Below are 56,618 nucleotides of genomic sequence, written 5' to 3'. Positions count from 1 at the left end.
AGTTTGCCGGCCTGGAACAGCTCATTCTGCGTGATCTGCAGTTGCTGCTCGGCCTGGCGCCGCACGTCGACTTCCTTGCTCAAGTCTTGCGTTATGCGCGCCAGGCTGGCGGTACGCTCGGCCACCATGCGTTCCAGTTCTTCCTTGGCACGCAAGCGCTGGCGCCAATACAGGAACAACAGCACCAGGAAGCCATACGCCAGCAGCGCGAACAGGAAGGCCACGCTGGCGTTGCCGCGTGCCGCATTCAAGTCGGACAGGTAGATGAAGGTCCAGTCGCGCGGCGCTAGCAAGCGCGTTTGCGCCAGCATCAGCGGCGTGGTTGCGGCACCGGGGGCATTGCTGTCGCGGATAACGAGCAGGCGGTTGCCGTTGGGCAGCGCCTCGTCGTGCTTCAAGGTCAATGCCGGCAGCTCTTGCGCGAAATACTGGCGGGTTTGTTCAAGCTCGGCACGTACGCTTGCCGATAATGGTTTCAGCGATTTGAATTTCCAGTTTGGGTCCGAACTGAGGAAAATCACGCCGTTCGGGTCCACCAGCGCCACCTTGTCGCTGCCCTGCGTCCAGCTGCGCTGCTGGTTCTCGATACTGACCTTGATCGCCGCCACGCCCAGCATGCGGCCGTCCTTGTAGATGCCGTGCGCGTAGAAGTATCCCGGCTCCAGGCTGGTGGTGCCGACGCCATAAAAGCCGCCGGGGCGGCCGCGCAGCGCGTTACGGATATAGGGCCGGAAGTTGACGTCGTCGCCGATGAAGCTGTCCCTCTGGCGCCAATTGCTGGCGGCCTGGGTGCGGCCTTGCAGGTTGACGATATAGATGTTGCTGGATTCGGCCTTCCGGTTCAGGCCTTCCAGGTATTCGTTCACGCTGTTGCGTGCATCCTCATCGCCTGGGTGCTCCAGCAGCTGGACCACGTCCTTGTCCAGCTCCAGCATGCGCGGGATCAGGTCGTATTTGTCCAGCAGGTTTTCCAGGCTGGTGGCGTACACCTCCAGCCTTTGCGCACCCGCTTCGCGCAGGCGTTCGGTGGTGGCGCTGTCGGCCCACCAGTAAGCCAGGTAGGGCAGGGCCAGGCCAGCCAGCAGCACCAGGCCCCACAAGGTACGGACGTGTTGCGTCGGGCGCGATGGCGCCGGAGGGATGGCGGTGTTGTCGGACTGGACTGGCATTACAGCCAACTATAGCAAACCTCTGTTACAGCTGATGACGCAAGCCCAGGTTGACCGCGCGGTGACCCTTGCCATCGTCGGTGGCGTTGCCGACCGTGAATGGGGCACCGTTGTGTCCATCGATGCGGCCGTAAGCGGCGTACAGGTCGGTGCGCTTGGACAGGCCGTACAGGTAAGCGATGCCGTACTGGCGTGCATCCTGGTTGGCCGGGCTGCGATCCAGGTGCTGCACCACCGAGCCGGCAAAACGATGCGGCCCGAAGGTGGCGCACAGGCCCAGCAGCACGTCGCGGCTGGAGGCGCCGGGAAGGCCGATCGTGCCGCTGGTGATGATGCTGGTGGCGCTGGTGACAGGACCTGGCGTGCCGTTCGCGCTGTTCGACAATGTACTGCTGCCGCCACCTCCGACCGTGCCCATGCCGCGATTGAAGGCATAGCCGGCGTGCAGCTGGTAGTCGCCCAGCTTGTAGCGCGCCGCGAGCAGGGTGTTATGCGCATGCAGGCCGGCCGTAGTGCCTTCGCGGCGGAAGTGCGAGAGCGACAGCGCCAATGGTCCTTCGTCGTAATTCAGCGCGCCGCTCAGCGCGCGCTTGCGGGTGCTGTCGCCGGCCACTTCGCCGGAGCTGTAAGCCAGCTCGGTCGAGAAGCCCGCCAGCTTGGGGGAAGCGTAGCGCAGCGAGTTGTCCATGCGGCGGTTCGGCACCATAAGATTGGCAGCCTGGCCCGCCAGGCCATCGGCGAAGGGGTCGGCGATATCGCGCAGCGCCTTGTAATACGGCGAGTACTGGCGGCCGGCGCTGATGGTGCCAAGTGGGCTGCCGAGCGAGACGAAGGACTGGCGGCCGAAAGTCAGGCCGCCCTGGCCGGAGGCGCCGGTATCCATGGCGAAGCCGCTCTCGATGACGAAGCCGGCCGACAGGCCGTTGCCCAGGTCTTCCGTGCCCTTGAAACCGATGCGCGAGCCGGAAGCGACGCCGCTGCTCACATTGAAGGTATTGCCGGCGGCGCCACCGCGTTCGAGCACGATGCCGGCATCGGCCACGCCGTAGATGTTGACGGAAGATTGCGCGTGCGCGCTGCAGCAAGCCAGGGCCAGCAAGGTGGTGGCAGGGTATTTCATTCGGGGTTCTCCTGAGGTCTTTGTTTTTATGCGGCGCGGATGTAGCTGTGCTCATCCGCCTGTTCTTCTGCGCCAAGCGCGCCTTCCCACTTGGCTACGACGGCAGTGGCGATGGCATTGCCGACTGCGTTGGTGGCCGAGCGGCCCATGTCGAGGAATTGGTCCACGCCCATCAACAACAGCAGGCCCGCTTCGGGGATGTGGAATTGGGTCAAGGTGGCGGCGATCACCACCAGCGAAGCGCGCGGCACGCCGGCCATGCCTTTGGAGGTCAGCATCAACAGCAGCAGCATGGTGACCTGGGTGCCAAGCGACAGGTCGATGCCGTAGGCCTGGGCGATGAACAGCACGGCGAAGGTGCAATACATCATCGAGCCGTCGAGGTTGAAGGAATAGCCCATGGGCAGCACGAAACTGGAGATGCGCCGCTGCACGCCGAACTTGTCCAGCGCGACCAGCAGTTTCGGATAAGCGGCTTCCGAGCTGGCAGTGGAGAAGGCCAGCAGGAACGGTTCGCGGATCAGGCCCACCAGGCGCAGCACGCGTGGACCCAGCACGGCGAAGCCGGCGCCGATCAGCAGGACCCACAGGCAGAACAGGCCGAGGTAGAAGCCGCCCATGAACTTGGCGAAGGTGGCCAGGATGCCAAGGCCATTGGTGGTGACCACCGAAGCCATGGCGGCAAACACTGCCAGCGGGGCCATGCCCATGATGGCGCCGGTAATGCGCAACATCACTTGCGCCAGTTCGTCGACCACGTCCAGCAAGCGCTTGCCGGATTCGCCCAGCGCGCCCAGCGCGGAACCGAAGAAGATCGAGAACACCAGTACCTGCAGGATCTCGTTATTGGCCATGGCCTCGATCGGCGACTTCGGCACCACGTGGGTGATGAAGTCCTTCAGTGTGAAGGCCGAGGTTTTCAGCCCTGTGCTGGCATCGATGGCCGGCAGCGGCAGGCCAAGGTTGGTGCCGAGCTGCATCAGGTTCGACAGCACCATGCCCAGCGCCAGCGAGACCAGCGAAGCGACGATGAACCAGGCGAAAGCCTTGGCGCCGATCCGGCCCGCAGCCTTGCCGTCGCTCAGGTTGGCGATACCGACGGTCAGGGTAGAGAACACCAGCAGCGCAATGATCATCTTGATCAGGCGCAGGAAGATGTCGGTCACCAGCGAGATGTGGGCCGAAATGTCGGCGGTGATTTTCTTGTCAGGGAATACCGTGTGACAGGCGTAGCCGACGGCGACGCCAAGCAGCATCGCGAACAGGATGTAAAGGGTGAGGGGGCGCTTCTTTTGCATTCCGGTCTCCGTTGTATAGGTCCCCGCGCGTCTGGCGGGGTCCTGGCTCAACAGCAAGCTGTGTGCCCGCCGTGATTTGGCGGGACGGAGTCCGGTAAGTGCTTGATTTATAAGCCTGCCAGCATCTCAATGATGTCGGCAGGTAATTTTATTGTCCCAATGTTTGGATGGGCTGGAGGGGCTTTGTATGACTTCTTGGCCTGGCCTGGGGCCAAGGCTTAATGGGCATGGCCGTGGTCATGGTCGTGATCATGGCGGTGATCGTGATCATGCTCATGCTTGCCGTCGGGCGCGTGGCCCGGGCCTTGCAGGCAGCATTCATGCTGCGTAGTGCCTTGCTCCGTCTGCAGGGTAGTGTGGTGAATGCCGAACCGCTCCTTCAACTGGCGCGCGATGTCGTCGATAGCCATATCGCCTGGATAACCGCCCGGCATGACCAGGTGGCAAGTCAAGGCGACGTCGGTGGTGCTCATCGACCAGATGTGCAGGTCGTGCACGCCGGTTACGCCAGGGCTGGCCAGCAGGAAGTTCTCGACCTGGCCGGCATCCACATTGCCCGGCACGGCGCCCAGCGTCATGTCCAGTGCCTCGCGCAGCAGCGACCAGGTGCTCTTCATGATCAGCACCACGATGACCAGAGAAACGGCGGGGTCGATCCACGCCCAGCCGGTGTACATGACTACCAGGCCGGCGATCAGCACGCCCAGCGAGATCGCAGCATCGGCCGCCAGGTGCAGGTAGGCGCCACGGATATTCAGGTCATCCTTGCTGCCCTTCATGAACAACCAGGCCGAAATGCCGTTGACGGCGATGCCGATGCCGGCCACCACGGACACGGTCAGCCCCGCCACAGGCGTCGGCTCCATCAAGCGCTGGAACGCACCCCACGCGATGGCACCGGTAGCCGCCATCAGCAGCATGCCGTTGAACAGCGCCGCCAGGATAGAGCTGCTGCGCAAGCCGTAGGTATAACGGCCGGAAGGTTCGCGCTTGGCAAGGATGGCCGCGCCCCAGGCCAGGATCAGGCTCAATACGTCCGACAGGTTATGGCCCGCATCCGCCATCAGCGCGGTCGAATTGGCCAGGAAACCGTAGAAGAACTCAATCGCAACAAAGGCCGCGTTAAGCGTGATGGCAATGGCGAAGGCGCGGCCGTGGCCCGGCTCGCCGTGGTGATGATGGTGATGGCCGTGGTCGTGGCCATGTCCGTGGTGGTGGTGGGCGCTCATTGTTCGTTACCGTTGGATGGTTCGGCGATGTGTTCCAGCATATCGCGCAGGACACCGCTGATATGGGCATCAGCGGTGGAATAGAAGACCTGCTTGCCCTGGCGCTCGGATTTGACGATGCGGGCCGCGCGCAGCAGGCGCAGGTGATGGCTGACCAGCGAAGAGCTCAGTTGCAGCGCGCCCGCGATATCGCTGACCGCGATCGGCTGCTCCAGGCAAGCCAGCACGATACGCAGCCGGGTCGCATCCCCCAGCAAATGAAACAAAGCCGCCAGCTCCGCGACGGAAGCATCGTTGTCAGAATAAATAGCCATAGCAAACAAATGAATAGGTATTCACATGTTAGCACAATAAAGTCAACTTGGTCGAATGATCGTTAAATCGATCTTTATGTTGTTAATGCTCGAATTCAGATGTATTTCATTTTTCTGCCGAACGCTTCTGCTATACTTATGTATGCTCGTTAAATCGCGCATTGCGCGTTTAATGTTTGTTTTTTCGAACATGAAAATCAATCAAAATCATGTAATGCCCGCCAGCCGGGTTATGGAAATGGCCATGATCGGTCAACGCCTGGCTCGCTTGCGCATTGCCCGGCATATGACGCAAGCAGAAGCTGCTGTGCGAGCTGGCATATCACGGAATACCGCCTACCGAATGGAAAAAGGAGATGCCGGGCTGGCTATGGGCCAGGTGCTGCGATACATCGATGCCATAGCGCCGGCAATGAGCTTGCTCCAGCTGTTGCAGGCAGAAGACCCGGCACTCGCCGCCCTGGAGGCTGGCGAAAAACGCAAACGCACCCGCGGGCTCAGCAAGGAAGAACTGAATAAACTCGATTTTTAGGAGGTCGCATGGCCACCAGGCGGGAACTCGCAGTTTTTGCTTCATTGGATGGAGCATTCGTGCCAGCCGGCTTGTTGAACCTGACGGAGGACGGCCCGCAACTGAACGCGTCCGAGTTTGCTTACGGCACCCGCTATATCGACAGGCCCGGAGCAGTAGAGATCGACCCTGTCAGCCTCTCGCTGAAGAACAAGGAGGCTATCCGCGCCAGAAAGATCTTCCCTGAGAATAGCCTGCCCTTTTTCGGCGGCATCCGCGATGCCGCGCCGGATGCCTGGGGGCGCCGGGTCATTGAGGCCAAGCTAAAAGTTCCAATCAACAGCCTGTCGGAATCAAGCTACCTGCTGGAAGCGGGCAGCGAGCGGGTTGGCGCGCTGGATGTGCGCGAGCGCATTGAAGGCCAGCCCAAAGAGGGCTGCGTACCCCTGTCAGACCTGCAGTACCTCATGGAGGCTGCCGAACGCATTGAGGCAGGCTTGCCTGTCCCGGCTCACCTGGAAGCCATTTTTGATGGCGGATCCGCGCTGGGCGGAGCCCGCCCGAAGGCATCGGTCCGCGACGAACGGGGCGTTCTGTGGCTGGCCAAGTTCTCAAGCAGGGGAGAGCGCCTCGACGTACCGGAAATCGAAGCGGCAACGCTGCGGCTGGCCAAGCTGTGTGGCATGACCGTACCCGAAGTAAGCACCCTCGCCGTGGGTGAGCGCCGCGTCATGTTGATTCGCCGATTCGACCGCTATTGGGACAGGCCCGGCGAGTTGCCCGAACCCGGCAAGCTGTTCGAATCGACGATGCCTTGCAAAGGGCTCATCGAGAAGCGGCTGGCGTTTGCCAGCGGCCTGACGCTATTGGCTTGCGACGAAACCGATGCGCGAAACAAGAGTTACGGCGAGCTGGCCGAAGCCGTGCAAAAGTACTGCCACGTCGACGTCGTACGCGACAATAAGAAAGAACTGTTCATGCGCATGATTTACAACATCTTTGTCACCAACGATGACGATCACTTGCGCAATCACGCTTTCTTATGGGACCCGCGCCTTAAGGGTTGGCGGCTCAGCCCCTTGTATGACGTCATGCCCAGGCCCAGCGTCGCCTCCAACAGGACTCTCTTCCTTGGCATTGGTCCACAAGGACGTAGCGCAAACCTGGACAACGCTATCGGCTGGCGCGAAAAGTTCGGCCTGAACGAGGCGGCAGCCCTGGAACTGATTGCTCAAATCTGGCGTGAAGTACGCGAGTGGAAGGTCCATTTTGAATCATTTGGAGTACCCCCGCATTCTATTGCACAGGCCGAAACGGCCTTCCGGCATATAGCGGATATCTCGAGTCCGCAGCTGCGTGCCCGGTTGCCGTAAGTGCGTGAAAGTCGGTGCCAAAAGTCGGTGCCAGGTCTGACAATCGGACATTTGCACAGCAAATGTCCGATTGTCAGACCTGGCACCGACTCTTATTTGCCTAATTCTGCTTCGAAGGCGGCGCGGGTTTTGGCGTCAAGGGTTTGCAGGGCGCGCTCGAGCTTGGCAGGTGGGATGCCGGCGGGTTTGCTGAAGATGGCCTGGCCGATCAGCACCAGGGCCGCGGTCAGCACCGCTACGCCGGCGGCCGCGGCCAGCAGGCGCAGTTCGCGGCGCGAGAAGGGTTCGTGCGAGGTGGGGATGGGGCGGGCGCCGGGCGGCGGGACGTAGGCTGCGCCCGGTGCGCTTGCTGCCGTTGCGGGGGGGCCGGCCAGCCGCGCCAGGTGGCGTTCGACCGCTTCTTCCAGCACCGCCTCATTCAAGGCCACCAGGGCGAAGATGGGGTCGTCGACATCCACCTTGATGCCGGTCTTTTCAAACACGTGCAGGCGCAGTTTTTGCGGGTCGAGGGCCATTACCAGTTCACCAGGTCGAGTTGTTCGAACAGGTCGCGGAAGACGACCTTGATGCGCTGCTTTTCCATCACATTGAACTTGTCGCTTGCCTTCACTTCGTCCACCGTGAGGCGGCCGGTGTTCATTTTCTTCACGTCGGCGCCGAAGGTGTCGGCGTTGCGCGCGCTCAGCACGATGCGGCCGCGCACGCGCTGCGAGTTGTCGGAGTAGGTCTGCGATTCGAGGAAGGATTTGCCGGACGCCGATTGCAGCAGCCCGAAATGCTCGTTCTCCCACAGCACCAGCGGCACCTGGGTCGACTTGGCCGTGGTCACGAAGCCCATCGCCGTATCGTGCAGCGTGTCGCCGCCACCGACGATGGTGTGGATGTACACCTTGCGGCCCGATTCTTCCAGCAGGTTGAAGCAGTCGTTCTCAATCAGGTAGGCCATCAGCGGCGAGAAGGTGTTGGCGCCGTTGTCGATCACGCAGTTGCCGTCCGTTTCCAGGATGTCGATCATCAGCGCGTCGAAGCGCTTGGGGTCGATGGTGCGCGATTCGGTCATCACCGGCACATGCTTCACGTCCAGCGCCTTGTAGCGCGAGAAGGTGGTGTTTTCCTGGTCGGTGTCGTAGCAGCGCAGCGGCGTCTCGCTCTTGGTCTGGAGCCATTGCGCGAGGATGGTCGATACGTACGTTTTGCCGATACCGCCTTTGCCCTGCAGGACGAAGTGAACCGTGTTTTGCATTGATGCTCCTGTTATCAGTGGCAGTCGGCCGTGCCGCTGTCACGGGCCTCCTGCTGCGGGCGCTCCGGGGCCGTCTTCGGTTGGACCGGCAGGAACTCCCATTCGTAGCTGTTTTCCTTCACAACCAATTTCAGCACGCCGGTACGCCAGTTGGAGCGCGCTTCGCTCTGTTCATTCAGCCAGAGGAAGGGCGTGAGCATGGCGCCGCCGGTGCCGACCACGAACTGGCGTACGCCGCGCGCGGCATCGGGCTGCGCGTCGGCATCCATCGGCGCCAGGCGCTCGTAGTCGTGGTCATGCCCCGACAGAACCAGCTCGACGCCCGCCGCGTGCAGTGCGCGCCAGATGTCCTGCATCTTCGTGGTCGGGGTGTGTCCGCCAGAACTATACATGGGCGCGTGCCAGTAGGCGAGGGTGCAGCGCGCCTTGCTGGCGGCCAGGTCGTCTTTGAGCCACAGGAGCTGGCGCTGGTGATCGGCGGTTTTCAGGTCGCTGTTTAAGGAAATGAAGTGCCAGCCGCCCTTGTCGAAACTGTAATAGCCGCGGCCGGGAGGGCCGGCCAGTTCGCCGAAGTAGCCGAAATAGCCGTTGGCTTTGCCGCTGGTGTATTCGTGGTTGCCGGGCGTGGGGCGGGTGCGGGACTTGAACCGGCCCCAGGTGGGAGCGTAGCAGTCGCTGAATTCAGCCGGGGCGCCATTCGGGTAGGTATGGTCGCCCAGGGTGAGGATCAGGGCGTCCGGGTCGCCTTTGGCGATGAGGGCGGCGGTTGCGGCGGCACCGGAGTCGGCGGCGCTGTTATAGCGGCAGTCGGCGATGTCGCCGGCGGCGTACACCGTCAGGGGCCGCGCCGCCTGGCCGGCGGCCGGGGCGGTGAGGGGGGCGGCTGCGGCTGCGGCGGCCAGCCAAGGTAGAATGCGTGTTTTCATTGGCACCATTTGAACAGGCATGCGAGTTTCACCATCCAGCGAGCAGGAAGCGATCCTGAAGTCCCGCGCCCAGACCTTGATGATCGAGGCGCGCGCAGGGACAGGCAAGACTACCACGCTGTCCATGCTGGCGGCACAGGAACCGGGCGTGGTGCTGGGCCTGTGCTTCTCGGAAGGCGCGCGCCAGCGTTTCTACGAAAAGCTGGCGCTGGAATGTCCTGGCCGTAAGGTGCAGGTGCTGACGGTGGAAGCGCTGGCACGTTCGCAGCTCACCCGCATCGCGGAACATGGCAACTGGCTCGACTTGCCTGAGCGCTGGTCCAGCCTGGAGCAGATGCGCCCCATGCTGGTGGCAGCAGCCAACACGGTGTGGCAGCGCCACGAAGGCCACTACACGGAATTCGATTTCGACTTCGAGCGCAGCACCCAGCGCGTGGAAATGATGCTGCAACTGCTGGCGCAGATGAAGGCCACCCTGGCCACCCTGCGCTTCGAGGATGAAGTCTTCGACGACTTCACCTTCGACGAGTTGTGCAACGAGTTCCAGCTGGAAGACCGCGAGATCGTTGAAATCTTCCATGAGTTCGAGCGCCGCCGCCAGCCGCAGGCCGGCCATATCCTGTGGCAGGCGCCGGTCGATTACGCGACCGACCTGGTGTCCATCCTGCGCCGCTTCCCGGAGGCGGTGCACGACATGCCGCAAGCGAACTTGCTGTTGGTCGACGAGTGGCACGACGTGAATGCCGCCGAATTCGAGCTGCTGCAGCTGTTCCGCCGCAACGCGCGGCTGGTGGTGGTGGGCGACCGCCACCAGGTGATCAACGCCGAACGCGGCGCCGATCCGCGCTTCTCCGGCGGCGGCTTCGAGCTGGCCTTCCCCGATGCGGAGCGCCTGCCGCTGTCGCAATCGCGCCGTTGCGGCGTATCCTTGAAAAAGCTGCTGGAACGCGCGCTGCCCAAGTGCGGCTTCGAGTCGCACCCGGACACCTACTCGGAAGTGCGCCACGTCGAATACCAGCCCGCAGACCCGCAAGCCTGCGCTCGCGCCGTCGTCGCCAAGGCGAAAGAGCTGGCGCTGGGGCCGGACCTTGCCATCATCCTGCGCGAAGTCGACCAGAGCGTGGAAATCGAGAACGCCTTGCTCGACGCCGGCTTGCCATACAACTGCGACGGTTTCGCTTCCTACCTCAAGCGCCCGGAAATCATGGCCCTGCGCGCCCTGTTGCACGTGGCCAGCGGCGACTACAGCACGCTGAAGGCGGACAAGGAAAGCTGCGAGCTGATGGTCGACGGCCTGCAAACCTATTTCGCCGTTTCGGGCGACCGCCGCGACTACGAGTCCAGCCACGCCATGTACGGCTCCGGTGACGCCTACCAGCAGCAGAAGGACGCCGTGGTGCGCGACCCGGAAACACTGGAGTTCATGTTCAGCGGCCTGCTGTGCGCCGAACAGCATTACGACAGCGGCGCCACCCGCCGCTGGAAGCAGCGCCTGGCCGACGTGCTGGCGCAGATGAAGGCGCAGGCCGCCACAGCCAGCGCCGCGCAATTGCTGGAGCTGGCCAGCACGGGCCTCGACCTGCCGGCCGCCACCCGCCGCACTTTCGTCAAGCGCGCACACGCCGACTCCGTGTTGCGCACCTTGGGTGCCTTCTTGGATTTCGCCCAGCGCCAAGGCGACGCGAAGGCGCCGGCCTTCCTTGAAGAATTGCGCCGCCGCCAGGTGGCGACGCGCGGCAAGCCCACGGCGCGCGGCGCTGCGGGCAAGGCGCTGGCGCTGGCAACCGTGCAGTCGGCCAAGGGCAGGGAATGGCAGCAGGTGCTGCTGCCGTATATGGAAGAAGGCCAGTTCCCGCGCGCTACCCGCAACGGGGACGAATACGCCGAAGAACGGCGCTACCTGTACGTGGCAATCAGCCGCGCCATTGCCGGCCTGACCTTGTTTGAACCGGCCGCGGCGGAGCGCCGCAGCCGCCTTCTGAACTAATTTATAAAGCGCAGCAGGCCCTTCAGCGAATGCTCGATGGTCTGCGCGCGCACCGCCTGGCGGTCGCCGGAGAATACCAGGCGTTCGGTGTGCACGGTATCGGCGTTGGCCCAGCCAAAACACACCGTGCCAACCGGCTTGCCCGGTACCGCACCGGTAGGACCGGCGATGCCGGTCACCGATATCGCCACGTGGGCATTGCTGGAGCCGAGCGCGCCTTGCGCCATGGCGGCTGCCACTTCTTCGCTGACGGAACCGAATTGCGCCATCATGGCGGCCGGCACTTCCAGCATCTCGGTCTTGGAAGCATTCGAGTAGCACACGAAGCCGCAATCGAACCAGCCGGTGGAGCCGGCAATGTCCGTAATCGCCGTCGAGATGCCGCCACCGGTGCACGATTCCGCGGTTGCCAACAGCAAGCCTTTGTCTTGCAGGGCCTTACCCACCTGGGCGGCCAGTTCGTTGATGTCTGTACTCACTTGTGGCTCCTTTAGCAAACAAAAGCGTTTGAGCCCATTCTAGCGCGCTGCTGTGCAGATTGACCACGCTGCACCGCAATAATGTGGCGTCACGACTAACATGCAAGCCTGGGAAGGCTTTTGTGGTGCGATAAACCAATATTTGCGCCGCTGCCGGGTACTCAGCGATAGAATGCCCCCAATCCCCTGTTCGCGAGGCATGGCGGTGAGGACTCTCCAAGGAAGATGTCCCGTTTTCTGGGTGGCGCTGCTGCTGGCTGCGCTGTGGCCCCTGTTCGCCCATGCCCAATCCGGCTCCAGCCTGGAACGCCAGGTCAAGGCCGCCTACCTGTATAAATTTGCCGGCTTCGTGGAATGGCCCGAAGGCAGTTTCGCCCGTCCCGATGCGCCTATCGTGATCGGTGTGGCCGGCGCCGACCCGCTGGCCGAACAACTGGAACAGACCGTGGCCGGGCACACCGCCAATGGCCGCCCGCTGCAGGTCAGGCGCGTCAAGCGCGGCGACAGCCTGGCCGGCATCCATATGCTGTTCATCCCGGCGCATGACAAGCAGCTGGCGCAGGAACTGCTGGCTGCCAGCCGCGGCCAGCCGGTGCTGACCGTCACCGATGGCGACGAAACCTTCGGCATGGGCAGCATGATCAACTTCGTCATCGCCGACGAAAGGCTGCGTTTTGAAGTGTCCCTGAAACATGCAGCCGTGGCGCGCCTGAAAATCAGCGCGCGCATGCTGTCGGCCGCCCTGCGCGTGCAGCAGGTGGCGGGATGATCGCGCGCCGCCGCTCCCTGCCGCAAAAGCTGCTTGGCGTGGTGATGCTGGTCACGCTGGTGGCCTTGCTGGTCTCGCTCGGCACCATCATCGCCTATGACTTGCGCGCCTACCACCAGTCGCTCAGTTCCGACATGACCACCCAGGCCGAGTTGCTGGGGCATATGAGTGCGCCCGCGCTGACCTTCGACGACCAGCGCCTGGCCAAGGAAAACCTGGCCCTGCTGCGCCTGCGGCCGAAAGTCAACGCAGGCGCCATCTACAATGCGCGCGGCCAATTGTTCGCCACCTATGTGGCGCCGGGAAAGGATCTCAGCGTGCCTGCCGCGCCGCAGGCCGAGGGCGTGGCATTCGAAGACGGCAAGATGATGCTGTTCCGGCGCATCCGCGACAACGGCGAGTTGCTGGGCACGGTCTACATGCAGTCGGACTATGAACTTCTGGGCCGCTTCGGCGACTACGTGATGATCGCCATCATCGCCACCTTCCTGGCGATGGGCATTGCCTACCTGTTGATGCGGCCCTTGAACAAGGTGGTCACGCAGCCGGTGCTGGAGATTGCCGGCGTGGCCCGCGAAGTGATGGCGACCGGCGACTACTCGCGCCGCGCGCCGGGCACCAGCAACGACGAGGTGGCGGAACTGGCCGACGCCTTCAACAAGATGTTGAGCGAGATCGAAAGCCGCACGCGCGAGTTGGAAACCTCCAGCAGCGAAATCGCGCGCGAAGCGGAGCAGCGCAGCAAGGCGCAGCAGGAAATCATGCGCCTGAACGAGGAACTGGAACAGCGCGTGCACGAACGCACGCTGCAGCTCGAGCAGGCCAACAGCGAACTGGCCATGGCGATGCAGGAGGCAAAGAGCGCCAACCAGGCCAAGTCGGCCTTCCTGTCCTCCATGAGCCATGAGCTGCGCACGCCGCTGAATGCCATCCTCGGCTTCGCGCAAATCCTGACCTCCGAGAAGCTGCCGTCCACGCTGGTGCAGAAACGCGAATTCGCCAGCCATATCCTGAAGTCCGGCCGCCACCTGCTTACCCTGATCAATGAAATCCTCGACCTGGCCAAGATCGAATCGGGGGCCGTGGCGCTGTCGCTGGAGCCGGTCGCGCTGAACGAGATCCTGCAAGAATGCGAAGGCATGGTGGCGCCGCTGGCGAGCGCGCGCGGCATTCGCCTGCTGTTCCCGGACTGCTGCGTCGCCAACGTCACGGCCGACCGCACCCGCCTTAAGCAGATCCTGCTCAACCTGCTGTCCAATGCCATCAAGTACAACCGCGATGGCGGCGCCGTGGTGGTCGATTGCAGCCCGAGCGGGCCCAACCTGGTGCGGGTCTCGGTGCAGGATACCGGCATGGGCCTCAAGCCGGAACAGGTGATGCAGCTGTTCCAGCCGTTCAACCGCCTGGGACAGGAGAGCGGGGCGGAAGAGGGCACCGGCATCGGCCTGGTGGTCACCAAGCGCCTGGTCGAGCTGATGGGCGGCACGATCGGCGTCACCAGCAGCCAGGGTGTGGGCAGCATGTTCTGGATCGAGCTGGAATCGACCGAGCCGACGCCGTCGCGCGTGGACCTCAATGCCGAGCGTCCGGCGCAGCCGCACCGCCATGCGGCAGGCGAGCCGGCGACCGTGCTGTACGTGGAAGACAATCCGGCCAACCTCAAGCTGGTGGAGGAAATCATCAGCTTCCGTCCCGACCTGAAACTGATTTCCGCGCCGGATGGCCACCTTGGCGTCGAACTGGCGCGTGCCCACCAGCCGGACATCATCCTGATGGACATCAACCTGCCCGGCCTGAACGGCATCGACGCCGTCAAGCTGCTGGCCACCGATCCCCGCACCGCGCATATCCCCGTCATCGCACTGACCGCCAATGCCATGCCGCGCGACGTTGAAAAAGGCCTGGCGGCCGGTTTCTTCCGCTACCTGATCAAGCCGATCAACATCGACGAGTTCACCGAAGCGATCAACAGCACCATGGCCTTCCTGGCTCGCAGGGAGGAGGAAGGGAGTACGTCCAAGTGATCAGCCGCGACGATATCCTGAACGCCAAAGTCCTGATAGTGGACGACCAGCCGGTCAACGTGCAGCTGCTGGAATACCTGCTGCAGACCAGCGGCTATGTGAACGTCAGTTCCACCACCGACCCGCGCGTGGTGGCGCCCTGGCACGAAGAGCACCGCTATGACCTGATCATCCTCGACCTGCACATGCCCGGCATGAGCGGCTTCGACGTGATGGAAGCGCTCAAGCCGCTGGAGCCGGAATACCTGCCGGTGCTGGTGGTGACTGCGCAGCCGGACCAGAAGCTGCCGGCGCTCGATGCCGGCGCGCGCGACTTCATCAGCAAGCCATTCGACCCGGTCGAGGTGCTCACGCGCATCAACAATATGCTGGAAGTGCGGCTGCTGCACCAGCAGGCGCGCGACTACAACGAGGTGCTGGAACAGACGGTGCGCGCCCGTACTGCCGACCTGCAGCGCTTTCGCAGCGCGATGGATGCCACGGCCGACGCCATTTTCCTGATCGACACCGGCACCCTGGCGCTGGTGGACGTCAACGAAGGCGCCTGCCGCATGCTGGGCCATCCGCGCGCGCAGCTGCTGTCGCTGGAGCCCGCCAGGCTTGGCCTGGGCAGCCGCGAGACGCTGTCGGCCGAGGCCGAGCGCGCCGGCCAGGCGCTGAACGCCCCGCACCGTGCACCGGAACTGACGGAAATCGAACTGCTGCGCAGCGATGGCGCGGCCGTGCCGGTGGAAGTCTACTGGCTGCTGCAAAGCGAAGGCGAGTCGGCCCACCGCACCCTGATCTGCGTGGCGCGCGACGTCACCGAACGCCGCCTGGCCGAAGAACGCCTGCGCCACATGGCGCACTACGACCGCCTGACCGGCCTGCCCAACCGCACCCTGTTCTTCCAGACACTGGGCGAGTCGATCGAGCTGGCGCAGGACAAGGAATGGCGCATCGTGGTGCTGTTCATCGGCCTGGACCGCTTCCGCAAGGTCAACGACTCGATGGGGGCGGCCATGGGCGACCAACTGTTGCACGAGTTCAGCAACCGCCTGGTGCAATGCGTGCGCCTGCGCGATACGGTAGGCCGCCTGGGCGGCGACGAGTTCGCGCTGATCCTGACCATGACGCGCGACCAGCAGGATGCCGTGCTGGTCGCCAACGAAGTGCGCGAAGCCCTGCGCTCGCCGTTCGACCTGGACGACCACCAGGCCACGCTGACCGCCTCCATCGGCATCGCCATGTATCCGGACGATGCCAACGATCCCGAGACGCTGGTCAAATACGCCAACACCGCCATGGAGCGCGCCAAGGATGCCGGCGGCGACGGTTATCGCTTCTTCACCGCCGGCATGAACGTGCAGGTGCTGGCACGGCTCGACCTGGAGATGGCGCTGCGCCGCGCATTGGACAACAATGAGCTGGAACTGCATTACCAGCCCAAGGTCAACCTGACCACGGGCCGCATCAGCGGGGCCGAAGCGCTGCTGCGCTGGAACCGGCCGGGCTACGGCTTGGTCTATCCGGCGGAATTCGTCAGTGTGCTGGAAGATACCGGCCTGATTGTGCGCGTCGGCAGCTGGATCCTGGATGCTGCCTGCCGCCAGATCGCGACCTGGCTGCGCACGCCGGTGGGCGGTGTGCATGTGGCGGTCAACGTGGCCAGCCGCCAGTTTGTGGAGGGCGACCTGGAGAGCGATGTCCGGCAGGCACTGGAGCGGCACAATGTGCCGGCCGAATTGCTGGAACTGGAATTGACCGAAACGGCCTTGATGTCGAACGCCGAGCGCACCATCCAGGTGCTGACCGCGCTCAAGGAGCTGGGCATCAAGGTGGCGATCGACGATTTCGGCACCGGTTATTCCTCGCTGGCCTACCTGCAGCGCTTCCCGATCGACAAGCTGAAGATCGACATCGCCTTCGTGCGCGACATCACCACCAATCCCAACGACGCGGCGATTGCGCTGGCCATCATCAGCATGGCGCACAGCCTCAAGCTGCGCGTCATTGCCGAAGGCGTCGAGACGCGGCCGCAACTCGAATACCTGCGCCGCAACCGCTGCGATGAAATCCAGGGTTACTTCTTCAGCCGGCCCCTGGCGGCAGCGGAAATGGGCGCCCTGGCCGAATCGGGCAAGAGCTTGCCACCCGACCCGAACGTGGCGGCTGAACCGCCGCAAACGCTGCTGCTGGTGGACGACGACGTCAACGTGCTGTCCTCGCTGCACCGCCTGTTCCGCCGCGACGGCTACCGCATCCTCACTGCCGTCTCGCCGGCCGAGGGCTTCGACCTGCTGGCGCTCTATCCGGTGCAGGTGATCGTGTGCGACCAGCGTATGCCGATCCTGAGCGGCACCGAATTCCTGGCCAAGGTCAAGGAGATGTACCCGGACACCATCCGCATCATCCTGTCCGGATATACGGGGCTGGAAGCGGTGCTGGACTCGATCAACCGCGGTGCGATCTACCGCTTCTACACCAAGCCGTGGGACGATACCCAGTTGCGCGACAATATCCGCCTGGCCTTCCACCATTACTGGCTGATGCACGGCAGCGGCCGCCGCGCCGGCGAGCCGGGCGAGGACCACACCGCGCTCACCGGATAAAAAAATGCCGCCCACATGGGGCGGCGGAAAACATTCATGGGAGAGAGTGGTATGAATGTGGAGACAGGCGGGATAATAGTCTCCGCTTGTTACCACTTCGTGACATGTCAGCGGGGCGGCAGTTGGTAGGTGAAGGTATAGCGGTGCTGGCCGCCGGTGATGTCGATGGACATCGTGCCTTGCAGGCCGGCTAGTTCGCCGGTGGCGGAGTCGGGAATGACGCTCACCTTCAGCGTCGGCGTGCCTTTGTCCATCAGGCCAAAGTGTTGCAGGAAGAAGGTCCCTTTGCGTCCTTCCAGCGTGGCAGTGACCTGCTCCATGGCGACATAGCCGGCGGAGCCTTTGACGGCGGTGCCGGCGGCCAGCATTTCGCCGTGGCTGCTGCCGTCGAGCGCGCCATGGAAAGTCTTGCTGATGGATTGCCGGCCCCAGGTCTGGCCTTCGGCTGGCGGCTGGGGGGTGAGTTTGACGTCGAAGCTGCCTTCGATTTGCATGGGTTTGTCTCCTGCGTTGGCCGCGGCGGCGGCGAGTGCGAATAGTAACGGGATCAGTGTTTTCATGCGGTCATTATGGTAGTCTCCTGCGCCTGATGATTGGAAAAACGCGACAAATCGATACCGAACCGCGCGGCATCCTGGTACCGCGTCTTGCGATGGGTACATTTCGCCACGAACGGCTGGCGCCGTGCGCGCAATTGGCCGGACTGGTCGAGCATTACTGGTTCGTCGGCTGGGACATGCACGGACATCCACCTCAGCAGCAGGAAACGCTGCCGCATCCCAACGTGCACCTGGTGATCGAGCACGATAGTGACGGCGTGTACGGCGTCCACACTGCGCGCTACACCAAGCTGCTGGCAGGGCAGGGCTTCGCGTTCGGGATCAAGTTCAGGCCGGGCGGCTTCCGGCCTTTCCTCGGCCGTGCCGTGGCGGAAATTGCCGACCAGCGGGTGGCGTTGGCGCAGGTGTTCGGCAGCGATGGCAACGCGCTGGCGCGGCAGGTGCGTGCCTGCGCGCCGGCGTCGGCGCCGCATGCGATGGCAGCGGCAGCGCAGGCCTTCCTGCTGGCGCGCCTGCCCTTGCCCGATGCAGACACCGGGCGCGCGGCCGCATTGGTGGCGGCGATTGCCGCCGATCCTGCGCTGCTGACAGTGGACGCCCTGGCCGCGCAGGCGGGCAGCAACAAGCGCGCCTTGCAGCGCCTGTTCCAGCAATACGTCGGCGTCGGACCGAAATGGGTGATCAAGCGCTACCGCATGCACGAAGCCGTGGCTCAGCTGCAAGCCGGTGCCGCGGTGGAACTGGCGCAGCTCGCGCTAAGACTGGGCTATTACGACCAGGCCCACTTCATCAAGGAATTCACTGCGCTGGTGGGCAAGCCGCCAGGCGCGTATCTGCGTCACTTGCGGCCGCCCGCAACACGATAGTCCGCGCGAGCGTGTCGCCTAGGCGCCTGCGGCTTTCGCCCGCGATACACAGTGCATCAGGAAAGAACAGCAGCAGCAAGGTCGCGTTTCGAATAAAGGAGCTGGCCAGCGTCATGCGGCGTTCGCCCGGCATGCGCACCGCACGCAGGCCCAGCATGCGTTTGCCGAGCCCCTGGCCTGGAATGGCGTCCCGCAACAGCATGTAGCCGCAAAACAGGGCCGTCGCGCACGGCCACTGTTCTCCTTCGAAGCGCGCTTCCAGGTTTGCCTCCAGCAGGCCCCACGCCAGTATTGCCGCGCCCAGGTCGATAGCGAATGCCGCCAGCCGCGCGCCCACGCCTGCCAGGCGGCGTTCTTGCTGCGCACGCTGTTCCTGCAGGCATTCGAATTCGCTGGCCAGTATCCCTTCAATGGTTGCAGGCGGTACGCCGCGCGCTGATAGCACCTGCAACAGTGGCTGTTTGGCCTCATCGGCAAGGTCGAGGCGCAAGTAGTCGAGCAGCTGCTCGGTGTCGAGGCCTTGAAATTGCTCGCGGAAGTTCATGGTTCAGGTGGTGAAATGGTCAAAGCTGGACAGCTCCAGCGCCAGCGGTGCGCCGCCGGCATCGGTCCAGCGCAGGCCGGCTGCATCTTCGATGCGCCCGATGCGCGTGACCGGTGTGCCGCAGGCGGCACCCGCGGCCAGGATCGCCTCGCGGTTCGCTGCGGTCGCGGTAAAACAGATCTCATAGTCGTCGCCGCCGGCGGCCGTGAAAGCGCGGCGCAGCGCCACGTGCTGGGTTGCCAGCACCGGGCCAGCCGGCAGGGCGTCAGCGTTCAGCGTCGCACCCACGCGGGATTTTTCGAGGATGTGGCCCAGGTCGCCCGCCAGTCCATCCGAGATATCGATGGCGGCATGCGCCAGCCCGCGCTCGGCCAGCATCACGCCCAGCGCCACGCGCGGCGTCGGCATATGCATGCGCGTGCCGGCGGCTGCCTGGGCGTCGGCCGGCAGCGCCAGTTCGCCCCGGTAGCCGGCCAGGGCCAGGCGCGCATCGCCCAGGGTACCGGACACCCACACATCGTCGCCGGCACGGGCGGCGCTGCGGCGCAAGGCGCGCCCCGGCGCCACTTCGCCGAATACGGTGATGCAGAGATTCAGCGGCCCCTTGGTGGTATCGCCGCCGATCAGTTCACAGCCATGCGCATCGGCCAGCGCGAACAGGCCGCGCGAGAAGCCCTCCAGCCAGGCGCGGTCGGCGGCCGGCAGGGCCAGGGCGAGCGTGAAGGCAACCGGACGGGCACCCATGGCGGCCAGGTCGGACAGGTTGACTGCCAGGCACTTGTGGCCCAGGCGCTGCGGCGCTTCGCCGGCAAAAAAATGCCGCCCCTCGACCAGCATGTCGGAGGAAATGGCGGTCTGCATCCCTGGCGACGGGGCCAGCAGGGCGCAATCGTCGCCGATGCCAAGTGCTGCGCGTCCCGGCAAGGGACGCACGAAGTATTGTTTGATCAGGTCGAATTCGGAAAGCATCCCGCCATTCTAGCGGGGCACCCCGGCTTCGTCCTTGTTTGGCTTATCGCGCAAGTAAATCCAGGTGCCACCGGAGGCCAGTGCGGCCGTTGCCAACAAGGCAACATAGCCGGAATCTTGCGGGGTGAAGAAAAGGGCGACGGCAGTCGCAGGGAACAGGACGCCGGACAGTCGGGACCAGGAATGCCAGAGTGCATTGCGCATGGTGTTTTCCTTCCGTTAAGTGCCAGTAAACCCAGTCTATGCAGGAAAATGCTATATGTAAAGTTGCTTTCGCCGAAAATTCCAAGCAATCACGATTTAGCGCAACAAGATTTTAAGGTTTCGTGCCGCAAGTCAGCATTGTCGCCCGGGCGACAGTTTATTAACTTGTTCTGCGGAAAAATCGCGCCAAGCAGAATGATTCTTGATTGAAAGGCAATGGAAACCGATGAAAATTCGGCATTGGTAAAAATACCTACGTTAGAGCAACCACTCTATCTGCTAGAATCGGAAGCTTTCGGACACAGGATAGAAGGGGCAGTACAGCATGGATTCGGGATCTGACAAGAAAGAAGAACTTCGTCAACAACTGCGCGCCGCCGCGCTTGAGTACCATGAGTGCCCCAAGCCAGGCAAGATCAGCGTCTCCCCCACCAAGCAACTGACCAACCAGCGCGACCTGGCGCTGGCCTATTCCCCGGGCGTGGCGGCGCCTTGCGAAGAAATCGTCATCGACCCGGCCAATTCCTATAAGTACACCGCGCGCGGCAACCTGGTGGCCGTGATCTCCAACGGCACCGCCGTGCTGGGCCTGGGCAATATCGGCCCGCTGGCGTCCAAGCCGGTGATGGAAGGCAAGGGCGTGCTGTTCAAGAAGTTCGCCGGCATCGACGTATTCGACATCGAGATCAACGAGCAGGACCCGGACAAGCTGGTCGACATCATCGCCTCGCTGGAGCCGACCTTTGGTGGCATCAACCTGGAAGACATCAAGGCCCCCGAGTGCTTCTACATCGAGCGCAAGCTGCGCGAGAAGATGAAGATCCCGGTCTTCCACGACGACCAGCATGGCACCGCCATCATCGTCGGCGCCGCCATCCTGAACGGCTTGAAGTACATCGGCAAGGACATCAAGAACGTCAAGCTGGTGGTGTCCGGCGCGGGCGCGGCGGCCCTGGCCTGCCTCGACCTGATCGTCGACCTCGGCTTCCCGATCGAGAACATCCTGGTCACCGACCTGGCCGGCGTGGTCTACCAAGGCCGTGCCGAGCTGATGGACCCGGACAAGGAGCGCTTCGCACGCGAGACCCCGCACCGCACCCTGGCCGAATGCATTGCCGGCGCCGACATCTTCCTCGGCCTGTCGGCCGGCGGCGTGCTGAAACAGGACATGGTCAAGGAGATGGCGCCCAACCCGCTGATCCTGGCGCTGGCCAACCCGAATCCGGAGATCCTGCCGGAAGACGTGAAAGCCGTGCGCGGCGACGCCATCATCTGCACCGGCCGTTCGGACTATCCGAACCAGGTCAACAACGTGCTGTGCTTCCCTTACATCTTCCGCGGCGCGCTCGATAGCGGCGCCAGCACCATCACCCGCGAAATGGAAATCGCCGTGGTGCACGCGATTGCCGACCTGGCCCACGCCGAGCAGTCGGACATCGTCGCCACCACCTACGGCATCGCCAACCTGGCCTTCGGCCCGGAATATCTGATCCCGATGCCGTTCGACCCGCGCCTGCTGACCAAGATCGCGCCGGCCGTGGCCAAGGCCGCCGCCGATTCGGGCGTGGCGACCCGCCCGATCAAGGACCTGGAAGCCTACGCTGACAGCCTGCAGCAATTCGTCTACCGTTCCGGCACCTTCATGAAGCCGGTGTTCTCGGTGGCCAAGAAGACCCCGCCGGAAATGAAGCGCATCGTCTACGCCGAAGGCGAAGAAGAACGCGTGCTGCGCGCGGTGCAGGTGGTGGTCGACGAAAAGCTGGCGCGCCCGATCCTGGTCGGACGTCCGGCCGTGCTGGATGCGCGCGTGCAGAAATTCGGCCTGCGCCTGAAGCAGGGCGTCGACTACGACGTGATCAACCCGGACTTCGACGAGCGTTACCGCGAATACTGGCAGGCATACTACGAGCTGACCGCGCGCAAGGGCGTGACGCAGGAATACGCCAAGCTGGAAATGCGCCGCCGCCATTCGCTGATCGGCGCCATGATGATCAAGAAGGGCGATGCCGACGGCATGATCTGCGGTACCTTCGGCACCACCCAGCTGCACCTGCACTACATCGACCAGGTGCTGGGCAAGCGTCCTGGCGCCTGCGTGTACGCGGCGATGAACATCCTGGTGCTGCCTGAGCGCCAGCTGTGCATGGTCGACACCCACGTCAACGAAAACCCGAACGCCAACGAAGTGGCCGCCATCACCATCATGGCTGCGGAAGAAATGAAGCGCTTCGGCCTGGTGCCGCGCGCAGCCCTGCTGTCGCACTCCAACTTCGGTTCTTCCAACAGCGAGTCGGCGCAGAAGATGCGCGCCGCGCTGGAGCTGGTGCGCCAGCGCGCGCCGGAACTGGAAGTGGACGGCGAAATGCACGGCGACACTGCGCTCGACACCAAGTTCCGCCACAAGCTGTTGCCGACCACCACCCTGAAGCAGGACGCCAACCTGCTGGTGATGCCGAACATCGACGCCGCCAACATTGCCTACAACCTGGTCAAGACCGCGGCCGGCAACGGCATCGCGATCGGCCCGATCCTGCTCGGCTGCGCCGCGCCGGTGCACATCCTGACCCCGTCCGCCACCGTGCGCCGCATCGTCAACATGACGGCGCTGTGCGTGGTGGACGCGGTGTCCGAACGCGCCTAAGGAGCACGCCGATGGTCGACTTGCTGCTGGCGATCGTGCATCACCTGCTGGCCTTCGGCATTGCCGCGGCCATCACGGCCCAGCTGGTGCTGGTGCGGCCGGGCATGCAGCCGCCGGCCGTGCCACTGGCGGCCAAATACGATGTCGCGCTCGGCCTCATGTCGCTGTCGCTGGTGGCAATCGGTTTCCTGCGCGTATTCTTCGGCGCCAAGGGTTCGGCGTTCTATTTGCATAACCATGTGTTTTGGACCAAGGTGGTGCTGTTCGCCATCATTGGCCTGCTGTCGATCAAGCCGACCCGCGCCTTCCTGCGCTGGCGCAAGGCGCAAGCGGCCGATGCCGGCTTCTCGCCGGAAGAGCTGGAGATCCGCTCGGTCCGCAAAACCCTGATGACTGAAATCCATATTTTCGCCTTGCTGCCGCTGGCTGCCGCCGCCATGGCGCGCGGCTACGGCTACGTCTGATGTGTTCCACGCCACAATTCAAGTCCCGCTTATAGCATTAATAATTTCCGCAAGGTAAAATTCCGGAAGCCATTGCCTGTTTTGCGGGCAGTGGCTTTTTATCTTATGAATTAACTTGAAGGAAAAGTTGTATGGGGCAGCAACAAGCCGTCATCATTGGGGCGGGACCGGCAGGCTTGACTGCGGCACTGGAATTGATCAGGACAACGAATATCCGCCCGATCGTGCTGGAAGCCAGCGACGAAGTCGGCGGAATTTCCCGTACCGTTTGTCATAATGGCAACCGCATGGACCTGGGCGGCCACCGCTTCTTTTCCAAGTCCGACTGGGTCATGAACTGGTGGCAGGACATCCTGCCGATCGACGCCGCGGCCAACGCCTCGCTCGACCTGACCTACCAGAACCAGAAAACCTCGGTGCAGGTGGCTGGCGGCGCGCTGGACAGCGACGACGACCGCCGCATGCTGGTGCGTTCGCGCCTGTCGCGCATCTTCTTCCTGCGCCGCTTCTTCGACTACCCGATCAAGATGAACGCGGCCACGGCCGGCAAGCTGGGCCTGTGGCGCCTGACCAAGGTGGCGGTGACCTACGGCTGGATCATGCTGTTCCCGCGCCGGCCGGAAAAGAACCTGGAAGACTTCATGATCAACCGCTTCGGGCGCGAGTTGTATGAAACCTTCTTCAAGGATTACACCCACAAGGTGTGGGGCATCCCGTGCGACCAGATCAGCGCCGACTGGGGCGCGCAGCGCATCAAGGGCTTGAACATCAGCAAGGCGCTGTGGCACGCGGTCAAGCAAGTTTTCCAGCGCAAGGGCGGGGTAGCGCAAAAGGGCACCGAGACCAGCCTGATCGAACAGTTCCTGTACCCGAAGTTCGGCCCTGGCCAGATGTGGCAGGAAGTGGCGCGCCTGATCACCGAAGGCGGCGGCGAAATCCGCTATAACCAGGCCGTCACCGGCCTGGAAACCCAGGATGGCAAGGTGGTGGCCGTGAGCGGCACCGACCGCCAGAGCGGCGCGCCCTTCCGCCAGGAATGCGCCCATGCGGTATCGACCATGCCGGTGCGCGAGCTGATCCGGGGCATGAACGAGGTGCCGGCCGAGGTACGCAAGGTGGCCGATGGCCTGATGTACCGCGACTTCCTGACCGTCGGCCTGCTGGTGCGCAAGTCCGATGTGCTGACCACCAATGGCGAGGCGCTGCCCGACAACTGGATCTACATCCAGGAAAAGGACGTGCGCATCGGCCGGCTGCAGATCTTCAACAACTGGAGCCCGCACCTGGTCAAGGATGCCGACACCATGTGGATGGGCCTGGAGTACTTCTGCAACGAAGACGACGACCTGTGGCAGATGAATGACCAGGCGCTGATCGCGTTCGGCGCCGCCGAACTGGCCAAGATCGGCATGCTGACCGCAACCAACGTGCTGGACGGGACGGTGGTGCGCGTACCCAAGGCCTATCCGGCTTACTTCGGCTCGTACGACCAGTTCGACGTGGTGCGCCGCTATACCGACACCATCAGCAACCTGTTCCTGGTGGGCCGCAACGGCATGCACCGCTATAACAACCAGGACCATTCGATGCTTACCGCCAAGCTGGCAGCGCAAGCCATCGCCTCCGGCGACGTGTCGAAAGACGCGCTGTGGGACGTTAACATCGACGACGAGTACCACGAAGAGAAGAACGCTGCATGACGCAGGCGTTGCCGCAGTTGCCGGCTGCGCCGGCTGGGCCGCCTGGCGCGGCCCAGCCACTGGCGCCGCCCTTGCAATTGGCGGCGCGCTGGGGGGCACGCCAGAGCTTGATGCTGCTGGCCTTGCTGGCCGTCTGGCTGTATGCCCGGCCATGGGCCGGCATCTGGCATGATACCCGGCTGTATGCGGCACAAGCCTTGCGCCTGCTGCATCCCGGCCAGTTCGAGCATGACCTGTACTTCATGTTCGGTTCGCAGGACCAGTTCACCCTGTTCAGCCCCTTGTACAGCGTCTTTATCCAGGCGCTGGGCCTGGATGCCGGCTCGCAGCTGTTGCATGCCCTGGGCAGCGCGCTGTGGCTGGCAGCCGCCTGGTATTTGCTGTCGGGCCTGCTGCGCGGCGCGATGTTGTGGGTGGGGTTGGCCTGGTTGCTGCTGCTGCCCACCGATTACGACCCGATCAGGGCGATCTCGCTGGCCGAGCCCTACCTGACGCCGCGCATTTTTGCCGAGGCGCTGGGCATGCTTGCCATCGCCTGTCTGCTGCGCGGCAAATGGCGCTGGCTGGCGCTGCTGTTGCCGCTGTCGCTGGTCACCCATCCTTTGATGACGCTGGGGACCTTGCTGTTTGCCTTGCTCTACCTGGCCAGTGACGACCCGCGCCGCGTGGTGCCGCTGCTGGCGGCGGGCGTGCTGGTGGCCGGCGCTGGCGCCGTACTGGGTTTCCTGCCCTTCCAGCGCTTGCTGCAAACCATGGATCCGGAATGGTACGCCGGGGTGTTCCGCCTGACCGGCCTGGTGACCTGGGAGCGCTGGAACTTCACTGAGGTGGCCAGCCGGGTCACCGTCGCCTTCAGCCTGGTGCTGGCGGCCGCCTGGCTGTCCACTGGCTGGCGCGCGCGCTTTTATTATTGCGCTGCGCTGACGGGAGCCCTGGGCTTGTTGGCAACCTGGCTCGGGACCTCGGTCTTCCATAACGTTTTATTGCTGCAGATTCAGGCGTGGCGCGCCTTGTGGCTGGTGCAACTGGCGTCCGTGATCGCCCTGGCCGCGCTGCTTGCCGCATGCTGGCAGCGCGGCCGCGTGTTCCAGCTCGTGCTGGCCGCCTGCATGCTGGGCATTTTTGCGCGCGACAGCTATGGCGGCCTGGTCACGCTGCTGGCCTGCGCCATCCTGTGCTGGCAGGCCGGCCAGCCGGCGCCATTGCCAGACCGCCTGTACGGCTATGCCTGCGGCCTGCTGCTGGCCGTGCTGTCGATCTGGGTGGCGGGGGTCGATGCCCAGTCCAGCGCCCCGCTGAGTGCGCTCTACTGGAACTACGGCGTCGAGATCGGCGACCCCATGCAATGGGCGGTGACCCTGCTGCGACTGGGGGGCAATGCCTTGCTGGGCATGGTCCTGATGCTGGCCATCTGGCATGCTGCGGGCCGCCGCCAACTGCTGGCCTGGTCGCTTGCCGCCGGCATGGTGGGGGTGGCAGCGGCGGGCGCGCTCTGGCTGCGGCAGGTCGGCATCAGCAGCGAGCAGATCAAGATTTCCGCAGCGGGCTTGCGCGCCGTACAGGCCGCTTTTCTGCCGCTGATGCCGGCGCCGGCCAGCGTATACTGGGAAGACGATGTGCGTTTCAGCTGGTTCGTGTTGCAGCGCGCCAGCTATGCATCGCATCCGCAGGTCTATGGCATGGTCTTCAATCGCGGCAATGCCATCGAGGGCGTGCGCCGCTTGCACCGGCTGGAACGCCTGGGCACCGCCGATGTGGATTCGAGCAGGTACCAGCGCGATACCAATCGTATGCCGGCCTCGCCGAAGCTGGCCAATGCCGATGATATCGCCTATGTCTGCGCCGATGTCGCGCTGGACTTCGTCGTGCTCACGCAAGAATTGGGCAAGCTCGCGGTTGCCAGGGCCGACGACCCGCTCTATGACCGCCACTATTTCCTGTATGACTGTGCCCGCCTGCGCGCCAGCCATGCGTCGCGCTGAAAGTCGAATGATGTTGAAGAAACTACTGGGTGCACCAAGCGCCAACAGCCTGATCCAGTTCATCCGCTATGTGTTTGTCGGCGGCATGGCGTTTGTGGTGGATTACGGCGGCTTGTTCGTGCTGGCCCATTTCGCCGGCTTGCATTACCTGCTGGCGGCCAGCATGTCCTATCTGCTGGGCATGGTGTGCAACTACCTGATTTCGGTCAACTGGGTGTTCCATTTCCGCCGCGAGGCGCAATGGCAGCGCGAATTCGTCATCTTTTTCCTGATCGGCATCGCAGGCCTGATTCTGAATGGCTTTGCCATCAGCCTGCTGGTCGAAGTGTTTGGGCTGACCTACATGCTGGCCAAGCTGGTGGCGGCTGCCTTCATCCTGTTCTTCAACTTCGGGGCACGCAAGGTGTTGCTGTTCTCTGCGGCCCGGACGCAGTCCCGATGAGCCGGCTGCTGCGGGCATGGGACCGGCGCCAGTTGCCGCTGTTGCTGCTGCTGGGCGCAGCCTGGCTGCTGGCGCATCGTTGGGTCGGGCTATGGCACGATAGCCGGTTGTACGGGGTGCAGGCCTTGCGTCGGCTGCTCCCCGATAATTTCCGCAATGACTTGTACTTCCTGTACGGCTCGCAGGATGCCTATACCGTGTTCAGCCCCTGGTTCGCGGCCTGTATCGCGCTGCTGGGCATCGAGGGCGCGGGGCTGTTGCTGTACATGCTGGGCAGCGTCTTGTGGCTGGCGGCGGCTGGCTGGCTGCTGGCGAACTTCCTGCGTGGCTTGGCGTTCTGGTTCGGCATGCTGTGCCTGGTCCTGCTGCCCTCCGACTACGGGCCCCTGGCAGGCATCTTGACCTTGGGGGAACCGTTCCCGACGCCGCGCATCTTTGCCGAAGCGTTGAGCATGCTGGCGCTGGCCAGCCTGCTGCGCGGCAAGTGGGCCTGGAGTTTGCCGGCGCTGGGCCTGGCCTTGCTGCTGCATCCCCTGATGGCGGCCGGGGCCGCCCTGGTCGCCTTGCTGTACGGCGCTTCCTGCGTCGCCGGGCGCGGCCGCATCCTGCTGCTGGGCGGCCTGCTCGGCGGCGCGGCCTGCGTGGCGGCCGGCGTCGCCAGCGGCATCAGTCCTTTCAACCGTATCCTGCTGGAGATGGATGGCGAGTGGCTGGCACTGGTAACCCGGCTGGCGCCCCTGGTCAGCTGGGACGCCTGGCATGCCGACCAATGGCTCAGCCGCACTGCCGTGGCGTTCGCCCTGGTGCTGACGGCGGCCCGCTTGGCCGCAGCGCGGCCGGCGCGCTTTTTCGCCAGCCTGGCCGCTGCCGGTGCGATCGGCCTGCTGGCGAGCTGGCTGGGCACCGGTTGGGCCCATAACCTGCTGCTGATGCAGGCCCAGCCCTGGCGCGTGTTGTGGCTGTTGCAGCTGGCTGCAGCGCTGGCCCTGGCCTGGCTGCTGGCGAGCTACTGGCAACGGGGCGGCGTGGTGCGCGTGCTGTTGCTGGCGCTGGTGGTCGCCACGCTGACGCGCAACAGCTTCGGCGGTGTGCTGGCCATCGTGGCCGGCGCGGGCTTGTGCTGGCAGCTTGGCAGCGCTGCCCCGCTGGCGCTCTCCGCCTCGACCTGCCGTGCCCTCACGGCGCTGGTGCTGGCCATCGGCGCGGCATGGCTGGCCGAAGTGGTGAAGCACGCGACCGATGCGGGCGCACTGGCGCCCCACCTGATCGAGGATACTGCGGCGCGCATCTGGGGCTGGACCCTGCTGCGCACCGGTGCGCTGTGGCTGGCCGGTGTCGGCTTGCTCGGCTTGTTATGGCACTGGATGGCCGCGGGCCGGCATGGGCGCTACCTGCTGGCCTGCCTGGCGGCAGTGGCCAGCCTGGCTGGCGCGGCCTGTTGGCGCATCGGGCCGCCGGATTACGCTTATCCGATCTCGCAACAGGCGCAGCGCGATGTGCAGGCGGCTTTCCTGCCGCTGCTGCCGCGCAATGCCGTGCTGTATTGGGAAAACGATGTGCGCGCCACCTGGTTCCTGCTGCAGCGTTCAAGCTATGTGTCGTCGACCCAACTGGCGGGCCTTGCGTTTAATCGCGGCACTGCGCTGGAAGGGGCGCGTCGGCTGGAGCGCTTGCAGCGGCTTGGCGTGAAGGACGCGGTGCGCGAGCTTGATCCTGCCGCGGCCAAGCGCCGCATGGCACAACTGCCGGCGCCAAGCGCGGCCGGCCTGGCCTATGTCTGCGGCGACCCGCTGCTGGACTTCGTGGTGCTGACCTGGCGCCTGGGCGACGGCGGCATCGCCCGGGTCGACGACCGGACTTACCCCTATTCCTACTACCTATACGATTGCGCCCGCCTGCGCGGCGGCCCATGACAGCGCCTCAGGGTTGCCGGGCAGCGCCGGGCGCCGCTTGCGCTGGCTTGAACATGGCCTTGATGTCGGGCCGCGTCACCGGGCTCAGGTAGTGCCATACGCCTGAGCCGCTGACATCGATAAAGTTCGCCTGTTCATGCACATAGCGCGGCCCGGACAGGAAGGCGCGCTGGAACTCCAGCAGGGGCGTGGCGCTGCCCAAGGCCAGCAGGGCCGCGATGGCGGCGCGCCGCAGCGGTGGCAGTGCCGTTTGCCACGCCTCAATCGTGGCCATCATCAGGATGGCCAGGGCGGGAATACTGGCCCGCATCACCAGGTCGTTGGCCGGGCCGAAGTGCAGGAAGGGCAACAGCAGCAATTCCAGCACGGCCAGCAGCAGCAGCGGCGAGCGTTCGCCGCGCCACAGCACAGCCCACGCCAGCAAGCCCCATTCAAGCATGCAGAACAGGAGAATGGCGTGGACGGGCGCCGGCGCCGCGCCGCTGGTGTCGGCCTGCGCCACGCCCATGGTCAGGTAGCGCACCACCAGCAAGCCGGCCGGCAGCAAGGCCAGCACCGGCAGGCGCAGGCTGTGCCGCGCCAGCTGTTGCCAGCCCAGGCCGCGCCACACGCACCAGAACAGCAACGGTGCGACGCCCAACGCGACCAGGGGTGCCCAGAATGCCGTTCCCAGCAGTAGCAGCGCCGCTGCCGGGACCGACAGGCCGTGCTGGCGGTGGCGCCAGGCCACCAGCGCCAGCAGCCAGCCGGGCAGTCCATGGTTGGGGACCCAGAACAATTGGGTGGTGTGGGCGCTGTACTGGATCTTGCTGCCATTCATGACGGCCCACCATTCGATATGCGTGCCCCATTCCAGCGGGAGCGGGCTCGCTATCAGCCAACCGAGAATGTCCATGCCGCTGAAGAACACGGCAATCAGCAAGGCCGGGCGCCAGGCGCCGGGCTTGCGCGCGGCGTTGGCGCCCAACATGAGGAACAGGAACAAGGCCGTGCCAACTGCGGTCCACAGCCAGAGTGCGATGCGGGCACCATGCAGGGACGAGAGCTTGCCGACCAGCGCCGGCACCATATAGTAGCCAAGCGGACAGCGCAGCATCAGTTCGCCGTCCGGCAGGCTGTAGGCCACCGGCCAGGCGCCGGCCACCAGGTCGCGCAGCACCGACATGCGTGTCAGCCAGTCGAGGTTGAGGAAGAAGCCGGGCATCAGCCCGCTCAGGGAGACCCACACCAGCGTCACGCCGGTCGCGGCCAGCAGCTCGCGCCGCGATAGCCAGCCGGTGCGCCGCCGGCGTGCCTGCCACACGCGGTACAGGGCGGGCAGCAAGCCCAGACTCAAGGTCAGCGCATACGGCCAGCGCAGCCAGCCGAGCAGGAAGACCAACAGCGGCAAGATCAGATAGGCGGTCGCCAGCAGCTCCAGCAGGTCCAGTTCACGGGCGGCTGCGGGCGCGTTGGCGCGTGGCAGGCGCGCGGCAAGCGCGGCGTCGACATTGGCTGTTGCAGTAGCGCCCATCATCATTCACAGTCTGAAATTATTGAGTATTGCACCGACAATTGCCTTGCGTCAAATATGGCGCAGGCCCGGTGTGACGCTGTGATGGTGCTGCGCGCTGGCGGGGCGGACTGCAGCAACGCGGATGCCGCGGCGTGCACCGGAGCATAGTTTGAAGGCAAGCATTAGGGAAGAAGAGGTGGTGCCCGAGGCCGGAATCGAACCGGCACGCCTTGCGGCGGCGGATTTTGAGTCCGCTGCGTCTACCAATTTCACCACTCGGGCCACTTAACGCGACACGCATTATTACCGATTTGGCACCGCGCGGCAACCCTGCAGCAAATATTTACGCTATGGGCGGCAATGTGCACATTGAAAAAAATGTGGGACCGGCCGGCTTTCCAAGCATGGCGCCGGGGCGTAGGATGGACGCGATCGAAGCGACACTGCGGCCACCACCGGGCCGCCGCAAGCGCAAGCTTGCACCCGCAGCGCCCAGCCTACCGGCCGCGGCGCAGGGCATGAGGTTTGGACAGCCGGCGCGGGTGCACCCCATTCGCCCCGGCCCCGGGCGCCTCCCGGATACGGGTCAGGGCGCCCCGGACGGCAATGCCGCACAGACGGCAAGTCCGCCAGGCCGCATTTGCAGTTCGTCCGCGCGCCATGCGTTCTATTCCACGGAACGTGCTGTTCGTCGTCCGAAGCTGCACTTCCGAACGCCCTTTGCTAATTTTGAATGGACCCCGCACCTTTTGATGACGGGGCGAACCAGGCGAACCAATCGGAGAAGATGATGAAAAAGCTGATGATGCTGAGTGCCATGGCAGCACTGATGTTGGGCGGCAGCGCCTTTGCTGCCGGTGTTGACGATTCCACCGTGAAGATCCAGGCGCCGCAAGGAAGTTATAAGCTGTACAAGGGCGGCTTTGATGACTACGCGAACGGCTATGCCCTGAGCAATGACAAAACCATCAAGTTCACGCAGTCGGGGGGACGGTATTGGGCGCGCCTGAAACTGGAAGACCGGGTCGAACTGTTCCCCGTGGCCGCCAATACGTTCGCGACGGCCGCCGGCACCCGCATCGAGTTCCGCGACCGCGGCGAAGAAGTGGTGATCGAAAACTTCGAGCGCCTGCCGATGTCGGTCGCCATGAAGGAAACCAATGTGCGCGTGGTGGCAGCGCGCTAAGCCGGACAATGCAGCGGCCGTGGCGCATCAAAGCGGTGCGCCACGACGCTTTATTCGGCCGTGGCCGCGTGCCGGGCTTTATGCCGCCTGCTTCAGGGGCGCTGCATCGAGGCGCTCTTCCAGCAGGGCGAAGATGCCATCTTTCGACAGCACATAGCGCTCCATCAGCTCTTCCTTGATGGATTCCATCACGCTGCGGTAGTCGCGCATGGCGGCCAGCGTGGTGCTGTACAACTCGTCCGCCTTGGCTTCCACCTGCAGCAGGGTGTGTTCGTCGCCGGTCTCGCCGCGCAACTGGCTGTAGTCGAGCTTGGAGCGCGAATACATCGACAGGCGGTTGACCATCATGTTCAGCATCTTGGTGGCCTTCTCGATATCGTTCTGGCTGCCCACCGAAATGCCGCGCGCGCCGTAGAACAGTTCTTCCGCCGCCACGCCGCCGTACAGTTGCATCACGTCGCGCTCCATTTCTTCCAGCGTGCGCAGCGACATGTCGTCGCCGGCCGACAATACGTAGCCCAGCGCATTCATCTTCGACACCGCCTCGGTGGAAATCTTCAGCAGGTGCGATTTTTCCTTCACCTCGGCCAGCGGCATGCCGGCGCGCAGGTACGGATCGATCTGCATGAAGAAGTGGCCCAGCTCGTGCAAGGCGATCCGTTCGCGCTGGCGGGTCTTCTCGGCGGTGGTGGCGCGGTCGGTCAGGCCGATGGTGGCGCGCTCGAAGGCGCGGAACATCAGGTCGGTATTGATCACGCACTTTTCCTGGATCGAGATCATGGAAGCGCGGTCGACCACGGTTTCCAGCAGCGCCGGGCTGAGGTTTGCCGTGATCTCGGCCACCTGGTCCAGGTCCATCTCGTTCCAGTTCACCAGGCCATCCTGCTTGCGCTTCAGGAAGGACTCGAGCAGCGCGCGGCGCTCCCCCTTGTTGGGCAGGCGGAAGTTGATCTTCACGCTGAAGCGGCGCAGCATGGCCTCGTCCATCGCGGTCGAGGCATCATCGAAGTTGGACGCGACAATCCAGATCACGCCCTGGCCTTGTTCGCTCTTCACGCCGTCCAGCAAGCCCAGCAGGGTATTGGCGGTATCGTCTTCCCACTTCTTTTCGCCGCGGCCGCGCGGCATGAACAGGGCCTGCGCCTCGTCCAGGAAGATGATGCAATTGCCGCGGGCGCAAGCCTTCTTGTACAGCGCATTCAGGGCTTTCGAGCCGCCGCCCACGTAGCCCGATTCCAGCGCCGAGCCGGACGCCTGGATCAGCGGATAGCCCAGGCGCTTGGCCAGGTAGCCGGCCAGCTTGGTCTTGCCGGTCCCGGCCGGACCGGTCAGCATCACGTTGAACGGCTTGTCGATATTGTGCTGCTTGTACACTTCGCGGTTGCGGATCATGTCTTCCAGGTGCAGCACTTCCTGCTTGATGTCTTCCATGCCGATCAGGTCGTCCATCGACCCTTTGAGCTGGTCGGGCGCGATCACCGACGCGTTCATGCCCATGCCCGGCACGCCCCACTTCAGCACGAACAACAACAGGCCGATCACCAAGATGTCGAATGCATGGCGTTTCAGGAAAGCTTGCACGCTGGCCCACTGGCCGCCATCGTCCAGCAGCACGCCCTTGTGGGCGGCCAGGAAGTCTTCCTTGGCGATGGCGTAAGGAATGTTATTGCGCAACAGCACTTCGCGCTCCAGGCTCTGGTGCGAGGTGCTGGGCACCACCACCACGTGCAGGGTGGCGTCGTGCTTGAACTTGTAGACGTAGCGCGGCGAATCGGCCAGCGGACGGGCGATCAGCAGGTAGTCCAGCTTGTCGCGCTGGGCCACCAGGGCCGTGATTTCACCGATATTCTGCGAGCGCACCACCGGCGCGGCATCTTGCGCCACCTCGCCGCGCAGCAGCGCAAACGCGAGGCCGGCGCAGGCCAGCAGCACCAGGGTGATGCGCACCAGTGGGTTCTTGAGGGCGAGTTGGAGCTTGTAGATATTGAACATAGGCCTGGAAATCGCAAGGGTTTCTGGTGGGCCTATGGCCGGCGGCTGATGCCTCGGCTGGCCCCATCTTGTCGGAAATGCTGTACGGCAACATTCCGCATGGGGTGACTATAGCGCGTAAACCGGGCGCACGTGCGCCGGCCGCCAAAAAAACTTGTGTTGCGCAACAGTAAGAAATGGCATTTATTTGCCGGCCTGCCAATGCTCGTATTTTTTTTCCAAGCGGGTGAACGTGCCATCCTTGCGCATGGCGTCGAGGGCGGCATTCATGCGTTCGATCATGGCGTCGGGCACGCTGGGGTTGCACGCCAGGTAGACCTTGACGTGGTGGAAGGTCAGCACCGGCACGATCTGCTCGGGGGCGGCATACATGGCCAGCGCGCTGAGGTCATTGTTGCGCACGCCGACTGCCCACAGGTCGATGCGGTCGAGCATCAGCTTTTTCGGGTTGGCGGCATTGTCGGGCGCGCCGTCCACGTCGAAGCCGCGGGCGCGCAGAAATTCGTCGCGCGCATCGCCGTGATAGGTGCCGATGCGCAGCTTGCGCGCATCGTCCAGGCTGTGCACCGCGTAGTGGCGCCCGGCGCGGCCCATCAGCACCCATTGCGCTTCATCGGTGGGGCCGACCCATTTGAACTGTTTTTCCCGTTCCGGGGTGCGCGAGGTGGAGTAGACGCAGGTGTAGCGATCGCGCTGCGCCATGGTGAAGGCGCGTTTCCAGGGCAGCACGTCGATGCGGTAGGCATAGCCGCTGCGGGCCAGCATTTCGCGGATCTTTTCGCCTTCGCGGCCGGTCACTTGCTGGCCCACTTTCATGCTGGCCGGCGGCGAATGCTCGGCGGTGATGACCAGGGGCGGCGCCGCCAGCGCGCCGGCGCTGGTGGCCAACAACATTGCCAGATACGCTACCCCGATTACCATGCCTACCTCTTTGCTATCGTCGAGTACAGGATAGCAGGCAGGCGGGCCGCTGGACAATCAGTGGGCGTGAACCGTGCGCTGCTTGAACAGGCGGAAACGCTCGCTGCGGTCAGAGGCGCGCCGCCCTTCCCATAGCTGTTCCCACTCGGCACCAGGCTGTTGCTCGTGGGCACGAGATTTGATGCTATCTTGCAACAACATGACCGCGCAGCGGCGCTGTTCCACGCCATTGAACGGCATCTGGCCGAAGTAGGCGAAGGAGGCGCGCTGGGCCGGCGTGACATTGCTCTGCACGCAATCGGTGCCGGGCGGCAGGGCGGCAGCCGCCTCGCGCGCCACCGCGGCGTAGCTCTTGCTGTAGTTCACATGCGGCAGGAACAGGGTCATCAGCAGGATCCAGATCAGGATCAGGCCGCCGGACGACAGCACCACGGCGCGCCACAGCACGGCCGGGCGGCGCGACAGGCGCCAGTGCACCAGCACGAACCAGCCGGCGGTGGCACACAGGCCGACCAGCAGCGACAGCCAGCTCACCTGCGGCGTAAAGCCCGGCAGCAGCTTGAGCACATTGTGCGCCGGCTTGGCCGGCCAGCCGGTCAGCTGGGCGTAATAGAAAATCCACAGCACGGCCGCGCACAGCGTCAGCACCATCACGCTGAACCAGTCGATGGCATTGATGGCGCCGCGCTGCATGGTCAGCAGGCCGAAGGCGGCCATGATGGCCAGCGGCGGCAGCAGCATCAGCAGGTGGCCCTGTTCCGGCGCCGGGTTGATCAGCACCAGCAGGGTGGCCACCGTGACGAAGGTGGTCGGCACCACGATGTGCAGCAGGTTGCTCTGGCGGCGCCAGGCCCACACGGCCCAGGCGGCAAACGGCCAGGCCGGCCAGAAGAACCAGACGCCGACGCGGAAGAAGGTGCGCAAGCCTTCGAAGCCGCCGATCGTCAGCTGGGCCTCGTTCCAGGCCATCCAGGCGCTCAGCGGCGCCTGGCCGTAGGGCCGCGCCAGCAGGGCCGGCACCGCCCACAACGCGGTCACGCCGGCGGCCACGGCCACGCCGAAGGCCAGCTCGCGCAGCGAACGGGCGGCCGGCATGGCCAGGAAGCGGGTGCAGGCAAACAGGGCGGCCACCAGGGCGGCCGGGACCACCCAGCCGCGCGTCAGGGTCAGCAAGCCCAGGGCCAGGCCGGCCAGGGCGGCATTGCGCAGCGACGGCAGTTCCATGTAGCGCACGCTGCGGTACAGCGTGAGCGCCAGCAGCGCCACTTGCAGCGGCTCGGCCGTGGTTTCATGGCTGTGCACCAGCAAGCCCAGGCAGCCCAGGTAGATCAGCACCGCGGCATCGGCCAGGGTGCGGCCGAAATCGTCCGGTTCCGGCTGGCCGCCGAAGGCCAGGCGCAGCGGCTGGGCTTCCGGGCGGCGGCCCAGGTTGAAGGTGGCGTACCAGACCGCCATCACGCCCAGCAGGAACACGCCCAGGGTGGCCACGCGCGCGCCCAGCACGTCGCCGATGGCCCAGCCGAACAGCTTGATGCCCAGCGCGCCCAGCCAGAACGCCAGCGGGCCTTCGCCGGTCACGGACAGGCCGGCGATATTGGGCCACAGCCAGTCTTGCCAGCTGCCGTGCGCCATGGTCCACATCACGCCGAAGCTGGCCGCGTCATCGTTTTTCCACGGTTCGCGCCCGATCAGCCCCGGCAGGATGTACAGCAGGCCCAGGGCAAAAAACGCCCAGCGGGGCAGGGTACGGGTGGCGGCGGCGGGCAGACGGACTGGCTTCATCGGTCAGGGTTATTCTTTGGAAAGCTGGAGTATGACGGGTAACAAGAAAAAAGGCAGCCGCGGCTGCCTTTTTTTTCGCTGCGACGGGGATTAGCCGTTTGCAACTGCGGTCTTGGAACCGACTTTGCCGAACTTCTGGCGGAATTTTTCCACGCGACCGGCGGTGTCGACGATCTTGTGCTGGCCGGTGAAGAATGGGTGCGATTCGGAGGAAACCTCGATCTTCACCAGTGGGTACTCTTTACCTTCGTGGGTCGCGCTGTCGCGGGTCTGGATGGTCGAGCGGGTGATGAACTTGAAGTCGCAGGACAGGTCGTGGAACAGGACTTCGCGGTAATCTGGATGGATATCAGCTTTCATGCTTTTCTCTCAATATTGGTAGCCAAACAGCACTTCGTCGGTCCTTCTTGCCTCTCGACCCGATTGCCGCTCACTTGCCGGGGTTGTGTGAACCCACGATTATAGCAAAAAAATGGGGACGTACCCCATTTTCCGGGACGTCCCCTGTCTTTTCAGTGACTTAATAAATGGGGTACGTCCCCATTTGTTTAGCCGCCGCGGCGCATCATCTCAAAGAACTCGCCGTTGTTCTTGGTGGCGCGCATCTTGTCGAGGATGAACTCCATCGCCTCGATCTCGTCCATCGAGTACAGCAGCTTGCGCAGGATCCAGATCTTCTGCAGCTGGTCGGCCTTGATCAGCAGTTCCTCGCGGCGGGTGCCGGACTTGTTCAGGTTGATCGACGGGTAGACGCGCTTCTCGGCCAGGCGGCGCTCCAGGTGCACCTCCATATTGCCGGTACCCTTGAATTCTTCGTAGATCACGTCGTCCATGCGCGAGCCGGTTTCGATCAGCGCGGTGGCGACGATGGTCAGCGAGCCGCCTTCTTCCACGTTGCGGGCGGCGCCGAAGAAGCGCTTCGGACGCTGCAGCGCGTTGGCATCCACGCCGCCGGTCAGTACCTTGCCCGAGGCCGGGATCACGGTGTTGTAGGCGCGCGCCAGGCGGGTGATCGAGTCCAGCAGGATCACCACGTCCTTCTTCATCTCGACCAGGCGCTTGGCTTTCTCCAGCACCATCTCGGCCACCTGCACGTGGCGCGTGGCCGGTTCGTCGAAGGTGGAGGCCACCACTTCGCCGCGCACCGAGCGCTGCATCTCGGTCACTTCTTCCGGACGTTCGTCGATCAACAGCACGATCAGGGTCACGTCGGGGTGGTTGGTGGTGATGGCGTGCGCGATATGCTGCAGCATCACGGATTTGCCGGACTTTGGCGAAGCCACCAGCAGGCCGCGCTGGCCCTTGCCGATCGGCGCCACCAGGTCGATGATACGGCCGGTGATGTTCTCGGTGCCGGTCATGTCGCGCTCCAGGCGCAGCGGCACGTTCGGGTGCAGCGGCGTCAGGTTCTCAAACAGGATGCGGTGCTTGGACGCCTCCGGCGATTCGCCGTTGACCTTGTCCACCTTCACCAGGGCGAAGTAGCGCTCGCCATCCTTCGGGGTCCGCACCTCGCCCTCGATCGAATCGCCGGTGTGCAGGTTGAAGCGGCGGATCTGGGACGGGGAAATGTAAATATCGTCGGTCGACGCCATATACGAGGCGTCTGGCGAGCGCAGGAAGCCGAAGCCGTCAGGCAGCACTTCCAGGGCGCCGTCGCCGAAAATCTGTTCGCCGGCCTTGGCGCGTTTTTTCAGGATCGCGAACATCAGTTCCTGCTTGCGCAGGCGGGCCGCATTGTCGATATCGAGGCTGATGGCCATTTCCAGCAGAGCTGAAACGTGCATCGCCTTAAGTTCAGAAAGGTGCATAGCTGTTTGAGTGTCCCGTGACGGGAAAGTAAGGGTAGGGGAGGGAACTACGTGGGTTCTTTTCATTAAAGGGAAAGGTTTTTGGGCGCTTTCCCTGCCAATCAGGCGGGCTGCGGGCGCAGCACCGCCTATCTTACATCAAATATTGCTGTCGATGAAAGAGGTCAGTTGACCTTTTGCCATCGCGCCGACTTTTTGTGCCGCCGGCACGCCGTTTTTGAACAGGATCAGGGTCGGGATGCCGCGGATGCCGAACTTGCCTGGCACGGCCTGGTTGCTGTCCACGTCCAGCTTGGCGATGGTCAGCTTGCCGTCGTATTCCTTGGCCACTTCTTCCAGGATCGGCGCGATGCTCTTGCAAGGACCGCACCACTCGGCCCAGAAGTCGACCAGCACAGGGCGGTCGGCCTTCAGCACGTCGGCGTCGAAGGAGGCATCGGTAATGTGTTTGATCAGATCGCTCATGTTTTTCCTTAGTTGAGTGTTCGCCCGGGCAGATCCCTTGCTGTTATCGCCCATCTGGCGACGAACTGCGCTAATTCAATACTGGGAAGGCAAGCGGGAATCAGGGCGGGAATGGCCCAAATAATAACCGATTTTGCCCGCCGGTGTACGCTGCTTGAAAGGCGAAAGTCGGGGTCAGCTCTGGCAACCGGACATTTCGCTGCGCGAATGTCCGGTTGCCAGAGCTGACCCCGACTTTCATCCTGCACGGTGGGCGGCGGCTTGGGTCAGCAGCTCGGCCAGGGCGGCGGGGCTGGCGGGCTTGGCCAGGGTGCCCAGCAGGGCCAGGCCGTGGGCGCGCGCCAGCGTTTCGGCGGCCTGGCGGATGCCGGCGTCCATGCCCGACAAGAGGGCCACCGCGCCGCCGAAGTGGCTGTCGGCGGCCTTGCGCAGGAATTCGATGCCGTCCATCTCGGGCATCGACAGGTCGCACACCAGCAGGTCGGGGCGGTAGTGCGGCAGCACCAGCAGGGCTTGGCGGGCGTCGCTTTCGCTGCGCACGGTGAGCTGGCCGAGCTCTTCGAGCATGTCGGCCAGCATGCTCAGCATGAACGGGTCGTCGTCGACCAGCAAGATGCGCAGCGGGGTGGTGGGGGTGTCAGTCATCGTCGGCAAAGGTGGTGTTGGTCATGATGTGCTCGCTCACCGCCTGCAGCAGCGGCCACAGGCGCTCGAGCACGGCGCGCGCGGCCGCGGCATCGGCCTCGGGCGCCAGTTGTTCCAGTTGCGCGCACAGCTCGGCCATGCCGAGCGCGCCGACCGCCCGCGCGCTGCTCTTGATGCGGTGGCCCAGCTCGCGCAGTTTCTGCAGCTCGCCGGCGGCCAGCGCGGCTTCCATGTCGGCCAGGCCGGCTTCGGTGGTTTGCAGGAACTTGAAGGCGAACTTGCGGATCTTGTGCGGCTGGTAGCCCAGCAATTGGGCCAGTACCGACAAGTCGATGATGGCCGGGTCGCCGGCCAGGGTGGGGCGCCAGGCGGCGCGGCCGGCGCCGCGCGGCAGGGCGCCGCTGGCGGCGCCGTCGGCCGCGCGCGCCGGCAGCCAGCTGGCGATCTTCTGGTACATCAGGGCCGGCTGGATCGGCTTGGCGATGAAGTCGTCCATGCCGGCCTGCAGGCAGCGTGCGCGGTCGTCCTGGGTGGCGGTGGCGGTCATGGCCAGCACGCGGGTGGCGGCCAGGGCCGGGTCGGCGCGGATGCGGCGCGTCGCTTCCAGCCCGTCCATCAGCGGCATCTGCACGTCCATCAGCACGCAGTCGAAGGCGGCCTGGTGCAGCAGGTCGAGCGCTTCGGCGCCGTTGTTGGCCAGGCATACCGAGGAGCCGGCTTCTTCCAGCATTTCCAGCGCGATTTGCTGGTTGAAGGTGTTGTCTTCGACCAGCAGGATGCGCGCATCCTTCAGCGCCTGCATGGCGGCCGTGCTGCGTGCGCTGTCCAGCAGGGCGGCGGCCGCGGCGTTGACGTCGTTGATCACCTCGGGCAGGCCGCGCGGCGACACGCCCAGGCGGGCGGTGAACCAGAAGGTGGCGCCGGCGCCGGGGGCGCTGTGCACGCCCACTTCGCCGCCCATCAGCTGGGCCAGCTGTTTGCAGATCGCCAGGCCCAGGCCGGTGCCGCCGTATTCGCGCGTGATGGCCGTATCGGCTTGCTGGAAGGCCTGGAACAACTGGCCCTGCTCGGCCTCGCTGAGGCCGATGCCGTGGTCGCGCACGGCAAAGCGCAGCAGGCAGGCGCGCTCGTCGGCCAGCAGCTGCTGCACGCTGACTTCGATGCTGCCCTGCTCGGAGAACTTGATCGCGTTGTTGACGTAGTTGATCAGCACCTGGCCCAGGCGCAGCGGGTCGCCGCGCAGCACCGGCGGCAGCGCCGGGTCGAGCTCGAACGCCAGGCGCAGGCCGCGGCTGGCCGCCTTCGGCGCCAGCACCGTGGTCAGGGTCTGCAGCACGTGCGCCAGCGCGAAGTCGACCTCTTCGATTTCCAGCTTGCCCGCTTCGATCTTCGAGATGTCGAGGATGTCGTCGATGATGCGCAGCAGGTGCTCGCCGGCGAAGCGGATCTTTTCCAGGTAGTCGCGCTGGCGCGGTGCCAGCTCGGTCTTCAGCGCCAGGTAGGCCATGCCGATCACGCCGTTCATCGGGGTGCGGATTTCGTGGCTCATCTTGGCCAGGAACTGGCCTTTGGCGGCGGACGCTTCCTCGGCCTGCTGGCGCGCCTCCTCCAGCTGCGCGGTGCGCTGCGCCACCCGTTCTTCCAGGTGTTCATTGAGTTCGCGCAGGGCGCGCTCGGTGGCCTTGCTGTCGGAGATGTCGATAGCCATGCCGATCAGGTAGGCCGGCGCGCCGTGCGCGTCGTACACCGGCTTCTTGAAGGTGCGCAGCTGGCGCGCCTGGCCCAGGGCCGGGTTCCAGATGGTTTCCTCGAAGTCGATCAGGGCGCGCCCGGCAAACGCTTCCAGGTCGCGCGCGCGGAAGGCGGCCGCTTCCTCCGGCGCGTGGAACACGCTGTAGTCGCCGTTGTTCAATTCGTCGAAGGTGTAGCCGAACTGCTGCTCGCAGGCGCGGTTCATCAGCAGCATGCGGCTGTCCTTGTCCTTGATGAACAGGCCGATCGGCATCATCTGGATGATTTCCTGCAGCCGCTGCTCGCCCTGGCGCAGCGCGTCTTCGCTGCGCTTGCGGTAGGTGATGTCGGTCAGGCTGGCCACCAGCATGCTGCCCGGGCCGTGCTCGTCGCGCAGCGGTTCGACGTTGACCGACAGCCAGCAGGTGGCGGCAGCGGCGCCGGCGCCGGCCGGCACCCCCATCACCACGTCGCGCACCGCCTGGCCGCTGTGCAAGGCCTGCGCCACCGGGTGCTCGGGCGCGCAAAAACGGCGCCCGTCCTCGTGCACGCCGTCCCACTGGCCGGCGCCGCGCGCGGCGGCGCGCCCCAGCATGCGGCTGGCGGCGGCGTTGCATTCGACGATATTGCCGGCCGCGTCAAACACCAGCAGGCCGTTGGTGACGGCGTTGAACACCGAGGCCAGGCGCTGGTTGGAGTGGCGCAGCGCCAGTTCGGCCAGGCGGCGGTCGCTGATGTCGGTCACCATGCTGAGCGTGCCGGCATAGCTGCCGTTGTCGGCATGCACGGTGGTGCTCGCGAGCAGCGCCCACAGCGAGGAGCCGTCCTGGCGGTAGAAGCGTCCTTCGGTCGGCTCGGCCGCGCTGGCGCCGGCCGCGCCGGCGCGGCGCACGGCGTGCAGGGCCGGGCAGTCGGGGTCCATGAAGTCGGCCATCGGCCGCCCCAGCATGTGTTCCACCTCGTAGCCGAGCATGCGCGCCATGGTCGGGTTGACGAAGCTGGTGAGGTCGGCGGCGTCGCACATCCAGATGCCCTCGGCCGCGGTCTGCACGATCAGGCGGTAGCGTTCGGACGAGGCTTGCAGCGCTTCCTCGGCGCGCTGGCGCTGGGTCATGTCGCGCAGCGACACCACCACCAGGCCCTGGCCGCCCAGCTGGATCGGCGCCAGGTGCACCATGGCCGGGAAGTGGCTGCCGTCCAGGCGGCGCGCGGTCAGCACCCGGCCCGGCATGCGCGGGCGGGCGAACAGTTCGCGCGGGCGGCCCGGGGTGTCGCGCATCACGTCCGGGATCAACAGCTCCATCGAGGCGCCGGCCAGCTGGCCGCCGGCGGCGGCAAACACCAGCTCGGCCGCGTCGTTGGCCTGGCGCACGCGCCCGCCGCGCTCGGCCACCAACAGGGCGCCGGGCAGGGCGTCCAGCATGGCGGCCATGCGCGCCAGCTCGGCCGCGCTGCGGTCGGAGATGTCGCCCAGGGTGCCGGAGATGCGCAGCGGGCGGCCGCCGGCGTCGCGCGCCAGCACCATGCCGCGCCCCAGTACCCAGGTCCAGCTGCCGTCGCGGCAGGCCATGCGGAATTCCATGGTGAACGGGGTGCGCCCCACTTCCGGCTGGTCCAGCGCGGCAATCTCGGCGGCGATGCGGGCGCGGTCGTTCGGGTGCACCAGTTGCAGCCACTGCGCGACATTGGCCGGGCGCAATTCGCCCGGCGCGTAGCCCAGGATGGCGCAGTAGCGCGGCGACAGGTGCAGCGCCGGGCGCTGCGGCTGCCAGTCCCACGAGCCTTCGCCGGCGCCTTCCAGCGCGAAGCTGGCCAGGCGCTCGGCGTCGTCGACCCGCACTTCGGCGCCGCGCAGGGCGCGCGACACGCGCAGCAGGCGCCACAGGGCGGCGCCGGCCAGCAGGGCCAGCGCCACGCCCAGCGCATAATGCCAGGCCGGGGTGGCCGGGCTGTCGTGGTACAGGAAGCCGTCCAGCGTGAAGCCGGCCGGCAGCAGGCCGGCCGCGGCATAGCTGTCGGCAATGCCCTGCCAGCGCTGCGGGTTGCTGTAGCCGAGTTCGATCAGGTGCTGCTCCAGCAGCGGCGCGATCTGGGCCGCTTCCCACAGCAGCTCTTCGCGCGGCTTGCGGTCGGGGTAGCGGGCGCGGATCAGGTCGACGATCTCGTTGGGATGCGCCAGCGCATAGCGCCAGCCTTGCAGGGTGGCCGCGCGCAGCGCGCGCGCGCGCGCCGGGTGCTCGCGCAGTTCGCTCTCGGTGGTGTACAGGTTGTCGCCGTAAAAATCGATGCCGGCGCTGCGCGGCTGCAGCAGTTCGTAGCGCAGGCCGGCGCGCTCGAGCGCATAGGGCGCCGAACTGAGGTAGGCCGAGATGGCATCGACGCGGCCGGCCAGCAAGTCTTCCGTGCCGCGGTTGGCCGGCAGCAGCGGCACTTGCGCCAGCGGCACCTTGGCCTGCAGCAGGTAGACCCGCAATTCCTCGGTGTCAGGGCCGAGCGCGAGACGGGTGGCGGGCCAGGGCCGGCGCCGGCCGGCGTCGTCCAGGCGCACCGCCAGCACCGAGGCCGAATGCTGGAACACGGAAGCGAGCAGCACCACCGGGGCGCCGGCCGCGCGCCGCAGCAGCAAGGAGGCATTGCCGACCCCGTACTGGGCGCTGCCATCGAGCACCGCTTGCAGGGTGTCTTGCCCGGGCTGGGCTTCGCGCAGCGTCACCTCCAGCCCGGCGTCGCGGTAATAGCCCTTGGCCTGGGCCGCGTAATAGCCGGCAAAGGCAAACTGGTGGCGCCATTTGAGCTGGACGGTGACGGCTTCGGCGGCGTCCGCGCTGGGCAGCAGGGCCAGGCCGGGCAGCAGGGCCAGCGCGGTCAGGGCCAGGACCAGGGCGCGCGCGCGCCGGCGCGCGCGGCGCGGCAGGCCGGCGGCAACAGGCGGGGCGGCGTTCTGGCTCGGTGGCGACAAGGCATCCCTTTCCGGCCAGCGCGGGGGCGCTGGCGTGCGGTCAACTATAGCATTGCTCAGGCGGGGACGCTGCCGCCAAATTGGTAGCGATGGCCCGGATGCCACATGGTGGCCAGCGAGGCGATGCGCCCGGCCGACTGGGTCTGGCGCTTCAGCACCAGGCAGGGCTGGCGCGCGTCCATGGCCAGCATCTCGGCGATCTCGCGCGGCGGCACCAGGGCTTCTATGCTGTAAGTGGCCGCCTGCAGCGGCGCCGCCCGCACCAGGTATTCGTTGGGCGTGCTGTGGGTGAAGTCCTGCGCCATGTAGTCTGGCGCGCACAGCGGGTTGACCCAGCGGTCCTCCACCTGGATCGGCACCCCGTTCTCGAAGTGCACGATGACTGAATGATACAGTTCTTGGCCGGACGGCAAGTCGAACGCCTTGCCCAGCAGGTCGGATGCCTTGCCGCGCTCGAGCAGCTGCAAGCTGCTGCGGTGGGCGTGGCCGCGCGCCCGCACTTCGTCGGCAATGCTCTTGATTTCCAGCAGGGTGGCCTGGACTTTTTGCGGCGCGACATAGGTGCCGGCGCCCTGGCGGCGGGTCAGCACGCCTGCCGCGGTCAATTCGCGCACGGCGCGGTTGACGGTCATGCGCGAGACGCCGAATTGCTTGACCAGGGCTTGCTCGGAGGGGATCACCTGGCCTTCCTGCCAGGCGCCGGCGGCAATCTGCGCCAGCAGGAAGTCCTTGATGCGTTGAAAGATGGGGGTGTCGTGTTGTGGTAGTTCTTCCAAACCGGGCTCCGGGCTTGTGCACTGGGCAAGAAATGCGGCGCTTATGTGCGGCGCTTATGTGCGCCGATTGTAGCATTCGGGAATTCAATAGCAAGCGGCGGAGTGCCCCCGCCCGGACCGCGCCCTACCATGGTGGCATACTAGCGACTGGAGCTTGCAATGAACCCGATGAAGCCGATTTCCCGTTTCCTGACCGACAACGAGCGCTGGGCCGCCGTGCAGGCGCGCGACAGCGCGGCCGATGGCCAGTTCTATTATTCCGTGCGCAGCACCGGCGTGTTTTGCCGCCCCTCCTGCGGCGCGCGGCCGGCCTTGCGCGAGAACGTGGCCTTCCATCCCTCCATCGCGGCAGCCGCGGCGGCCGGCTTTCGCCCCTGCAAGCGCTGCAAGCCGGACCAGCCGCCGCTGGCCGAGCGCCATGCGGCCATGGTGGCCGAGGTGTGCCGCCTGATCGATGCCGCCGAGGTGGCGCCCGACCTGGACGCGCTGGCGGCCGCCGGCGGCATGAGCCGCTTCCACTTCCACCGCGTGTTCAAGGCCCAGACCGGGCTGACGCCGAAAGCCTATGCGGCGGCCGCGCGCGCGCGGCGCATGCAGCAGGGCCTGGCCGACCAGGCCAGCGTGACCGATGCGATTTACGCGGCCGGCTTCAATTCCAGCGGCCGCTTTTATGCCGCCACCCCGGGCGCGCTGGGCATGACGCCGTCGGCCTGGCGCGCGGGCGGGCGCGGGGCGGTGATCCGCTTTGCCATCGCCCAGTGCTCGCTGGGGGCGATCCTGGTGGCCAGCACCGCGCGCGGGATTTGCTGCATCCTGCTGGGCGACGATCCGCAAGCCCTGGCGCACGACCTGCAGGACCGCTTCCCGCAGGCCGAATTGCGCGGCGCCGAGGCCGATTACGAGCAGGTGGTGGCGCGCGTGATTGCCTTTGTCGAGGCGCCGCAGATCGGGCTGGAGTTGCCGCTCGATGTGCGCGGCACCGCCTTCCAGCAGCGCGTGTGGCAAGCCTTGCGCGAGATCCCGGCTGGCGCGACGGTCAGCTATGCCGAACTGGCGCAGCGGGTGGGCGCGCCCAAGGGCGCGCGGGCGGTGGCTGGCGCCTGCGCGGCCAATGCGATCGCGGTGGCGATTCCTTGCCATCGGGTGGTGCGCAATGATGGTTCGATTTCCGGCTATCGCTGGGGCGTGGAGCGTAAGGCGGCCTTGCTGGAACGCGAGGCGGAGGCGGTCACCGAGGCGGCGGCATGATGGGCGCGCTGTTCGCGCCGCCGCTGGCGGCGGCAGGGGCGGGTGCGCGCGTTGCGTTCGATTGGCCGCGCGTTGCTGCCGACCTGGATGAATTCGGCTGTGCGCTGGTGCGGGGCGTGTTGTCGCCCGCCGAATGCGCCGGGCTGGCCGCCGGCTACCGCCAGCCGGAACGCTTTCGCAGCCGGGTCGTCATGCAGCGCCATGGCTTTGGCAAAGGGGAGTACCAGTACTATCGCTATCCCTTGCCCGACTTGGTCGCGCAACTGCGCGGGTCGATGTATCCGCCGCTGGCCTCGATCGCCAATCGCTGGTACGCGGCAATGGGACTGGAGCCGCGCTTCCCGCCGCAGCACGCGGACTTTATCGCGCGCTGCCATGCGGCCGGACAGGCGCGGCCGACGCCGCTGCTGCTGCAGTACGGCGTGGGCGACTATAACTGCCTGCACCAGGATCTGTATGGCGAGCATGTGTTTCCCTTGCAGGCGGCTTTCCTGTTGTCGCAACCGGGCAGCGATTTCGAGGGCGGTGAGTTCGTGCTCACCGAGCAGCGCCCGCGCATGCAGTCGCGCGTGGAAGTGGTGCCCTTGCTGCAGGGCGATTGCGTGATCTTTCCGGTTTTCCATCGGCCGGTGGCGGGCACGCGCGGCACTTACCGCGTCACGATGCGCCACGGCGTCAGCCGCTTGCGCGCCGGCCACCGCCATACGCTGGGCATCATTTTCCACGACGCAGAATAAGGGCGCGGTGGGTGAGGGGTTTTGCTTCGGCGGGGCTACACAAACCCTCTGAAAGTTGCTCTGAAATTCTCTGAAACGCTCTGAAAACCTCTGAACTTTGGTGTGGCTGGCATGTCCAAGCTTGATGCAAACAACGGAGGTCATCATGAGCCGCAAACTTGTGTCAGTACAGATTTCGAGTGCTTTGTTTCTTGAGTTGGCGAATTATCTGCAGGAATTCGGCGACGAGCGTGATCCGGCTGAGGTCGTTGAGGCCGCCCTTTCATCATGGCTTTGCGTCGCACGGGGTGAGGCGCAGGAAGCTGAAGTGCGAGGTTACCAGTGGAAGCGCTTGTTCCTACCGGAAGGCACTGAGCTTAAGATGAGCTATCGCGGCATCAACGCGTTTGCGCAGGTGGTTGGCGATTCGGTCGTCTACCGCGGGCAGCGAACGACGCCCAACCAGTTCGCAGCCGAGGTGGCCGGTACCGCACGTAACGCATGGGAAGTCTTATCGTTGCGTCTTCCAGGGCAGCGTTATTGGAAGAACGCAGGGTTCATCCGGAATGAAGCGCTGCGCGGACCCTACCCAGGACCACAGCCGGAGTTCCGCGCGCACGATTCTATGGCCTCACCAGCGGTCATGGCACAAAGCCTGCGCAATGCGCTAGCCCTGATCGAGAAGGCCTCGGCGCGCCGCCATGGCAAGATGGAGCGGCGCACCGACGTACTCCCAGACGACTAAGCGTTTCAGGGCATTTCAGAGCATTTCAGAGAATTTCAGAGCAACTTTCAGAGGGTTTCTGTGAGGCCCCCACAGCGAACCCCCTGCCCGAATGCTGCTCAAGGCAGTTCTCCGGAGGAATGTGGATCGATGGCATACGGATGATGTTCCGCGAGGAATCCCGGCTGTGCCCGCACGCGCGCTATCCACGCGCAAACGTGGGGGAATTCGCGCAACGGCAAACCCGCCTCGTCTGCCCGATGGATATAGGCAAACAAGGAAATATCCGCGATGGTGTAAGCGTCGCCAGCGATGAACAGCCGCGCCGCCAGTTCGCGCTCCAGGATCTGCAGCGCGCGCAGGCCGCCCGCGCGCCGCAGGTCGACCAGCGCCGCCGGCCGGCGTGCCAGCTTGCCCGTCATGGTCCAATACCGCAGCGAAGCGATATTCAGCACATAGTCCTGCTCAAACGACATCCACTGTTGCACCTTGGCCGCCGCAAAAGGTTCGGCAGGCAAATACCGCGTGCCCGAAGCCAGGAAGGTCAGGATGGCATTCGACTCGGCCAGCACGCGCCCGTCGTCGAGCCGCAAGGCCGGCACCGCACCGGTGGGATTGACCGCAAGGTAAGAAGGTTGCTGCCCGTCGCCTTCAAATATGGCCACCATCTCGGTGCGATAAGGCAGGCCAAGATGCGACAGCAGCAAGCGGACTTTATAAGCGTTCTGGGAAGGCAGGTAATCGTAAAGCGTCAGCATGGCGGAACTCCAGCAGGGAAAACCACATTGGACCAGCCGCCGGTTCCCGCCACACTCCGGATCTTGCGTTTTAATGCACCTCGCTCACGCGCATCTTGACGATCAAATCCTTGCCCGCATCGGATACCTTGAAGCTGCCGGTACCGTTATCCGCCACCTCCAGCGTGAAGTTGCTGAGATCTTTGCCGCCGTGGCTGACGTTGGCCTTGACCTGGATCGCGCCGCCCGCCGGCAGCACGACAAAGTCCGCCCGCCACTGGTCCGCGCCCGAGCCGATGGCCACGCCGCCCTTTTCGCCCTCCTTGACCAGCAAGTGCGGCCGACTGCCATCCATCTCAAGATACACGTTGTAATGCCTGGGTCCCGCAGATGCGGCGTGGACGGCCATTGCCGACAGGCTGCAGCCCGCCACCAGCACGGCTGCCAGCAGCTTGCCGCCCAGGCGGCGGGCAGGGGACACGGACGACTTCAATTGCATGATTCTCTCCTTCAGTGGGTGAACGGCCTGCCATTGGCAAGCCAGGGGAAGGCCCTGCGCCGCCAGCTGGGTTTTCAGCATGGCCTTGGCGTAGGTGCCGGCCTGCCCGTGGCGGCGCAGGACTGTTTCGTCGCAGGACAGCTCCTGGTCAAGCCGGAAGCGTGCCGCTGCAATGTGGATCAGGGGATTGCACCAGGCCAGGCATTGCAGCAAGGCGCAAGCCGCATTGGCCAGCAGGTCGCCGCGCTCGGCGTGAATGCGTTCATGGGCCAGCACCAGCCGGCGCTCGGCGCGGTCGTAATCGCGGCGGAAGGTGGGCGCCAGCACCAGGCGGGCGCGCCATACACCCAGCAGCAGCGGGCCGCCGTGCCATGCGCCGGCCCGCAGCCCGCGCTGGAACGACCACTGGCGCCAGGCCATCCAGAGCGCCATGGCCATGGCCCCGGCCAGCCAGGCGGCCAACAGCAGCTCGTCCCAGCCGCCGCGCACCGCGCTGGCCGCGGTCTGGGTGACCTGCGTGGCGGCCGCCGCGACAGGTGCCGGCAGCGGCAAGACGGCCAGCGTGCTGTCAGCGCCGCCGCGCGGCGCCAGCGCGGCCAGCATGCTGGCCGGCACGGCCGCCCACAGCAGGTAGGCCGCACCGGCCCCGCACAGGCGGCGCAACGGGCGGCGCAGCAGCAGGACCAGCGCGCACGCCGCGCCACTGGCCAGCAACAGGCGCAGCAGAATTTCACTTGTCATCATCGAGCTCCTTGACCAGTTTTTTCAGTGCCGCGATGTCGGCCTTGCTCAAGGCCTTGTGCTGGCTGAAATGCGCCACCAGCGGCGCCAGGCGGCCGTTGAACATGCGGTCGAGGAAGCCCTGGCTTTCGCTGGCCAGCCAGTGCTCGCGATCGAGCGCCGGCGCATACAGGTAGCGCCGGCCTTCTTTCTGCGCGCTGATGGCGCCCTTGTTCAACAGGCGGTTCAGCAAGGTCTTGATGGTGGCGTCCTGCCAGCCTTGGCCGGCCAGCGCCGCGCACACTTCCTCCGCCGTTTGCGGCTGGCGCTCCCACAACACTTGCATCACCTGCGCCTCGGCTTCACTGATCTGGATTGTCATGATTGATTACGTGTGTAATTGATGGCGAATGATTACACGTGTAAATGAAGGTGTCAACGGGTACACTCTGCCAGGTGAAAAATTCTTGCTATTGAATTCGAAAGGACTTGTCCATGCACTTGCGCCGCACCCTGCTGGCCGCCGTCGCGCTGGCCGCCGCCACCGCCACCGCTGGCACCATGATCGACAACGCCAACGGCTACACGCTGAACGCCAAGGGCCAACTGCTGCGGTTTCAGGCGCTGGCCTTCGACGACAGCGGCAAGCTGGTGGCCGTCGGCAGCAGGCGCGACGTGGCGGCCAAGGCCAAGGGTTTCAAGCGCATCGACGTACACGGCAAGACCGTGCTGCCCGGCCTGATCGACGCCCACGGCCATGTGTTCGGCCTGGGCGAAGTGGCCACCAGCGCCGACTTGTACAGCCCGACGTCGCTGCCAGCCGCGCAAGCTGCGGTGGCCAAATTCGCCCAGGCCAACCCGCAGCGCAAGTGGGTGATCGGCAAGGGCTGGAATCAGGAAATCTGGAAGCTGGGCCGCTTCCCGACCGTGGCCGAACTCGATGCGGTGGTGGCCGACCGCCCGGCCGCCATGGAGCGCATCGACGGCCACGCCATGTGGGTCAACAGCAAGGCGCTGCAGGCGGCCGGCATCACGCCGGACACGCCGGACCCGCAGGGCGGCAAGATCGAACGCGATGCCGACGGCAACGCCACCGGCATCCTGGTCGATACGGCAATGGAATTCGTCTACCAGGTATTGCCGAAGCCGACTGAGGCCGAAGCGCGCGCCATGCTCGATGGCGCCCTGGCCATCCTGTCCAGCGTCGGCCTGACCAGTGTGCACGACGCCGGCATCGACGCCGGCGCCGACCGCCTGTTCCGCGAGTATGCCAGCCAGGGCAAGCTGACGACCCGCGTGTACGCCATGATCGGCGACGTCGGCGCCGATTTCGAGCAGCTGTCGAAGAACGGTCCGCTGCCAAGCTACGCCGATGGCCATTACGCGCTGGCCGCCGTCAAGCTGTACTCGGACGGTGCACTGGGCAGCCGCGGCGCCGCCCTGGTGCAGCCGTACAGCGACGCGCCGCACACGCGCGGCCTGCTGTTCAACAGCGACGCCGCCATCCACGCCAAGATGGAAAAGGCCATGCAGGCCGGCTACCAGGTCAATGTGCACGCCATTGGCGATGCCGGCAACCAGCAGATCCTCGACAGCTTTGAACAGCTCGGCAAGCAATACCCGCTGGCGGCCAGGCGCCACCGCATCGAACACGCGCAGGTGGTGCAACCAGGCGATATCCCGCGCTTCAGGCGGTTGTCCATCGTGCCGTCGATGCAGCCGACCCACGCCACGTCCGACCAGAACATGGCGCAGCAGCGCGTCGGTCCGGAGCGCATCAAGGGCGCCTATGCCTGGCGCACCTTCCTGCAGCAGGGCAGCCGCATCGCCTGCGGTTCCGATTTCCCGATCGAGTCGCCCAATCCGCTGCAGGGCATCCACGCGGCCGTGACGCGCCAGGACATGCAGGGCGTGCCGCGCGGCGGCTGGCACAAGGAACAGGCCATGACGCTGGCCGAAGCCTTGCGCTGCTTCACGCTGGACGCGGCCTGGGCGGCGCACCAGGAGCAGTCGATCGGTTCGCTGGAGCCGGGCAAGTGGGCCGATTTCATCATCACCGAGCGCGACCTGTTCCAGGTGCCGGCCGCAGACATCGGCAAGATCGGCGTGCTGGAAACCTGGGTCGGCGGCCAGCAGGTGTTCCGCAAATAGGGCGCTGGCGGCGCGCGTCTCAGGTCTGCGTGCACACGATGCCGAGCACGATCAGCAGGGCGCCGGCCCAGAAGCGGGCATGCAGGCGTTCGCCGAACAGTCGGCTGCTGGCCAGCGGCACCAGCAGGTAGGCGGCGCCGGCAAACGGGATCAGCTGCGACAGCGGCAGGGTGCGCAGCGCCAGCACCACCAGGCCGAAGGAGGCCAGTTGCAGGCAGCCCGCCGCCGCCAGGCGGGTCAGGCGCCGCAGCGGCGGGCCGGGCAGGGTGGCGGCCTTCATGCACAGCTGGGAGGCGCTGCCGCTGAGCACCGAGGCCAGGCAGAGGCCGAGTTCCAGCGGGCTCATCGCGACGACACGCCGCGGCTGGTCAGCAGCACGCCGGCCAGGATGCAGCCGATGCCAAGGGCGTAGCGCCCGTCGAGCACTTCGCTGAACAGCCAGGCGCCGGCCAGCGGCGTCAAGACGTAGACCAGGGCCGTCCACGGGTAGGCCAGCGCCAGCGGCAGCCGGCGCAAGGTCAGCAGCCAGCAGCAGATGCCGCCGCCGGCGGCCGCGATGGCCGCCGCCAGCCAGGGATTGCGCAGCACCCCGGCCACCATGCCCGCATGGGCGGCCGCATACAGGCCGGCGTACTTGAGCAAGACCTGCGACGCGGTGGTGCAGGCGATCATGCCGGCCAGGAAGACGATGCTGCTGCGCTGCTCCACGGGGCGGCCCGGTCAGCGCGGCTTGAAGCCGACGGCCAGCAGATTGCCGACGTTCATGGCCAGCTGGCGGTCGGCCAGGCCGAGCCGCTCAAGCAGGCGCAGCAGCACGCCCTTGGCGCCTGCCGGTAGCGGGGTCAGGCGCAGCCAGTAGCGCAGCGGGTAAGCGTTGCGGATCGGCTGCAGCGCGATGCGTTCGAAGCCGCTGCGCTCGAGCAAGGTGCGCAGGGCGCGCGGGCTGAACAGTTGCAAGTGCTCGACGTCGATGATTGGCGAACGCCGGCCGAGCAGGCGGTTCAGCGGCGCGCGCCAGTCGTGCACCACCAGCGCGATGGCGCCGCCCGGCTCCAGCAGGCCGTGCGCGGTGCCGACGAACTGGCCCGGGTCGGGCAGGTGCTCGAGCGTCATGAAAGAGGTGATCAGGGACACGCTCTCGCCTTCCAGCAGCGCGCGGCAGAACATGCCTTCGCGCAGCAAGGGCCGCACGGCAGGCGGGGCGGCCTCGATCGCGGCGCGCGACGGTTCGATGCCGATCGCCGGATGGAAGCCCTGCTCCTGGAAGAACGGCAGCAGCGGCCCGCTGCCGGCGCCGACGTCGACCGCGCCGTGGCGCGCGGCCAGGGCCGGCAGGTGGGCGCGCAGGGCGGCGGCATAGGTGCGCGCGGCGGCCATGGCTTCGGGGCCGGAGTCGAACGCGGCCTCGCCGTAGGCCGCGTGCAGGAACTCCTCGCTGGGCGGGGTGGGGGCGTACACCAGGTCGCAGCCATGGCAGCGCACCAGGCGCAGGCACATGAATTCGGGCGGCTTGCGCGAGGCGTAGGTCAGGGCGCCAACCCGCGCCGGGTCGATGCGCTCGTCGGCGAAGCGCGTGTAGTGGCGGCCCTGGCAGACCGGGCAGGCGCGCTCGGTGCTCATCGCTGGCTCCGCGGGTCGGCCGGGCGGATGGTGCCGCGCACGGTCAGGCTGCGCCGGATGAAGGCCGGGCGCGCCTTGGTTTCTTCGAAGATCTTGCCGATGTATTCGCCCAGCAGGCCAATCCCCAGCAGGGTGAAGGAGCCGAAGAACATCACCAGCAGCGACAGGAAGGTGACGCCGCGCGGCACATGCTCGGCATCGACAATGCGCACCAGGATGGTGAAGATGGCCAGCAGCACCGTGGCGAAACTGGCCAGGCCGCCCACCGCGGTCAGCAGGTGCAGCGGCATGCGCGAGAAGGAGAAGATGCCCTTCTTGGCCCAGCCGATGTTCTTGATCCAGTTGTTGGTGCTGACGCCGAACATGCGTTCCGGCCGCACATAATCGACCCCTTCCTGGCGGAAGCCGACATAGGCGCGCAGCCCGCGCAGGAAGGAGTCGCGTTCCTGGCACTGCAGCAGCCAGTACACCACGCTGCGGTCGATCAGGGAAAAGTCGCCCGCATCCTTCGGCACCGGCACTTCGCTCATCGCGGCAAACAGGCGGTAGAAGGCGCGGTAGCACGCTTCCACCAGCACCGGCATTTCGCGCTTGATGCGGCGGCCGTAGACCACGTCGGCCCCGGCGCGCCAGCGTTCGACGAAGGCTTCGATCAGTTCCGGCGGATCCTGCAGGTCGCCATCCATCAGCACCACGGCCTCCTTGCTGGCGATGCCCATGCCGCTGCGGAAGGCCGCTTGCGAGCCGAAGTTGCGCGAGTGGTTGATGCCGATCACGTGCGGGTCGCGCGCGCTGATTTCGCGAATGACTTCGGCCGAATCGTCGGGCGAATTGTCGTTGACGAAGATGATTTCGTAATCGAGGCCCAGGCGCTCGAACACCGTGACCAGGCGCTGGTGCATGATGGGGATGGCCTGGCCGTCGCGGTAACAGGCGATCACGGCGGAAATCGAGTTCTTTTCCTGGCGCGACTGGCTGCGCTTGGTCAGGCGCTGGAAGTCGGCATGTTCGAGCTGGCGTTGCCACCAGTCGCGCGTCTGGCGCAAGCCGTCGGCCAGGCCGATCCTGGCGCTCCAGCCCAGCAGCTGCGCGGCCTTGCCGCTGTCGGCGTACCAATTGTCGGTATCCCAGGCGCGCCCGGCGGCCGGGTTGAAGCGCGGTTCGGTGTGCAGGCCGAAGGTGTCGATCGCAACGCTGGCCAGGTCGGCCAGTGTGGTGGCGCGGCCGCTGCCGATATTGAACGATTCGCCGGCCAGCGCTGGCCCCATCAGGCGCGCCGTATCGGCAAAGGCTTCGAGCACGTCGTCCACGTGCACGAAATCGCGGCTCACTTCGGGACGCGCCAGCACCGGCAGTTCGCCGCGCAGGCTGGTTTCGCACAGCACCGGGATCAGGCGCGAGCTGTCTTCATATGGACCGTACACCGAATACAGGCGCAGGTTGGCCACCGGCACGCCGCGCACCTTGCCGTAATAGGAAATGGCGGCGCTGGCGGCGACCTTGCTCACCGCGTAATGGCTGTTGGGCAGGGGCGCCGCGTGTTCGGCCGGCGCGGCCGAATTGAGGCCGTATTCGGACGAACTGCCGGCATGGACGAAGGCCGCCAGCTCCATCTCCGCCACTTCTTCCATCAGGCGAATGAAGCTGGTGTAGTTGGTGGCGTGCACCCGCTCGTAGTCCTGCTCGAAGGAATAGGCGCCAAACGAGGAGCAGTCGAAGATGGTGCGCGGCGCCACCCGGTGCAGCACGGAGCGCACGCTGACCGGGTCTTGCAGGTTGAGGAAGGCGATATTGGCCGACGGCACACCGTCCAGGCGCCAGGTGTCGCCGGAGAACACGGTGCCCGTCACGTCGTTGCGCACGGCCAGCAGGCGGTGCAGCAGGTTGGCGCCAATGAAGCCGCTGGCGCCCAGCACCAGCACCGGGCCGGCCAGATTTTTAAGCTTGTCTTCTAGATTCATTTTCTCAATCGGTGACCATGGTGCGGATGGCGGGGGCGTCCAGCCCGCATTCGGCGCGGTGGAAAGCCTGCGAGCCATAACGTCCGCTCGGGTAGCCGAGCGCCGGCCGGTGCACGAAGCGCCCGGCCGCCAGGCCGCGCGCGGCCAGGCTCAGGGCCAGGTGCATGCCAAGCCCGCCTTGCGCCACGTGTTCTTCCAGTACGTACAGGGGCTTGCCGGCGATCTGCTGCAGGAATTCCGGCGGGATGGCGGCTGCATCGAATTCGCACACCGCCCAGACGGCGGGCCGCTCCTCGGGCGCCACCCCGGCCAGGGCTTGCCAGGCCACGCCCGCCAATGGGCCCAGCGCCGCAATGGCGCCGCGCTGGCCGGGCAAGACTTGGCGCCAGGGCGCATAGGCCGGCACGCTGTGGCCGGCCGGCCGGGCGTCGTAGCCCAGGCGCAGGTAGGTCGGCTTGTCGAGCTGCGCCAGCAGCGCGGCCAGGTCGTCGTCGAACGCCGGCACCAGCACGCGCACCCCCAGCGCATTCATCGCCGCGCAGTCTTCCAGGGCGTGGTGGGTCGGTCCCATATGGCCATAGGCATAGCCGCCGCCATTGCCAACCAGGCATACCGGCAAGCTGCCCAGGCACAGGTCGTTGCGGATCTGTTCGAACGGGCGGGCGTAGCAAAACGGGGCGATGCTGTAGACGATCACGCGCAGCGATTCACGCGCCAGGCCGGCCGCCATGCCGACCATGTTTTGTTCGGCCACACCGGCATTGACGAAGCGCGGGCCGAACGCGGCCTGCACTGGTTCCAGGGCCATGAAGCCCAGGTCGCCGGTCAGGAAGAACCAGTCGTCGCGGTTGCATTGCGCCAGGACGGCATCGGCGAAGGCGTTTCTCACTGCCGGCCCTCCTGCTCGATGGCGTTGCGGGCAGCGTCGTACTGGGCCGCCGACAGCGGCAGGTAGTGCGATTCGAGCAAGCCTTCGAAATGCAGGCCGCGCCCCTTGACGGTCTGCAGCGTGATCACGCGCGGCGCGCCGGCGGCCGGCGCCTTGAGGGCGGCGCAGATGGCAGCGGGATCATGGCCGTCGATGTGCTGGACGTGGGCGCCGAAGGCGGCGAAGCGCGGCGTCAGGTCGGCGCAGGACATCACCTCGGCAGTGCTGCCGAA

50 protein-coding genes and 1 tRNA gene (2 of these 51 cut by a window edge) are annotated in these 56,618 nt (G+C 65.4%); 18 read left to right on the top strand and 33 right to left on the bottom strand.

Annotation, left to right across the window (positions count from 1 at the left end):
* The 5 genes from BM269_RS02800 to BM269_RS02780 form a co-directional block, all read right to left on the bottom strand.
* On the bottom strand, positions 1–1,169 hold the 5' portion of the coding sequence (locus tag BM269_RS02800) for a sensor histidine kinase (RefSeq protein WP_090435492.1). The gene continues 673 nt to the left of window position 1, outside the view; the window shows 1,169 of its 1,842 coding nt (coding positions 1–1,169); the start codon lies at positions 1,167–1,169; its stop codon lies off the left edge, out of view.
* A 25-nt stretch (positions 1,170–1,194) separates the two neighbouring features.
* On the bottom strand, positions 1,195–2,289 hold the full coding sequence (locus tag BM269_RS02795; RefSeq protein WP_090435491.1) for a porin: 1,095 nt from the start codon (positions 2,287–2,289) through the stop codon (positions 1,195–1,197).
* 26 nt (positions 2,290–2,315) lie between these two features.
* Positions 2,316–3,587: a dicarboxylate/amino acid:cation symporter gene (locus BM269_RS02790; protein WP_090435490.1), complete on the bottom strand. Its 1,272-nt coding sequence runs from the start codon at positions 3,585–3,587 to the stop codon at positions 2,316–2,318.
* Positions 3,588–3,805: 218 nt separating this feature from the next.
* Positions 3,806–4,816, bottom strand: a complete 1,011-nt coding sequence (locus BM269_RS02785; RefSeq protein WP_090435489.1) for a cation diffusion facilitator family transporter — start codon at positions 4,814–4,816, stop codon at positions 3,806–3,808.
* The gene (locus tag BM269_RS02780) at positions 4,813–5,130 is read right to left on the bottom strand and encodes an ArsR/SmtB family transcription factor (protein ID WP_090435488.1); all 318 of its coding nucleotides are present in this window, start codon (positions 5,128–5,130) and stop codon (positions 4,813–4,815) included. The genes BM269_RS02785 and BM269_RS02780 overlap by 4 nt, the downstream gene beginning before the upstream one ends.
* A 55-nt stretch (positions 5,131–5,185) precedes the next feature.
* Between BM269_RS02780 and BM269_RS02775 the strand changes: the two genes are divergently transcribed.
* Positions 5,186–5,662 carry a helix-turn-helix domain-containing protein gene (locus BM269_RS02775; RefSeq protein ID WP_229204467.1) on the top strand — a complete coding sequence of 159 codons (477 nt, stop codon included), beginning with the start codon at positions 5,186–5,188 and terminating at the stop codon, positions 5,660–5,662.
* 8 nt (positions 5,663–5,670) lie between these two features.
* Positions 5,671–7,014, top strand: a complete 1,344-nt coding sequence (locus BM269_RS02770; RefSeq protein ID WP_090435487.1) for a type II toxin-antitoxin system HipA family toxin — start codon at positions 5,671–5,673, stop codon at positions 7,012–7,014.
* A 92-nt stretch (positions 7,015–7,106) separates the two neighbouring features.
* Here the strand turns inward: BM269_RS02770 and BM269_RS02765 are convergent, their stop codons facing one another.
* Genes BM269_RS02765 through BM269_RS02755 form a run of 3 tightly spaced genes read right to left on the bottom strand, consistent with a single transcriptional unit; the run spans position 7,107 to position 9,183 of the window.
* Positions 7,107–7,529 carry a hypothetical protein gene (locus tag BM269_RS02765; protein ID WP_090435486.1) on the bottom strand — a complete coding sequence of 141 codons (423 nt, stop codon included), beginning with the start codon at positions 7,527–7,529 and terminating at the stop codon, positions 7,107–7,109.
* Positions 7,529–8,257, bottom strand: coding sequence for a P-loop NTPase family protein (locus BM269_RS02760; RefSeq protein WP_090435485.1), 729 nt, complete (start codon positions 8,255–8,257; stop codon positions 7,529–7,531). Before BM269_RS02760 ends, BM269_RS02765 begins: the two co-directional genes overlap by 1 nt.
* A gap of 14 nt (positions 8,258–8,271) precedes the next feature.
* Positions 8,272–9,183: a metallophosphoesterase family protein gene (locus BM269_RS02755; protein WP_229204466.1), complete on the bottom strand. Its 912-nt coding sequence runs from the start codon at positions 9,181–9,183 to the stop codon at positions 8,272–8,274.
* 19 nt (positions 9,184–9,202) lie between these two features.
* Between BM269_RS02755 and BM269_RS02750 the strand changes: the two genes are divergently transcribed.
* Positions 9,203–11,170: a 3'-5' exonuclease gene (locus BM269_RS02750; RefSeq protein WP_090435483.1), complete on the top strand. Its 1,968-nt coding sequence runs from the start codon at positions 9,203–9,205 to the stop codon at positions 11,168–11,170.
* Here the strand turns inward: BM269_RS02750 and BM269_RS02745 are convergent.
* The gene (locus tag BM269_RS02745; RefSeq protein ID WP_090435482.1) at positions 11,167–11,649 is read right to left on the bottom strand and encodes a CinA family protein; all 483 of its coding nucleotides are present in this window, start codon (positions 11,647–11,649) and stop codon (positions 11,167–11,169) included. The two genes, BM269_RS02750 and BM269_RS02745, sit on opposite strands and share 4 nt — an antisense overlap.
* A gap of 205 nt (positions 11,650–11,854) precedes the next feature.
* Between BM269_RS02745 and BM269_RS02740 the strand changes: the two genes are divergently transcribed.
* From BM269_RS02740 to BM269_RS02730, 3 genes are read left to right on the top strand one after another with little or no spacing between them, the layout of a single operon-like run.
* Entirely contained in the window at positions 11,855–12,418 is a 564-nt protein-coding gene (locus tag BM269_RS02740; RefSeq protein ID WP_170860262.1) for a TOL_0243 family YfiR-like periplasmic protein, read from the top strand.
* Complete coding sequence (locus tag BM269_RS02735; protein WP_229204465.1) at positions 12,415–14,442, top strand: sensor histidine kinase, YfiR-like protein-associated; 2,028 nt, start codon at positions 12,415–12,417, stop codon at positions 14,440–14,442. The genes BM269_RS02740 and BM269_RS02735 overlap by 4 nt, the downstream gene beginning before the upstream one ends.
* Positions 14,439–17,033, top strand: a complete 2,595-nt coding sequence (locus tag BM269_RS02730) for an EAL domain-containing protein (protein ID WP_090435480.1) — start codon at positions 14,439–14,441, stop codon at positions 17,031–17,033. Before BM269_RS02735 ends, BM269_RS02730 begins: the two co-directional genes overlap by 4 nt.
* Before the next feature lie 107 nt (positions 17,034–17,140).
* On the opposite strand, the gene BM269_RS02725 is transcribed toward BM269_RS02730, so the two are convergent.
* Positions 17,141–17,593, bottom strand: a complete 453-nt coding sequence (locus BM269_RS02725; protein ID WP_307152450.1) for a DUF3224 domain-containing protein — start codon at positions 17,591–17,593, stop codon at positions 17,141–17,143.
* A 92-nt stretch (positions 17,594–17,685) separates the two neighbouring features.
* Here BM269_RS02725 and BM269_RS02720 point away from each other — a divergent pair, with 92 nt between their 5' ends.
* Entirely contained in the window at positions 17,686–18,459 is a 774-nt protein-coding gene (locus tag BM269_RS02720) for a helix-turn-helix domain-containing protein (protein WP_090435589.1), read from the top strand.
* Here BM269_RS02720 and BM269_RS02715 read toward each other — a convergent pair.
* The 3 genes from BM269_RS02715 to BM269_RS02705 are packed head-to-tail and all read right to left on the bottom strand — an operon-like array spanning position 18,392 to position 20,176.
* Complete coding sequence (locus BM269_RS02715; protein WP_090435478.1) at positions 18,392–19,003, bottom strand: RDD family protein; 612 nt, start codon at positions 19,001–19,003, stop codon at positions 18,392–18,394. The two genes, BM269_RS02720 and BM269_RS02715, sit on opposite strands and share 68 nt — an antisense overlap.
* Positions 19,004–19,006: 3 nt before the next feature.
* Entirely contained in the window at positions 19,007–19,972 is a 966-nt protein-coding gene (gene thiL, locus BM269_RS02710) for a thiamine-phosphate kinase (RefSeq protein WP_090435477.1), read from the bottom strand.
* A gap of 9 nt (positions 19,973–19,981) precedes the next feature.
* Positions 19,982–20,176 (bottom strand): hypothetical protein, encoded by a 195-nt coding sequence (locus BM269_RS02705; protein WP_090435476.1) that lies wholly within the window; start codon positions 20,174–20,176, stop codon positions 19,982–19,984.
* Positions 20,177–20,501: 325 nt separating this feature from the next.
* On the opposite strand from BM269_RS02705, the gene BM269_RS02700 reads away from it, so the two are divergent.
* From BM269_RS02700 to BM269_RS02680, 6 genes are all read left to right on the top strand, one after another.
* The gene (locus tag BM269_RS02700; RefSeq protein WP_090435475.1) at positions 20,502–22,817 is read left to right on the top strand and encodes an NADP-dependent malic enzyme; all 2,316 of its coding nucleotides are present in this window, start codon (positions 20,502–20,504) and stop codon (positions 22,815–22,817) included.
* Between the two features lie 11 nt (positions 22,818–22,828).
* Positions 22,829–23,281, top strand: coding sequence for a DUF2214 family protein (locus BM269_RS02695; protein WP_090435474.1), 453 nt, complete (start codon positions 22,829–22,831; stop codon positions 23,279–23,281).
* 131 nt (positions 23,282–23,412) lie between these two features.
* Positions 23,413–24,981, top strand: coding sequence for an NAD(P)/FAD-dependent oxidoreductase (locus BM269_RS02690; RefSeq protein WP_090435473.1), 1,569 nt, complete (start codon positions 23,413–23,415; stop codon positions 24,979–24,981).
* Positions 24,978–26,963 carry a hypothetical protein gene (locus tag BM269_RS29355; RefSeq protein ID WP_170860260.1) on the top strand — a complete coding sequence of 662 codons (1,986 nt, stop codon included), beginning with the start codon at positions 24,978–24,980 and terminating at the stop codon, positions 26,961–26,963. The genes BM269_RS02690 and BM269_RS29355 overlap by 4 nt, the downstream gene beginning before the upstream one ends.
* Before the next feature lie 7 nt (positions 26,964–26,970).
* The gene (locus BM269_RS29350) at positions 26,971–27,405 is read left to right on the top strand and encodes a GtrA family protein (protein WP_170860259.1); all 435 of its coding nucleotides are present in this window, start codon (positions 26,971–26,973) and stop codon (positions 27,403–27,405) included.
* Complete coding sequence (locus BM269_RS02680) at positions 27,402–29,318, top strand: hypothetical protein (protein WP_090435471.1); 1,917 nt, start codon at positions 27,402–27,404, stop codon at positions 29,316–29,318. Before BM269_RS29350 ends, BM269_RS02680 begins: the two co-directional genes overlap by 4 nt.
* 7 nt (positions 29,319–29,325) lie before the next feature.
* Here BM269_RS02680 and BM269_RS02675 read toward each other — a convergent pair whose 3' ends face one another.
* Both BM269_RS02675 and BM269_RS02670 read right to left on the bottom strand, forming a co-directional pair.
* Complete coding sequence (locus BM269_RS02675) at positions 29,326–30,837, bottom strand: hypothetical protein (protein ID WP_090435470.1); 1,512 nt, start codon at positions 30,835–30,837, stop codon at positions 29,326–29,328.
* A 173-nt stretch (positions 30,838–31,010) separates the two neighbouring features.
* Positions 31,011–31,095: transfer RNA gene (locus BM269_RS02670), tRNA-Leu, on the bottom strand.
* 505 nt (positions 31,096–31,600) lie between these two features.
* Here BM269_RS02670 and BM269_RS02665 point away from each other — a divergent pair.
* Positions 31,601–31,999: a hypothetical protein gene (locus BM269_RS02665; RefSeq protein ID WP_170860258.1), complete on the top strand. Its 399-nt coding sequence runs from the start codon at positions 31,601–31,603 to the stop codon at positions 31,997–31,999.
* Between the two features lie 78 nt (positions 32,000–32,077).
* Here the strand turns inward: BM269_RS02665 and BM269_RS02660 are convergent, their stop codons facing one another.
* From BM269_RS02660 to hutC, 9 genes are all read right to left on the bottom strand, one after another.
* Complete coding sequence (locus BM269_RS02660; RefSeq protein WP_090435468.1) at positions 32,078–33,991, bottom strand: AAA family ATPase; 1,914 nt, start codon at positions 33,989–33,991, stop codon at positions 32,078–32,080.
* Positions 33,992–34,174: 183 nt separating this feature from the next.
* Complete coding sequence (locus BM269_RS02655; RefSeq protein ID WP_229204464.1) at positions 34,175–34,912, bottom strand: substrate-binding periplasmic protein; 738 nt, start codon at positions 34,910–34,912, stop codon at positions 34,175–34,177.
* A 57-nt stretch (positions 34,913–34,969) separates the two neighbouring features.
* A complete protein-coding gene (locus BM269_RS02650; protein WP_090435466.1) occupies positions 34,970–36,694 on the bottom strand; it encodes an ArnT family glycosyltransferase in 1,725 nt (574 codons plus the stop codon).
* 90 nt (positions 36,695–36,784) lie between these two features.
* Positions 36,785–37,054, bottom strand: coding sequence for a type B 50S ribosomal protein L31 (locus BM269_RS02645; protein WP_090435465.1), 270 nt, complete (start codon positions 37,052–37,054; stop codon positions 36,785–36,787).
* 188 nt (positions 37,055–37,242) lie between these two features.
* Complete coding sequence (gene rho, locus BM269_RS02640) at positions 37,243–38,505, bottom strand: transcription termination factor Rho (protein ID WP_090435464.1); 1,263 nt, start codon at positions 38,503–38,505, stop codon at positions 37,243–37,245.
* A 138-nt stretch (positions 38,506–38,643) separates the two neighbouring features.
* A complete protein-coding gene (trxA, locus tag BM269_RS02635) occupies positions 38,644–38,970 on the bottom strand; it encodes a thioredoxin TrxA (protein WP_090435463.1) in 327 nt (108 codons plus the stop codon).
* A gap of 237 nt (positions 38,971–39,207) precedes the next feature.
* The gene (locus BM269_RS02630) at positions 39,208–39,615 is read right to left on the bottom strand and encodes a response regulator (protein WP_090435462.1); all 408 of its coding nucleotides are present in this window, start codon (positions 39,613–39,615) and stop codon (positions 39,208–39,210) included.
* Entirely contained in the window at positions 39,608–44,305 is a 4,698-nt protein-coding gene (locus BM269_RS02625; RefSeq protein ID WP_139232649.1) for a PAS domain S-box protein, read from the bottom strand. The genes BM269_RS02630 and BM269_RS02625 overlap by 8 nt, the downstream gene beginning before the upstream one ends.
* Positions 44,306–44,361: 56 nt before the next feature.
* Positions 44,362–45,081 carry a histidine utilization transcriptional repressor HutC gene (gene hutC / locus BM269_RS02620; protein ID WP_090435588.1) on the bottom strand — a complete coding sequence of 240 codons (720 nt, stop codon included), beginning with the start codon at positions 45,079–45,081 and terminating at the stop codon, positions 44,362–44,364.
* A gap of 159 nt (positions 45,082–45,240) precedes the next feature.
* Between hutC and ada the strand changes: the two genes are divergently transcribed.
* The 3 genes from ada to BM269_RS02605 all read left to right on the top strand — a co-directional run bounded on the left by ada (position 45,241) and on the right by BM269_RS02605 (position 47,790).
* Entirely contained in the window at positions 45,241–46,329 is a 1,089-nt protein-coding gene (ada, locus tag BM269_RS02615; protein ID WP_090435460.1) for a bifunctional DNA-binding transcriptional regulator/O6-methylguanine-DNA methyltransferase Ada, read from the top strand.
* The gene (locus tag BM269_RS02610) at positions 46,326–47,066 is read left to right on the top strand and encodes a 2OG-Fe(II) oxygenase (protein ID WP_090435459.1); all 741 of its coding nucleotides are present in this window, start codon (positions 46,326–46,328) and stop codon (positions 47,064–47,066) included. The genes ada and BM269_RS02610 overlap by 4 nt, the downstream gene beginning before the upstream one ends.
* A gap of 145 nt (positions 47,067–47,211) precedes the next feature.
* Complete coding sequence (locus tag BM269_RS02605) at positions 47,212–47,790, top strand: hypothetical protein (RefSeq protein ID WP_139232648.1); 579 nt, start codon at positions 47,212–47,214, stop codon at positions 47,788–47,790.
* 98 nt (positions 47,791–47,888) lie between these two features.
* Here BM269_RS02605 and BM269_RS02600 read toward each other — a convergent pair whose 3' ends face one another.
* From BM269_RS02600 to BM269_RS02590, 3 genes are all read right to left on the bottom strand, one after another.
* Positions 47,889–48,527, bottom strand: a complete 639-nt coding sequence (locus BM269_RS02600) for a glutathione S-transferase family protein (protein WP_090435457.1) — start codon at positions 48,525–48,527, stop codon at positions 47,889–47,891.
* 70 nt (positions 48,528–48,597) lie between these two features.
* On the bottom strand, positions 48,598–49,749 hold the full coding sequence (locus BM269_RS02595) for a M56 family metallopeptidase (protein WP_090435456.1): 1,152 nt from the start codon (positions 49,747–49,749) through the stop codon (positions 48,598–48,600).
* A complete protein-coding gene (locus tag BM269_RS02590) occupies positions 49,736–50,107 on the bottom strand; it encodes a BlaI/MecI/CopY family transcriptional regulator (protein ID WP_090435455.1) in 372 nt (123 codons plus the stop codon). Before BM269_RS02590 ends, BM269_RS02595 begins: the two co-directional genes overlap by 14 nt.
* Positions 50,108–50,220: 113 nt before the next feature.
* Here BM269_RS02590 and BM269_RS02585 point away from each other — a divergent pair, with 113 nt between their 5' ends.
* Positions 50,221–51,876, top strand: a complete 1,656-nt coding sequence (locus BM269_RS02585) for an amidohydrolase (RefSeq protein WP_090435454.1) — start codon at positions 50,221–50,223, stop codon at positions 51,874–51,876.
* A gap of 19 nt (positions 51,877–51,895) precedes the next feature.
* Here the strand turns inward: BM269_RS02585 and BM269_RS02580 are convergent, their stop codons facing one another.
* The 6 genes in view from BM269_RS02580 to BM269_RS02555 are tightly spaced (at most 12 nt apart) and all read right to left on the bottom strand, a layout consistent with a single transcriptional unit that may run on beyond the window.
* Positions 51,896–52,222 (bottom strand): EamA family transporter, encoded by a 327-nt coding sequence (locus tag BM269_RS02580; protein ID WP_090435453.1) that lies wholly within the window; start codon positions 52,220–52,222, stop codon positions 51,896–51,898.
* Entirely contained in the window at positions 52,219–52,584 is a 366-nt protein-coding gene (locus BM269_RS02575; protein WP_090435452.1) for a DMT family transporter, read from the bottom strand. The genes BM269_RS02580 and BM269_RS02575 overlap by 4 nt, the downstream gene beginning before the upstream one ends.
* 12 nt (positions 52,585–52,596) lie before the next feature.
* Complete coding sequence (locus tag BM269_RS02570; protein WP_090435451.1) at positions 52,597–53,496, bottom strand: class I SAM-dependent methyltransferase; 900 nt, start codon at positions 53,494–53,496, stop codon at positions 52,597–52,599.
* A complete protein-coding gene (locus BM269_RS02565) occupies positions 53,493–55,457 on the bottom strand; it encodes an NAD-dependent epimerase/dehydratase family protein (RefSeq protein WP_090435450.1) in 1,965 nt (654 codons plus the stop codon). Before BM269_RS02565 ends, BM269_RS02570 begins: the two co-directional genes overlap by 4 nt.
* A gap of 4 nt (positions 55,458–55,461) precedes the next feature.
* Positions 55,462–56,346, bottom strand: coding sequence for a transketolase family protein (locus tag BM269_RS02560; protein ID WP_090435449.1), 885 nt, complete (start codon positions 56,344–56,346; stop codon positions 55,462–55,464).
* Positions 56,343–56,618: the 3' portion of a 1-deoxy-D-xylulose-5-phosphate synthase N-terminal domain-containing protein gene (locus BM269_RS02555; RefSeq protein WP_090435448.1), read on the bottom strand. 519 nt of this gene lie beyond the right edge of the window; only the last 276 of its 795 coding nucleotides appear in the window; its start codon lies beyond the right edge, outside the window; the stop codon is at positions 56,343–56,345. The genes BM269_RS02560 and BM269_RS02555 overlap by 4 nt, the downstream gene beginning before the upstream one ends.

Origin of the sequence: Duganella sp. CF458 (assembly GCF_900113115.1) — a bacterium.
In the GTDB taxonomy this organism is placed as follows: Bacteria; Pseudomonadota; Gammaproteobacteria; order Burkholderiales; family Burkholderiaceae_D; genus Rugamonas.
The sequence above is the reverse complement of the archived record's forward strand: the minus strand, read 5'-3'. Positions and strand labels throughout refer to the sequence as shown.

Excerpts from the sequence above, each read along its gene's own strand:
- BM269_RS02760 (WP_090435485.1), bottom strand. The coding sequence starts at position 8,257 with ATGCAAAACACGGTTCACTTCGTCCTGCAGGGCAAAGGCGGTATCGGC.
- BM269_RS02580 (WP_090435453.1), bottom strand. The coding sequence starts at position 52,222 with ATGAGCCCGCTGGAACTCGGCCTCTGCCTGGCCTCGGTGCTCAGCGGC.
- BM269_RS02735 (WP_229204465.1), top strand. The coding sequence starts at position 12,415 with ATGATCGCGCGCCGCCGCTCCCTGCCGCAAAAGCTGCTTGGCGTGGTG.
- BM269_RS02645 (WP_090435465.1), bottom strand. The coding sequence starts at position 37,054 with ATGAAAGCTGATATCCATCCAGATTACCGCGAAGTCCTGTTCCACGAC.
- BM269_RS02605 (WP_139232648.1), top strand. The coding sequence starts at position 47,212 with ATGAGCCGCAAACTTGTGTCAGTACAGATTTCGAGTGCTTTGTTTCTT.
- BM269_RS02795 (WP_090435491.1), bottom strand. The coding sequence starts at position 2,289 with ATGAAATACCCTGCCACCACCTTGCTGGCCCTGGCTTGCTGCAGCGCG.
- BM269_RS02590 (WP_090435455.1), bottom strand. The coding sequence starts at position 50,107 with ATGACAATCCAGATCAGTGAAGCCGAGGCGCAGGTGATGCAAGTGTTG.
- BM269_RS02595 (WP_090435456.1), bottom strand. The coding sequence starts at position 49,749 with ATGATGACAAGTGAAATTCTGCTGCGCCTGTTGCTGGCCAGTGGCGCG.
- BM269_RS02610 (WP_090435459.1), top strand. The coding sequence starts at position 46,326 with ATGATGGGCGCGCTGTTCGCGCCGCCGCTGGCGGCGGCAGGGGCGGGT.
- BM269_RS02665 (WP_170860258.1), top strand. The coding sequence starts at position 31,601 with ATGATGAAAAAGCTGATGATGCTGAGTGCCATGGCAGCACTGATGTTG.
- BM269_RS02780 (WP_090435488.1), bottom strand. The coding sequence starts at position 5,130 with ATGGCTATTTATTCTGACAACGATGCTTCCGTCGCGGAGCTGGCGGCT.
- BM269_RS02585 (WP_090435454.1), top strand. The coding sequence starts at position 50,221 with ATGCACTTGCGCCGCACCCTGCTGGCCGCCGTCGCGCTGGCCGCCGCC.
- BM269_RS02750 (WP_090435483.1), top strand. The coding sequence starts at position 9,203 with ATGCGAGTTTCACCATCCAGCGAGCAGGAAGCGATCCTGAAGTCCCGC.
- BM269_RS02565 (WP_090435450.1), bottom strand. The coding sequence starts at position 55,457 with ATGAATCTAGAAGACAAGCTTAAAAATCTGGCCGGCCCGGTGCTGGTG.
- BM269_RS02765 (WP_090435486.1), bottom strand. The coding sequence starts at position 7,529 with ATGGCCCTCGACCCGCAAAAACTGCGCCTGCACGTGTTTGAAAAGACC.
- BM269_RS02660 (WP_090435468.1), bottom strand. The coding sequence starts at position 33,991 with ATGTTCAATATCTACAAGCTCCAACTCGCCCTCAAGAACCCACTGGTG.
- ada (WP_090435460.1), top strand. The coding sequence starts at position 45,241 with ATGAACCCGATGAAGCCGATTTCCCGTTTCCTGACCGACAACGAGCGC.
- BM269_RS02650 (WP_090435466.1), bottom strand. The coding sequence starts at position 36,694 with ATGAAGCCAGTCCGTCTGCCCGCCGCCGCCACCCGTACCCTGCCCCGC.
- BM269_RS02680 (WP_090435471.1), top strand. The coding sequence starts at position 27,402 with ATGAGCCGGCTGCTGCGGGCATGGGACCGGCGCCAGTTGCCGCTGTTG.
- BM269_RS29350 (WP_170860259.1), top strand. The coding sequence starts at position 26,971 with ATGATGTTGAAGAAACTACTGGGTGCACCAAGCGCCAACAGCCTGATC.
- BM269_RS02700 (WP_090435475.1), top strand. The coding sequence starts at position 20,502 with ATGGATTCGGGATCTGACAAGAAAGAAGAACTTCGTCAACAACTGCGC.
- BM269_RS02755 (WP_229204466.1), bottom strand. The coding sequence starts at position 9,183 with ATGAAAACACGCATTCTACCTTGGCTGGCCGCCGCAGCCGCAGCCGCC.
- BM269_RS02705 (WP_090435476.1), bottom strand. The coding sequence starts at position 20,176 with ATGCGCAATGCACTCTGGCATTCCTGGTCCCGACTGTCCGGCGTCCTG.
- trxA (WP_090435463.1), bottom strand. The coding sequence starts at position 38,970 with ATGAGCGATCTGATCAAACACATTACCGATGCCTCCTTCGACGCCGAC.
- BM269_RS02655 (WP_229204464.1), bottom strand. The coding sequence starts at position 34,912 with ATGGTAATCGGGGTAGCGTATCTGGCAATGTTGTTGGCCACCAGCGCC.
- BM269_RS02715 (WP_090435478.1), bottom strand. The coding sequence starts at position 19,003 with ATGAACTTCCGCGAGCAATTTCAAGGCCTCGACACCGAGCAGCTGCTC.
- BM269_RS02675 (WP_090435470.1), bottom strand. The coding sequence starts at position 30,837 with ATGATGATGGGCGCTACTGCAACAGCCAATGTCGACGCCGCGCTTGCC.
- BM269_RS02785 (WP_090435489.1), bottom strand. The coding sequence starts at position 4,816 with ATGAGCGCCCACCACCACCACGGACATGGCCACGACCACGGCCATCAC.
- BM269_RS02690 (WP_090435473.1), top strand. The coding sequence starts at position 23,413 with ATGGGGCAGCAACAAGCCGTCATCATTGGGGCGGGACCGGCAGGCTTG.
- BM269_RS02770 (WP_090435487.1), top strand. The coding sequence starts at position 5,671 with ATGGCCACCAGGCGGGAACTCGCAGTTTTTGCTTCATTGGATGGAGCA.
- thiL (WP_090435477.1), bottom strand. The coding sequence starts at position 19,972 with ATGCTTTCCGAATTCGACCTGATCAAACAATACTTCGTGCGTCCCTTG.
- BM269_RS02630 (WP_090435462.1), bottom strand. The coding sequence starts at position 39,615 with ATGACTGACACCCCCACCACCCCGCTGCGCATCTTGCTGGTCGACGAC.
- BM269_RS02725 (WP_307152450.1), bottom strand. The coding sequence starts at position 17,593 with ATGAAAACACTGATCCCGTTACTATTCGCACTCGCCGCCGCCGCGGCC.
- BM269_RS02695 (WP_090435474.1), top strand. The coding sequence starts at position 22,829 with ATGGTCGACTTGCTGCTGGCGATCGTGCATCACCTGCTGGCCTTCGGC.
- BM269_RS29355 (WP_170860260.1), top strand. The coding sequence starts at position 24,978 with ATGACGCAGGCGTTGCCGCAGTTGCCGGCTGCGCCGGCTGGGCCGCCT.
- BM269_RS02570 (WP_090435451.1), bottom strand. The coding sequence starts at position 53,496 with ATGAGCACCGAGCGCGCCTGCCCGGTCTGCCAGGGCCGCCACTACACG.
- BM269_RS02790 (WP_090435490.1), bottom strand. The coding sequence starts at position 3,587 with ATGCAAAAGAAGCGCCCCCTCACCCTTTACATCCTGTTCGCGATGCTG.
- BM269_RS02775 (WP_229204467.1), top strand. The coding sequence starts at position 5,186 with ATGATCGTTAAATCGATCTTTATGTTGTTAATGCTCGAATTCAGATGT.
- BM269_RS02600 (WP_090435457.1), bottom strand. The coding sequence starts at position 48,527 with ATGCTGACGCTTTACGATTACCTGCCTTCCCAGAACGCTTATAAAGTC.
- rho (WP_090435464.1), bottom strand. The coding sequence starts at position 38,505 with ATGCACCTTTCTGAACTTAAGGCGATGCACGTTTCAGCTCTGCTGGAA.
- BM269_RS02720 (WP_090435589.1), top strand. The coding sequence starts at position 17,686 with ATGGGTACATTTCGCCACGAACGGCTGGCGCCGTGCGCGCAATTGGCC.